This window comes from Hymenobacter glacieicola (genome assembly GCF_014640315.1).
Lineage (GTDB): Bacteria > Bacteroidota > Bacteroidia > Cytophagales > Hymenobacteraceae > Hymenobacter > Hymenobacter glacieicola.
This window is the reverse complement of the sequence record NZ_BMGS01000001.1, coordinates 573,555-631,225: the sequence shown is the minus strand read 5'-3', so window position 1 is coordinate 631,225 and position 57,671 is coordinate 573,555. Positions and strand designations below refer to the sequence as shown.

46 protein-coding genes (1 of these 46 only partly in view) are annotated in these 57,671 nt (G+C 59.9%); 21 read left to right on the top strand and 25 right to left on the bottom strand.

Going from position 1 to position 57,671, the window contains the following annotated elements; all coding sequences use genetic code 11:
* The 5 genes from IEW18_RS02675 to IEW18_RS02655 form a co-directional block, all read right to left on the bottom strand.
* Nucleotides 1-88, bottom strand: partial view of a UBP-type zinc finger domain-containing protein gene (locus IEW18_RS02675; RefSeq protein WP_188556254.1) — the start only. Its footprint begins 179 nt before the window's first position; the window shows 88 of its 267 coding nt (coding positions 1-88); it begins with the start codon at nt 86-88; its stop codon lies beyond the left edge, outside the window.
* An 80-nt stretch (nt 89-168) separates the two neighbouring features.
* On the bottom strand, nt 169-615 hold the full coding sequence (locus IEW18_RS02670) for an OsmC family protein (RefSeq protein ID WP_188556253.1): 447 nt from the start codon (nt 613-615) through the stop codon (nt 169-171).
* 217 nt (nt 616-832) lie between these two features.
* The gene (locus tag IEW18_RS02665) at nt 833-1,486 is read right to left on the bottom strand and encodes a hypothetical protein (protein ID WP_188556252.1); all 654 of its coding nucleotides are present in this window, start codon (nt 1,484-1,486) and stop codon (nt 833-835) included.
* A gap of 109 nt (nt 1,487-1,595) precedes the next feature.
* Complete coding sequence (locus IEW18_RS02660) at nt 1,596-2,660, bottom strand: glycosyltransferase family 9 protein (protein ID WP_188556251.1); 1,065 nt, start codon at nt 2,658-2,660, stop codon at nt 1,596-1,598.
* Between the two features lie 284 nt (nt 2,661-2,944).
* Complete coding sequence (locus IEW18_RS02655) at nt 2,945-4,699, bottom strand: DNA polymerase/3'-5' exonuclease PolX (protein ID WP_188556250.1); 1,755 nt, start codon at nt 4,697-4,699, stop codon at nt 2,945-2,947.
* Between the two features lie 182 nt (nt 4,700-4,881).
* On the opposite strand from IEW18_RS02655, the gene IEW18_RS02650 reads away from it, so the two are divergent.
* From IEW18_RS02650 to IEW18_RS02635, 4 genes are all read left to right on the top strand, one after another.
* On the top strand, nt 4,882-5,277 hold the full coding sequence (locus IEW18_RS02650) for a hypothetical protein (RefSeq protein ID WP_188556249.1): 396 nt from the start codon (nt 4,882-4,884) through the stop codon (nt 5,275-5,277).
* Between the two features lie 59 nt (nt 5,278-5,336).
* The gene (locus IEW18_RS02645; protein WP_188556248.1) at nt 5,337-5,723 is read left to right on the top strand and encodes a hypothetical protein; all 387 of its coding nucleotides are present in this window, start codon (nt 5,337-5,339) and stop codon (nt 5,721-5,723) included.
* Between the two features lie 51 nt (nt 5,724-5,774).
* A complete protein-coding gene (locus IEW18_RS02640) occupies nt 5,775-6,182 on the top strand; it encodes an EVE domain-containing protein (RefSeq protein ID WP_188556247.1) in 408 nt (135 codons plus the stop codon).
* A 183-nt stretch (nt 6,183-6,365) separates the two neighbouring features.
* The gene (locus tag IEW18_RS02635) at nt 6,366-7,943 is read left to right on the top strand and encodes a hypothetical protein (RefSeq protein WP_188556246.1); all 1,578 of its coding nucleotides are present in this window, start codon (nt 6,366-6,368) and stop codon (nt 7,941-7,943) included.
* 87 nt (nt 7,944-8,030) lie between these two features.
* Here IEW18_RS02635 and IEW18_RS02630 read toward each other — a convergent pair whose 3' ends face one another.
* The 3 genes from IEW18_RS02630 to IEW18_RS02620 all read right to left on the bottom strand — a co-directional run bounded on the left by IEW18_RS02630 (nt 8,031) and on the right by IEW18_RS02620 (nt 11,846).
* Nucleotides 8,031-8,591 carry a DUF4252 domain-containing protein gene (locus IEW18_RS02630; protein ID WP_188556245.1) on the bottom strand — a complete coding sequence of 187 codons (561 nt, stop codon included), beginning with the start codon at nt 8,589-8,591 and terminating at the stop codon, nt 8,031-8,033.
* Nucleotides 8,592-8,744: 153 nt separating this feature from the next.
* A complete protein-coding gene (locus IEW18_RS21945; protein WP_188556244.1) occupies nt 8,745-10,211 on the bottom strand; it encodes an OmpA family protein in 1,467 nt (488 codons plus the stop codon).
* Nucleotides 10,212-10,556: 345 nt separating this feature from the next.
* Entirely contained in the window at nt 10,557-11,846 is a 1,290-nt protein-coding gene (locus IEW18_RS02620; RefSeq protein WP_188556243.1) for an aminopeptidase P N-terminal domain-containing protein, read from the bottom strand.
* Between the two features lie 240 nt (nt 11,847-12,086).
* Here IEW18_RS02620 and IEW18_RS02615 point away from each other — a divergent pair, with 240 nt between their 5' ends.
* The 13 genes from IEW18_RS02615 (at nt 12,087) to trxA (ending at nt 30,309) form a co-directional block, all read left to right on the top strand.
* Complete coding sequence (locus IEW18_RS02615) at nt 12,087-13,124, top strand: glycosyltransferase family 9 protein (protein ID WP_188556242.1); 1,038 nt, start codon at nt 12,087-12,089, stop codon at nt 13,122-13,124.
* A 216-nt stretch (nt 13,125-13,340) separates the two neighbouring features.
* Entirely contained in the window at nt 13,341-14,573 is a 1,233-nt protein-coding gene (locus IEW18_RS02610) for a M16 family metallopeptidase (RefSeq protein WP_188556241.1), read from the top strand.
* A gap of 314 nt (nt 14,574-14,887) precedes the next feature.
* A complete protein-coding gene (locus IEW18_RS02605) occupies nt 14,888-15,334 on the top strand; it encodes a YDG/SRA domain-containing protein (RefSeq protein ID WP_188556240.1) in 447 nt (148 codons plus the stop codon).
* Nucleotides 15,335-15,400: 66 nt separating this feature from the next.
* The gene (locus IEW18_RS02600) at nt 15,401-16,042 is read left to right on the top strand and encodes an O-methyltransferase (RefSeq protein WP_188556239.1); all 642 of its coding nucleotides are present in this window, start codon (nt 15,401-15,403) and stop codon (nt 16,040-16,042) included.
* A gap of 544 nt (nt 16,043-16,586) precedes the next feature.
* Nucleotides 16,587-19,574, top strand: a complete 2,988-nt coding sequence (locus IEW18_RS02595) for a TonB-dependent receptor (RefSeq protein WP_188556238.1) — start codon at nt 16,587-16,589, stop codon at nt 19,572-19,574.
* Between the two features lie 256 nt (nt 19,575-19,830).
* Nucleotides 19,831-22,065 (top strand): LysM peptidoglycan-binding domain-containing protein, encoded by a 2,235-nt coding sequence (locus IEW18_RS02590; RefSeq protein ID WP_188556237.1) that lies wholly within the window; start codon nt 19,831-19,833, stop codon nt 22,063-22,065.
* A gap of 47 nt (nt 22,066-22,112) precedes the next feature.
* The gene (locus IEW18_RS02585; RefSeq protein WP_188556236.1) at nt 22,113-22,934 is read left to right on the top strand and encodes a LysM peptidoglycan-binding domain-containing protein; all 822 of its coding nucleotides are present in this window, start codon (nt 22,113-22,115) and stop codon (nt 22,932-22,934) included.
* Nucleotides 22,935-23,263: 329 nt separating this feature from the next.
* The gene (locus IEW18_RS02580) at nt 23,264-23,710 is read left to right on the top strand and encodes a hypothetical protein (RefSeq protein ID WP_188556235.1); all 447 of its coding nucleotides are present in this window, start codon (nt 23,264-23,266) and stop codon (nt 23,708-23,710) included.
* A 173-nt stretch (nt 23,711-23,883) separates the two neighbouring features.
* On the top strand, nt 23,884-27,600 hold the full coding sequence (dnaE, locus tag IEW18_RS02575; protein WP_188556234.1) for a DNA polymerase III subunit alpha: 3,717 nt from the start codon (nt 23,884-23,886) through the stop codon (nt 27,598-27,600).
* A gap of 197 nt (nt 27,601-27,797) precedes the next feature.
* A complete protein-coding gene (locus IEW18_RS02570) occupies nt 27,798-28,319 on the top strand; it encodes a GbsR/MarR family transcriptional regulator (protein WP_188556233.1) in 522 nt (173 codons plus the stop codon).
* Nucleotides 28,320-28,422: 103 nt separating this feature from the next.
* The gene (locus IEW18_RS02565; protein ID WP_188556232.1) at nt 28,423-29,343 is read left to right on the top strand and encodes a TIGR01777 family oxidoreductase; all 921 of its coding nucleotides are present in this window, start codon (nt 28,423-28,425) and stop codon (nt 29,341-29,343) included.
* 67 nt (nt 29,344-29,410) lie between these two features.
* Nucleotides 29,411-29,779 (top strand): hypothetical protein, encoded by a 369-nt coding sequence (locus tag IEW18_RS02560; protein WP_188556231.1) that lies wholly within the window; start codon nt 29,411-29,413, stop codon nt 29,777-29,779.
* A gap of 200 nt (nt 29,780-29,979) precedes the next feature.
* Nucleotides 29,980-30,309, top strand: a complete 330-nt coding sequence (gene trxA, locus IEW18_RS02555) for a thioredoxin (RefSeq protein WP_135397675.1) — start codon at nt 29,980-29,982, stop codon at nt 30,307-30,309.
* Between the two features lie 71 nt (nt 30,310-30,380).
* On the opposite strand, the gene IEW18_RS02550 is transcribed toward trxA, so the two are convergent.
* The 3 genes from IEW18_RS02550 to IEW18_RS02540 form a co-directional block, all read right to left on the bottom strand.
* A complete protein-coding gene (locus IEW18_RS02550) occupies nt 30,381-31,343 on the bottom strand; it encodes an energy transducer TonB (protein ID WP_188556230.1) in 963 nt (320 codons plus the stop codon).
* 236 nt (nt 31,344-31,579) lie between these two features.
* Nucleotides 31,580-32,065 carry an Lrp/AsnC ligand binding domain-containing protein gene (locus IEW18_RS02545; RefSeq protein ID WP_188556229.1) on the bottom strand — a complete coding sequence of 162 codons (486 nt, stop codon included), beginning with the start codon at nt 32,063-32,065 and terminating at the stop codon, nt 31,580-31,582.
* A gap of 657 nt (nt 32,066-32,722) precedes the next feature.
* Nucleotides 32,723-34,942 (bottom strand): protein-disulfide reductase DsbD family protein, encoded by a 2,220-nt coding sequence (locus tag IEW18_RS02540; protein WP_188556228.1) that lies wholly within the window; start codon nt 34,940-34,942, stop codon nt 32,723-32,725.
* 228 nt (nt 34,943-35,170) lie between these two features.
* Here IEW18_RS02540 and IEW18_RS02535 point away from each other — a divergent pair, with 228 nt between their 5' ends.
* On the top strand, nt 35,171-36,499 hold the full coding sequence (locus IEW18_RS02535; protein WP_188556227.1) for a hemolysin family protein: 1,329 nt from the start codon (nt 35,171-35,173) through the stop codon (nt 36,497-36,499).
* An 84-nt stretch (nt 36,500-36,583) separates the two neighbouring features.
* On the opposite strand, the gene IEW18_RS02530 is transcribed toward IEW18_RS02535, so the two are convergent.
* The 3 genes from IEW18_RS02530 to IEW18_RS02520 form a co-directional block, all read right to left on the bottom strand.
* Complete coding sequence (locus tag IEW18_RS02530; RefSeq protein ID WP_188556226.1) at nt 36,584-36,865, bottom strand: hypothetical protein; 282 nt, start codon at nt 36,863-36,865, stop codon at nt 36,584-36,586.
* Between the two features lie 62 nt (nt 36,866-36,927).
* Entirely contained in the window at nt 36,928-37,461 is a 534-nt protein-coding gene (locus IEW18_RS02525) for a gamma carbonic anhydrase family protein (RefSeq protein ID WP_188556225.1), read from the bottom strand.
* Between the two features lie 222 nt (nt 37,462-37,683).
* Entirely contained in the window at nt 37,684-38,667 is a 984-nt protein-coding gene (locus IEW18_RS02520) for a radical SAM protein (protein WP_188556224.1), read from the bottom strand.
* 173 nt (nt 38,668-38,840) lie between these two features.
* Between IEW18_RS02520 and IEW18_RS02515 the strand changes: the two genes are divergently transcribed.
* A complete protein-coding gene (locus IEW18_RS02515) occupies nt 38,841-39,284 on the top strand; it encodes a hypothetical protein (RefSeq protein ID WP_188556223.1) in 444 nt (147 codons plus the stop codon).
* A gap of 10 nt (nt 39,285-39,294) precedes the next feature.
* Here IEW18_RS02515 and IEW18_RS02510 read toward each other — a convergent pair whose 3' ends face one another.
* The 5 genes from IEW18_RS02510 to IEW18_RS02490 form a co-directional block, all read right to left on the bottom strand.
* Nucleotides 39,295-40,056: an endonuclease III domain-containing protein gene (locus tag IEW18_RS02510; protein ID WP_188556222.1), complete on the bottom strand. Its 762-nt coding sequence runs from the start codon at nt 40,054-40,056 to the stop codon at nt 39,295-39,297.
* 158 nt (nt 40,057-40,214) lie between these two features.
* Nucleotides 40,215-40,922, bottom strand: coding sequence for a YiaD family glycine zipper/OmpA-like lipoprotein (locus IEW18_RS02505; protein WP_188556221.1), 708 nt, complete (start codon nt 40,920-40,922; stop codon nt 40,215-40,217).
* Between the two features lie 378 nt (nt 40,923-41,300).
* Nucleotides 41,301-42,044 carry a YiaD family glycine zipper/OmpA-like lipoprotein gene (locus IEW18_RS02500; RefSeq protein WP_505670401.1) on the bottom strand — a complete coding sequence of 248 codons (744 nt, stop codon included), beginning with the start codon at nt 42,042-42,044 and terminating at the stop codon, nt 41,301-41,303.
* Nucleotides 42,045-42,269: 225 nt separating this feature from the next.
* Entirely contained in the window at nt 42,270-43,157 is an 888-nt protein-coding gene (gene accD / locus IEW18_RS02495; protein ID WP_188556219.1) for an acetyl-CoA carboxylase, carboxyltransferase subunit beta, read from the bottom strand.
* 218 nt (nt 43,158-43,375) lie between these two features.
* A complete protein-coding gene (locus IEW18_RS02490) occupies nt 43,376-44,428 on the bottom strand; it encodes a class I fructose-bisphosphate aldolase (protein WP_188556218.1) in 1,053 nt (350 codons plus the stop codon).
* 176 nt (nt 44,429-44,604) lie between these two features.
* Between IEW18_RS02490 and IEW18_RS02485 the strand changes: the two genes are divergently transcribed.
* On the top strand, nt 44,605-45,612 hold the full coding sequence (locus IEW18_RS02485) for an OmpA family protein (RefSeq protein WP_229728567.1): 1,008 nt from the start codon (nt 44,605-44,607) through the stop codon (nt 45,610-45,612).
* An 878-nt stretch (nt 45,613-46,490) separates the two neighbouring features.
* A complete protein-coding gene (locus IEW18_RS02480; protein WP_188556217.1) occupies nt 46,491-47,180 on the top strand; it encodes a T9SS type A sorting domain-containing protein in 690 nt (229 codons plus the stop codon).
* Between the two features lie 78 nt (nt 47,181-47,258).
* Here the strand turns inward: IEW18_RS02480 and IEW18_RS02475 are convergent, their stop codons facing one another.
* The 6 genes from IEW18_RS02475 to IEW18_RS02450 form a co-directional block, all read right to left on the bottom strand.
* Nucleotides 47,259-50,099 (bottom strand): TonB-dependent receptor, encoded by a 2,841-nt coding sequence (locus tag IEW18_RS02475; RefSeq protein ID WP_188556216.1) that lies wholly within the window; start codon nt 50,097-50,099, stop codon nt 47,259-47,261.
* Between the two features lie 357 nt (nt 50,100-50,456).
* Nucleotides 50,457-53,204 carry a TonB-dependent receptor gene (locus IEW18_RS02470; RefSeq protein ID WP_188556215.1) on the bottom strand — a complete coding sequence of 916 codons (2,748 nt, stop codon included), beginning with the start codon at nt 53,202-53,204 and terminating at the stop codon, nt 50,457-50,459.
* Between the two features lie 681 nt (nt 53,205-53,885).
* Nucleotides 53,886-54,872: an MBL fold metallo-hydrolase gene (locus tag IEW18_RS02465; RefSeq protein WP_188556214.1), complete on the bottom strand. Its 987-nt coding sequence runs from the start codon at nt 54,870-54,872 to the stop codon at nt 53,886-53,888.
* Between the two features lie 129 nt (nt 54,873-55,001).
* Complete coding sequence (locus IEW18_RS02460; RefSeq protein ID WP_188556213.1) at nt 55,002-55,706, bottom strand: SGNH/GDSL hydrolase family protein; 705 nt, start codon at nt 55,704-55,706, stop codon at nt 55,002-55,004.
* Between the two features lie 178 nt (nt 55,707-55,884).
* Nucleotides 55,885-56,412, bottom strand: a complete 528-nt coding sequence (locus IEW18_RS02455) for a hypothetical protein (protein WP_188556212.1) — start codon at nt 56,410-56,412, stop codon at nt 55,885-55,887.
* Nucleotides 56,412-57,551, bottom strand: coding sequence for a cystathionine gamma-synthase (locus IEW18_RS02450; RefSeq protein WP_188556211.1), 1,140 nt, complete (start codon nt 57,549-57,551; stop codon nt 56,412-56,414). Before IEW18_RS02450 ends, IEW18_RS02455 begins: the two co-directional genes overlap by 1 nt.
* Nucleotides 57,552-57,671 lie beyond the last annotated feature (120 nt).

The following is a 57,671-nucleotide window of genomic DNA, read 5'->3' as shown; positions in this document are numbered from 1 at the left end:
CGCCCAGGGCCACGCACTCGGGGCAGGCTGGCTCGGCGGGTGCGGGTCGTATCGTTTCAAGAGAATGGAGGTGGTGGCAGAGAGGCATGGGAAGGGAAAAGGCAAAGCACAAACGAATTAATCCTCGGCCAGTGAATGGTAGCTGGCCTAGCTAAGGCTGCAACACGCTTATTCTAGCACCGTGGTTACCACGCGCAGAGCCCCGCTAGTGAGCGTTTTCTGCACCGGGCACTTGTCGGCAATAAGGTGGAGGCGCTGGCGCTGCTCCGGACTCAGGGGCCCAAGCAGGCGCAGCTCCTTGCGGACTTCTTCCAGCATTTCCCCGGCTTGCTCACACTGGTCGCAGTCGAGGCGATGGACGCGGCGGTGGCTAAGGCGGACCTCAATGCCCTGGAGCGGCCACTTCTTTTGGGTGGCGTACAGCCGCAGCGTAATGGCCGTGCACGCACCCAGGGCTGAGAGCAGCAAGTCGTACGGGGTAGGCCCCTGGTCCTGCCCGCCTACACTGCGCGGCTCATCCACGAAATACGTGTGCTGGCCCGCCTGAATTTCGGCGACCAGGGCCTCGGGGCCTACTTTAACAAGTACCGTGGTGGGTACAGAGGTTTCGGGCATGGTAAACGTGGGAGTAAGTAAAATAGGGCAACTAGTTGGAGTCAGAACGTACGAATTTTTCCTTGGCTTGCCTCACTTAACCACCAAAATACCCCTCCAAAAACATGAAGCGTCCCCGGTGCTACCTCAGCACAACCTTTGCCTGCACAAAAAAGCCGCTTCTGCCCGGCAGGCAGAAGCGGCTCAATAAGATAGCGGCGGTCAGGCAGAGCTATCTTCAGGATTTTGGCGTGTAAGGGAATTTCTTGGAGGCGTTGCGCATCAGCAGGTCCACGATGTTCTCGGTGGAGCTAAATACGGAGCCCGAAGCCAGGTAATCGTACTTCCACAGCAGCTTTCCGGCTTCGCCCTCGTGAATGTTCACGGTGATGTTGGCTTGGTTGGTAGCGCCCCAGGCGCCTACCAGCAGGCCTACGGCTACGGCGGCCCCGTCGCTCATGGGCTTGGTCGTGCGCACGCTAGTCGTCAACACGGCATCCACGCCCAGAATTTTGGCCAGCTCCTGGGGAGAGTGAGTGCGCAGCTCATTGTAAGGAATGTTGCTTTCCCGCAGGCGGGCATTGGTCTGCATTACGTCCTGAAAGTCAACGGTGTAGCCGCGCTGCGTTTTGCGGCGAAGCAGCCAGGAGTACACTTTTTCCTGGAAGTCGTGTCCGCTTTTCAGCTCCATTTCCTGCAACTGGGCCGGAGTGGTGCTCTTCATTTGGTTGGGGCGCAGCTGCATGGTAACGGCAGCGGGTAGAATGGCTACCGTCTTGTGCTTGGGGGCATAAGACCGGAAGTCTTGGGCCATATAAATACTGGGTCCACAGGCCGTTAACAGCACGGACACGCATAGAACCATCAGTACCCGAAGGGTAGAAACTTGCATAGTAGAAAGAAAATGAATGATTTTAGGATTATGCCTGACCAATCAGCCCACAAGTATACTAGATACCTCCCCAATATCACGCGTTTCTTTGCTTACCAAAAATTGAATTTTACCGTCCGTCGCGGGCTGGGGGCAAGTCTAACGTAAATGAAATATCCCGCATGCAGCGGAAGTGGCCCTGGGGGCATTTTTCGTAGCCAATCTTGGAACACGGCCGACAAGGTAGGCCTGGCACCTCTAAAATGCGGAATTCTGTGCGGTACGGATACATGCCAAACTCTGGTACCGTGTTGCCCCACACGCTGAATATTTCCTTTCGGAACGCCGCCGCTATGTGCATTAAACCAGTATCGTGGCTGACCACGAAGCGCGCCTGCCGCACTAAGGACGCCGACTGATTTAGATTGAACTTGCCGCAGGCGTTGTAAATAACCGTGGCCGGGCCCGGTGAGGCCGGAAGCGGCGGGAAGTAGTACGGGCTGTCAGGAATCCGGGCTGGGGCGGGCGGAGAACTGGCCGCCTGGCTGTCAAAGGCCAGCTCGATAATGTGGCCCGTGCTTTCGTCCTCGGGCCCACCCAGCAGCACCACGGGCTGGCGCAGCAGACCGCACAGCTCGATAATGCGCTCCACGGGTAACCGCTTGGTGGCATGCTGGGCCCCAATGGCAAAAGCCACGTAGCCACGCTGAAAAATTGGGGGTAGCGCCGCACTCAGGTTCACCTCGTCCGCAGCCGGAATAAAGTAATCCAGCCCTTGCCCATCGTTTTTGACGCCCAGCGGCGCCGCCGCTTCCAGGTAGCGGTCCACGATGTGCACGCGGGGTAGGGTATTCACTTTGAAGCGCACCAGCAGCCACTTGCGCCAGTTCAGCTTATCAAATGAGGCTGACTTTACCCCCAGTTGGGCCTTCAGCAGGGCCGTGCGCAGGTTGTGGTGCAGGTCCACTACGAAGTCGAACTGCTCGGCCTTCAGCTCCGCTACCAGCTCCCGCAACGAACCCGTCAGGCAGTGCACCTTGTCGATGTAGGGGTTAGGCTCCAAGAAGCTGCGGAAGCCCGGCTTGGTAGCAAAATGCACCTGCGCCCCCGGCACCTGCAGCTTCAGGCACCGCACCACGGGCGTGGTCAGCACAATGTCGCCGATGGAAGAAAAGCGCAGAACCAGAATTTTCATGGGTGTAGGCGACAGGTGATGAGGTGATGAGGTAATGAGGTGATGAAGTGGCAGATCAAGGGGGTGAAAGAACGTCATGCAGAGCGCAGCGAAGCATCTCGCGTGCTGACGTTGGGGTAACTCAACGACTCGCGCGAGATGCTTCGCTGCGCTCTGCATGACGCCCTTTTACCGCGCGGTCAACATATAACCCAGCGACTAGCAACCGACAACTAGCCACTGGCATCTACGGCAACTAGCAACCGGCATCTGGCATCTGGCATCTGGCATCTGGCATCTGGCAATCAGCCAAACAACGAATCCTTAAACTCCAACGGAGCCTTAATGCCGGCCTTGCGCTGGGCGAAATACTCGGCTACCTCGGCCGCCGACTTGGCATTGAAGGTCATGGCCTTGGTTAGCCCGCCCTTGCGGCCCATGAGCACGCCGTAGCGCATGTCGGCGTAGCCGTTGGTGTGGTGGGCGTCGGGGTTGATGCTGAGCTGCACGCCCTTGTCCAGGGCGTAGTGCACCCAGCGCCAGTCCAGGTCCAGGCGCCAGGGGTTGGCATTGATTTCAATGATAACCTGGTGCTGGGCGCAGGCATCGATAATAGCTTTGTGGTCGAGGGGGTAGCCTTCCCGGCGCAGCAGCAGCCGGCCCGTGGGGTGGCCCAGCATGGTGGTATAGGGGTTTTCAATGGCGCGCAGTACGCGGGCGGTGGCTTTGCGCTCATCCATTTTTAGGTTGGAGTGCACCGAGGCCACAATGAAATCAAAGGTTTCCAGCACCGCTGGGGTGTAGTCCAGGGAACCATCGGAGAGAATATCCGACTCAATGCCCTTGAAGATGCGGAACGGGGCCAACTCCTGGTTGAGCTGCTCAATTTCGCGCTGCTGCTGGCGCACGCGCTCCGGCTGCAGGCCGTTGGCGTAGTGCGCCGCCTGTGAATGGTCGCAGATGCCCAGGTACTCGTAGCCTTGGTCGCGCAGGAAGGTGGCCATTTCGCGCAGGGAGTGACTGCCGTCGGAGTACGTGCTGTGGTTGTGCAGGGAGCCGCGCAGGTCCTGGTCTTCCAGCAAGGTAGGCAGCTTGTTTTCGCGGGCCAAAGCCAGCTCGCCCAGTCCTTCGCGCAGCTCGGGCTCCACGTACTGCAGGCCGGCGCGCTGGTATGCATCCTGCTCGGTGGAAAACTGCTCCCGCTTCAGCCACTGGCGCAGGGTGGCGGGCTGGCCGGGCCGGGCCTCCGCTGAAATAGCACCGCTCAGGTGGGGCTCGGCGGCGGAGTGCAGCAGCAGCTGATTGGTAAAGCTAGCGGGGGTAGCCAGCACGATTTCCACCTTCACGCCGGAGGTAGTAGCCGTGCCGCGCCAGGCAAAGGGGCCGCTGCGGCGCGCATCGGGCGTGATGCCTTCCAATTGATCCAGCAAATCATGCACCTGCGCCGGTTGGGTAGTAGCCACCACCAGCAGCACAGTTTCAATGGTTTCGAGGCGGCGGCGAACTTCGCCGGCTACGGCAGCCTGCTCCACGCCGGCTACTTCGCGCACCCGGCGGGCCAGGTCCTCGGCCAGCTCCTCGGCCTGCGGATACAGCAGCTTGCCTTGGCTTTGGCTCGTGAACTCCAGGGCGGCCAGGATGGAGTCCTGGGTTTTCTGACCGAAGCCTTTGAGCTTGCTGACCTCGTTGTTTTCAGCGGCCTGGCGCAGCTGCTCGGGGCTTTCAATACCCAGCTCTTTCCACAGGGCCCGGATTTTCTTGGGGCCGATGCCCTTGATATTGAGCAATTCGATGACGCCGGGCGGCGTGATGCTCAGCAGGCGCGTGAGCTCCTCAAACGAGCCCGTATCCAGCATTTCGGCCACCTTGGCGGCGGCGGTTTTGCTTAGGCCCGTGCGGTCGGGCAGGCCGTGGCGCTCAATGCTGGCCACGGGCACGCTTAGCTGCTCCAGGGCATTGACGGTGCCCTCATAGGCCCGGATTTTAAACGGATTTTCCTCGTGCAGCTCCAGTAGCTGGGCCGTGAGGCGGAAGGCACGGATAAGGGCGCGGTTGTCCATAGCGGGCAAAGGTAACTTGTGGGAGAGGCATTCGGGTAGTCCCGGCCGAAACACGGTTCCCGGCCCCCGATTTGCTACATTCGGAGCGGGAAGTGGACCGCGAATGGCCACTTCTGCTACGAAAGCCGTTTACCAAACGGCTATTTCCTCGTTACCTTCTTGCTCACGTAATCCGCTCTTTCATGCGTCTGTTCACGCTCCTGTGCTCCTTAAGCGTGCTGCTGCTGGCCGCTACCTGCAACAACGACCCCAAAACCGCTACTCAGCTTAAGCAGCTGGAGCGGACCTGGCTGCACGCCCACGAAGAAGACCAAGGCGACGTGCGCGTGTACCGGCCCAACACCTACGCCTTCCCGCCTTCGCGGGGCCGCACCGGTTTTGCCTTCGACCATAACGGGCTGTTCACGCAGTACGACATTGCCCCTACCGACGGCATTGAGGGCCGCAAGGGCCGCTGGTCGGCCCAGAACGGCCATAGTCTGCGCATTACCCTCGACGACAAGAAAGAGCCGGACTACACCCTGGAAATCGTGTCTCTGGAGAATGACGTGCTGAAAGTGCGCCGGGTAGAGCCCTAGCGTAATGCAACCATCCGACCGGCGCCAGACTCATGAAGGGGTACTATTTCCCTGACCTTATGCGCGCTTCCATCCTTCTCTGTTTTGTGGTGTTCTTCTTGCTGAGCGGTTGCCAGAAAGAGGAGTCTTCGGTGCCAGCTGAGCGGCTGTTTGGCCAGACCTGGTACAACACCTTCCAGCAAAAGGAAGGCGACTTCTTCATTTTTAAGCCGGAGCCCCAGCTGAACGCAGGCTGGCGTTATGATAACTTTCGGCTGGAGGCCGATGGCCAGTTTCAGGAAGAAGGGCTAGGCCCCGCCGATGGGGTAGAATCCCGGCCCGGCGTCTGGACCCGAGAAGGCGCCAATAAGTACCGCATCCGGTTTCTGGATGGTACGCGGCCTGGGTATTTGCTGGAGGTTAAGCTCCTGGACAAGCAAACCCTACAAGCCCGCCGGGTGTACTAACCCGGCCCGTGCGCAGGCGGGCACTGGGGCTTCTTTTGTAGCTTGCGGGCTATGAACTACTGGCTCGTTAAATCCGAACCCGCGGCCTACTCCTGGGCCGATTTCACCCGCGACGGCGGCACCGACTGGACCGGAGTCCGCAACTTTCAGGCCCGCAACTTCTTGCAGCAAATGCAGCCCGGCGACCTGGTGCTTTACTACCACAGCGTTACTGATAAACAGGTAGTGGGCATTGCGGCAGTGGCCGCGCCGGCCGCGCCCGATGCCACCGCCGAAGCCGGCAGCGGCTGGGTAGCGGTGCACCTGAAACCCCACCAACCCCTCCCCCGCCCCGTGGCCCTGGCTCAGATCAAGCAGGATGCCCGCCTCTCACAGATTGGGCTGCTGCGCCAGTCCCGGCTCTCGGTGATGCCCCTGAAGGGAGAAGAGTTTGACGTACTGCTGGAGCTAGCCAGCTAAGCAGGCGTTTTCAGTTTAGAAAATATTAAGTACTGCCCAGGCCGCCAGCGGCTTGGGCAGCTTGCGTTATAAGGGGGCCGGGAGCCGAACAAATGAGGATCTGCCGGGCGGCACAGTTAGGTCTTGTGCGGGTTTCGCCGTATCTTACTTAACCAGCGGCTCCCACCCTTTCCGGCCCTTCTTATGCGACACCTGTACCTTTTTATTGGCCTATTATTCTGCTTTTTCGCCGCCGCGGCCCAGGCGCCCAAGCAGCCGCCCAAGCCGCCAGTAGTGCCTACCCAACCCTACCGCCTGGAGCTGCCCCTGGAAGCCTATTCCAGTGACGTACTGGTGCAGCCCCTGCTGGAAGACAGCAGCCTAGTGCTGCTGGTGGAAAAGGAACCCCTGCTGACGGGCAAGTCAGAATACACCTTCCAGAAGTTCAACCACCGCCTCCAGCCCGGCCAGGTAGTGCCCCTACCCGTGCCGCGCGGCTACGAGTTCCGCCAGATATGCGCTGAGGGCACCGATGTGTACGCCTTATTTCAGGGCACTACGGAGGGCACCTTGTGGGTAGCGGCCTTCGACTCGCGCACCGGGGAGCTGGGGACGGGCGAGTTTAAAACCAAGCGCACCCGCCAGGTGCACGACCTGAAAGCCCTGGATGGCAACCTGTTCGTGACGGTGGAGGCCGACATGCACCTGACCATTCTGCTGCTGGATCTGCGCGCGGCTACCTTCCGGTTTCTGCCTTCGGTGTACGAGCCCCTGCCCGCTACCTTCACGTTCTTGGCTGATTCTGTTACCAAGCGCGCCGAGCTGATTCTAAGCGAAACAAACGGGTTCAAGTCGCGGCTGCAGCTCAAACAGCTCTCTGATAACGGGCAGTTGCTGCACTCTGAGTTCGTGCAGGCCGGCAGCGAGCGGGGCCTGCTAGAGGCCCAGCTCAGCCCCGGCGACAGCGCGGCCCGGCTGCTGGCAGGCACCTACACTCTGCGCGACTCCCGTTACTCCCAGGGCCTATTCGCCGCCGATTTAAACGCCGGCGTCACCCCTACCGGCCAGCGGCGCTCCTTGCGCTACTACGACTTCCTGAACTTCAAGCATTTCTTCGACTTCATGAAGCCCGCCCGGGTGGCCCGGATGCGGCAGCGCAGTGAGCGGCTCCGCGCCTCCGACCGCCAGTACCGCCACCGCTACCGCCTGCTCATGCACGATATGCTGCCCAGCCCCGATGGGTACGTACTAGTAGCGGAAGTGTACTTCCCGCGCTACAACACTTCTACCTATAACAACCTGGGCAGCCTCTACAACTACGGCTACGGCAACAACTTCGGCCCGTTGGCCCGCTCCTACAACGCGGTTAATCGGCGCAACGAGGGCTACCGGACCACGCACGCCCTCATCTGTGGCTTCGACCGCCAGGGCAACCTGCTCTGGGATAATTCCTTTCTGCTGGATGAGGTAGAGCACTTTTCGCTGCAGGAAGCCGTGCGGGTGCGGCCCCTAGGCGACGGGCGCCGCCTGGTTATGGCTTACCTGAAAGAGAATGACTTCTACTACAAGATGGTAGACCAAACCACCCCTACCCCCAACGACTGGAAGGTAAAAATTCAAACCTCTGCCACCGACGACACCGAGAAAACCACCAATACCCAGCAGGAACAGCTCATTACCTGGTACGGCGGCCGCTTCCTGGCCTCGGGCTATCAGCACATCAAGCCCACGAAAGGCCCCGACCGGGAAGTGTTTTTCCTGAACGTGCTGGAGTTTAAGTAAGCCTACCGCAAACCCTGGCGCCCCACACAAAAAAGCTCCCCTGCCGGCTGGCAGAGGAGCTTTTTTGCTTTCAGGCCATGCAGGCGACTACCGGCTGGCTTCGCCCACCACGTTAGGCAGAATTTTGGCCAACTGGCTGACCTGCTCCCGGGTGAAGTTGCCGGCCACCGAAACCAGCACAAACGAATCGGCGGATTCCTGCTTGCCCACGGCCACAAACTCCGACACCCGGCCGCCTTGCTCGCGCACGGAATAGCGCAGCTGATTGGGGTTATCGGCGGAGGCCGACACGGGCAAGGGAGTATAGCGCTCATTGGCCAGCAGCCCTTCTACTTCCTTGTCCAGCCCTTCGGCAACCAGGTCGCGGGCGCTGCCAGTAGTAGGGGCAAACGTGATGATGCGGGCGCTACGGATGGCTGTCAGGGCCTGGCTTACGTCATTGTCGCCGCCTATTTTGGCAATGCGCCCGAGCAGAAAGCGCGTGGTCAGGCCCGCATTCCAGTCGGTAGCCTTGAAGCCGGGGCGGCTTTCGTATTTGTTGAAGAACTCAGCGACCGTGCGGGCCGGCTGACCCGGGCCGCTAGCACGGCAGCCAGCTAATAGTAACAGGGTCACAGCCAGCAGAAAGGAGAAGTTACGAAGCTTCATGGGAAGTAGGAGTAAAGTAAACGAGAGGTTGTAGGGCCCTGTACGCGGGCGGGGGGCCGGCTGTTGGCACGGTAGCGCTTGGCACCAGCGGCAGCGCGTAAAAAAAGCGGCGCACCTGAGGCGCGCCGCTTTTTGGGAAGGTGCTACCTAGCCTTAAGGCTGAGGAGCATTCGGGATGAAGAATTCAAACTTGAACTCTACCCGACGGTTCTGCGACATGTTTTTCGACGACGTGTTCGGGGCAGCAGGCTCCGATTCGCCGCGACCTTCCGTCACGATGCGCGTGGGGTCAACCTGCTTGCCGGTGAAGTAGCGCTTCACGGAACCAGCCCGACGCTCCGACAGAGCCTGGTTGTACTCATCGGTACCGCGGGAGTCAGCGTGGCCAATTACGCGCAGGCTGTACTCGGGGTGGTCGTTGAGGGCTTTCACCATTTTATCGAGCGTGCCGTACGAGGTGCGCTTAATCACGGTGCTGTTGGTTTCGAAACGGATGGGCTGCTCCAGCTTGCGCACACCCGGATCAATTTCCATGGGGCAGCCGTTGGCGTCTACCTTGGCGCCGCGCGGCGTGTCGGGACACTTATCGGCGCTGTCCGGAATACCGTCACCGTCGGCGTCTACTACCAGCGGGCAACCGTTGGCGTCTACCTGGGTGCCAGCCGGGGTGCCGGGGCACTTGTCGTTCTGGTCAGCTACGCCGTCACCGTCGGCATCAGGGCAGCCGCGCAGGGCGGGCAGGCCAGCCTGGTCGGGGCACTGGTCATCTTTGTCGGCCACGCCGTCGTTGTCCCGGTCGGGGCAGCCTTGCATGGCCGCTGTGCCGGCTTCGGTCGGGCACTGATCCTGGTAGTCCGGAACACCGTCTTTGTCACCATCAAGCGGGCAGCCGTTTTCGTCAACAGCCACGCCAGCCGGGGTGTCGGGGCACTTGTCTTTGCGGTCCGAAACGCCGTCGTTGTCGGTGTCTTTGGCTTTACCCAGGGCAATGTTCAGGCCCACGGTGTGCTGCAAGAACCGGTCGTCGATGCTGTTGTCGTCGCGGGCAGGGTCGCCGTCGATGTTGGCGTTAAGCGGGAAATGCTGACCGGTCTGCACGAACAGGTGCACCGCGTCGCCCAGCCGGAAGTCAATGCCAGCGGCCCCGAACAAGTCGAAGTAGTTTTTGTCCTGGTCGGTGACTTCCGTGCGGTTGTTGCGGAAGATGGTGCCCTCACGGCTGGTGTAAGTCAGGCCCGGGGCGGCCAGCAGGTAGGGGCGCACGGGCGAATCCTCACTCAGCAGCTTAAACTTCAGGCCCAGGTTCACATTCACCACGTTGGTAGCGAAGTTGCTGCCGAAGTAGGGGGCACCGGCGGGGGCATTCTTCTTAAGCTCCACGTAATTGCCGCTCAGCTGCAGGTCCAGGCCGCTAGTGAGGTAGCGGCTGATGGTAATGCCGGGCGCGTACTTGTTTTCGCTCCAGTTCCAGTAGTCAGAACCGAAGTTGCCCTTGTACTGCATGGCACTCACGTTGAGGCCGATGGCCGTCTTGCGGTCGGCGGTCTGGGCTTGAACCCGCGGCGCCGCCGCCAGAAGCGTCAGCCCCAGGGCCGCTGAAGTTGTTAAAAGGTGTCTCATGAGGGCGAAATTAGGTGGAAGAATTGCACAGGCGGAAGCCGCCACCGTCCGGGCAGGATGAATCCGAACTATCCGCCTATACCTTCCTTAACCTAATAAAGTTGCCCCTGAGCTGGCGAAAACCCATTTTACGGCTCTGTTTACCAAGCTCAACAACTACATATTCAGTTATTTATATTTACCATACACAACAGGAAGGCGTTTTGCATTCGTGTTGCAGCAATAAAATTTTTTCTCAGATAAGGCCAATTATTTGCTCACAAAAAAAGAAGACGCCCCCGGTCGGGAGCGTCTTCTGTAAGGCCGGCACTGACCAGGCAAACCAGTTGATTTTTGCTAGCTTGCCTACCGCCGCATTAGCCGCTCAATGTCGTCGGCTTCCAGGGGGATATTCTTCATCAGGTCCTCGTTGCCGCTTTTCGTGATGAGAATATCGTTTTCGAGGCGAATACCCAGGCCTTCTTCCCGAATGTAAATGCCCGGCTCGCAGGTATACACCATGCCCGGCTCGAAGACGCGGTACTTGGCGCCCACATCGTGCACATCCAGGCCCAGGTAGTGGCTCGTGCCGTGCATGAAATACTTTTTGTAGAGCGGGGCGGCGGGGTCCTGGTTTTTCACATCTTGCTCGTTGAGCAAATCCAGCTTAATTAGCTCCTGCTCCATTTGGCGGCCCACGGCGGCGTGGTATTCCTCAATATTATTGCCGGCCACCAGTTGGGAGGTAGCAAACTTCATAACGCGCAGCACGGCCTCGTACACGGCGCGCTGGCGCTTGGTAAAGGTTCCGTTGACGGGGATAGAGCGCGAGAGGTCGGCGGCGTAGTTGGCAAACTCGGCCCCAAAGTCCAGCAGCAGCACGTCGCCGTCCTGGCACTGCCGGTCGTTCGAGACGTAGTGCAGGATGCAGGCGTTGGCCCCACTGGCAATGATGGAGCCGTAGGCCGGGCCGCGGGAAGCGTTGCGCAGGAACTCGTGGAAGATTTCGGCCTCGATTTCGTACTCCATCACACCGGGCTTCACAAAGCCCAGCAAGCGGCGGAAGGCCTTTTCGGTGATGTCGCAGGCGCGGCGCATCAGCCGGATTTCCTCCTCGCTCTTGATGGCCCGCAGCTGGTGCAACAGGGGCGCGGCCCGGCGGTAGGTGTGCAGGGGGTAGGCTTCCTTGATCCACTTAATAAAGCGGGCGTCGCGGGTTTCTACCTCCACCACCGAGCGGATATGCTCATTGGCATTCAGGAACACGTTTTCAGCCTCGTTCATCAGGGCTGGCAGCACCGACTTAAACGAATCGAGCCACATGATGGTGCGGATGCCGGTTTGCTCGCGGGCCTGCTCCTTGGTCAGCTTATACCCTTCCCACACCAGAATATGCTCCGAGGTTTCCTTTAGGAACAGAATTTCGCGGTACTGGGGTAGCACGGCGTCGGGGAAGATGACCAGGATGCTTTCCTCCTGGTCGACGCCGGAAAGGTGGAACAGGTCGTTGTTCTGGCGGAAGGGCATGGTGCCGTCCGCGTTGGTGGGCATGATGTCGTTGGACTGGAAGATGGCCAGGGAAGCCGGGGGCAGCTGCTGGGTGAAGCGGCGGCGGTTCTGGGTAAATAAATCGGGCGAGATGGAGCCGTAGCGCATGAGTGGCAAGCGGAAAAGGTGGCACAAACGGAAGCCGCCGCAGCGGCCGGGGCAAGTTAGGCAGTTCCGCGCGGCTTTAAACGAGGCCACGCGTGGGTGCGGGCCCACTACGGCCGGGCGGGCAAGCCGGCAGCCTATTTCGAGCTGGGCAGCCAGCAATGCCTACCCTTTGGCCAGTAATAAGACAAAAAGGTGGTGAACGGGCGAGTAAGCGGTATCTTTGTGGCCTGCTATTGCACTATGCCCGAGCCCGCCAACCGTTCCGCCGTCCTGCTGATTCAAACTGCCTTCATTGGCGACGTCATTCTGGGCACGGCGCTGCTGGAGCACTTGCAGCGCACGGAGCCCGGCACGCCCGTCGATTTTCTGGTGCGCAAGGGCAACGAAGGGCTGCTGAAAAGCCACCCGCACGTGCGGCAGGTACTTATCTGGGACAAGAAGAAAAGCAAGTACCGCGGCCTGTGGCGCCTGCTCCAGCAGATCCGCCGCGCCCACTACGGCCGGGTAGTCACGCTGCAGCGGTTTGCTTCCACGGGTTTCCTGACGGCCTTCTCGGGGGCACCGGAGCGGATTGGGTTTGACAAAAACCCCTTCGCGGCCCGTTTTACCCGCGCCATTCCGCACGTAATTGGGACGGGCGTGCACGAGGTGTCGCGCAACCTGCACCTGCTGGACCCCACCTACAACGGCCCCCTGACGCCGCCCCGCCTTTACCCCACGGCCGCCGACGAGGCCGCCGCAGCCCAGGTAGCGCGCGACGCGGCCGGTGGCCCCTATATCTGCATTGCGCCTACCTCCGTGTGGTTTACCAAGCAGTTTCCGCAGGAGCAGTGGCAGAAGCTGCTGGCCGCCCTACCTCCCCAGTACACCGTGTTCCTGCTCGGGGGCCCGCCCGATGTGGAAGGCTGTGAGCAGCTCAAGGCCGCCACTACCCGGCCGGGCGTACTTAACCTAGCCGGTAAACTTTCCCTGCTGGCTTCGGCGGCCCTGATGCGGGGCGCTACCCTCAACTACGTCAACGACTCGGCCCCCATGCACCTGTGCTCGGCCGTGGGCGCGCCAGTGTGCGCCGTGTACTGCTCCACAGTCCCGTATTTTGGGTTCGGGCCGCTGAGTCCGTTTTCGAGGGTGGTGCAGATTGAGGAAAAGCTGGAGTGCCAGCCCTGCGGCCTGCATGGCCACCGCCAATGCCCCCTGGGCCACTTTCGCTGCGCCCACGGCATCGAAACCCAGCAGCTACTGGCCGCGCTGGCGGAGGCGGAGAAGTATAGGGTGTGAGGGTATGAAGGTGTGAGGGCAAGAGTTTAACACAAGCTGTTCCGCTTTGCTACGTTCAGACCACCGACTCTCTCGAACTCCTACCCTCCTACCCTTCGTTGCTGTACCTTTGCAACCAGCTGCGCACTTGCGTGGTTATACAGGGCCGGGGGAGTACTTGGTTGCGCTAGATAAAACCAAGGTCCCAAGCCCCCAAGTCCCTAAGACCCCAACTAAATGTCTGATTACGACCTGTACGAGCTGCCCAACGGCATCCGGGTTCTGCATAAACAAGTTCTGCACACCAAAATTGCGCACTGCGGCTTCCTGCTGGATATCGGCTCCCGCGACGAAAAGCCCCATCAGTTGGGTTTGGCGCACTTCTGGGAGCACATGGCCTTCAAGGGCACCGAAAAGCGCAAGAGCTTCCACATCCTGAACCGCCTGGAAACGGTAGGCGGCGAGCTGAACGCCTATACTACCAAGGAGAAAATCTGCTTTTACGCCTCCCTGCTGAGCACTCACTTCGAGCGGGCTTTCGAGCTGCTGACCGACCTGACGTTTCACTCGGTGTTTCCGGAAAAGGAGATTGAGAAGGAGCGCGGCGTGATTCTGGAGGAAATGGCCATGTACCACGACGCCCCCGAGGACGCCATCATCGACGACTTCGACGACGTAGTATTTGCCCGCCACACGCTGGGCCACAACATTCTGGGCACGCGGGAAAGCGTGTCGGGTTTTCAGCAGGCCGATTTCCGGCAGTTTCTGCAGGACAATGTGCGCACCGACCGGCTGGTGTTCAGCTCCGTTAGCAACCTGCCTTTCAAGGAAGTAAAGCGCCTGGCCGATAAGTTTCTGGCTCCGCTACCGGCCAAGCTGGGCGAGCGGCCGCGCACGCCTTTCTCGGGCTACCAGCGCCTGGAGCGGGTAGAGCGCAAACCCATTACCCAGGCCCACTGCCTGATTGGCGGCCCCGCCTACGCCCTGCACGATGAGCGGCGCATTCCGTTTTTCCTGCTGAGCAACCTGCTGGGCGGCCCCGGCATGAACTCCCGCCTCAACCTGGCCGTGCGCGAGAAGTATGGCCTCGTCTACACCATCGACGCGACGTACTCTCCTTACACCGACACGGGCCTGTTTGGCATTTACTTCGGCACGGAGAAAAAGCAAGTAAACCGCACGATTTCCCTGGTGCAGAAGGAGCTGAAGCGCCTGCGCGAGCAAGCCCTGGGCACCTCCCAACTGCACACGTCCAAGGAGCAGCTCATGGGCCAGCTGGCTATGGCCGAGGAAAGCAACGGTGGCCTCATGCAGCTCCTGGGCAAAAGTACCCTCGACCTGGGCCGGGTAGAAAGCATCAACGAAATCTTCGAGCAAGTCCGGGGTATTACTTCTTCTCAGCTCCTGGAGCTGGCCAACGACATTCTGCACGAGGACAGTCTGAGCGTGCTGCAGTACGTGCCGGAGTAGCTTGGTTAAGGGCATGAGGGCAGGAAGGTAAGCGGGTAGGAGTACGCTAGGTATGCCCTCAAGTCAGCAAACTGAGGAAGGAGATATTAAATAAACTCGCCGGTCATCCTGAGCGGGAGCGAAGGACCTTTCACGAAAGCACGGCAGCGCAACAACGACTCGTTCAGGCGTGACAACGTCCTTCGCTCCCGCTCAGGATGACAGATGGCTTTTACCTTCACCCTCCTACCCAAGCCAGCGCGGAATAAAGGCCGTCGGGTATATCCACGATGGTTTTTTACCTCTTACCCTCACACCCTCCTACCCTACCTCTCATGCCCATCTTCGGCCACATCAGCTACTACCGGCCCGGCGACGTGCTGGAGAACCGGCTGGCGCTGAGCCGGGCGGGGCTGCACCGGCCTACCCGGGCGGGCGTGAGCGGTAGTGAGCTGGAGGGCGCCGACTCCATTATCCTGGCCGACCAGTACGAGGACGATGATTTTCGGGAGGAAGACATCATCTACTCCGGCAGCGGGGGCCGCGACCCGCGCTCGGGCAAGCAGGTCACCAACCAGGAAATGACGGGCCGTAACCTGATGCTGCGTTGCAGTCTGGAAACCGGCCTTCCCGTGCGCGTATTCCGCAAGGTGCCCACCGAAACCGGCAGCGGCTACCGCTACGAGGGCCTCTACCAGGTAGTAAATGCGGTGTACGAGGCCGGCAAGTCGGGCTTTCTGGTCTGGAAGTTTCGGCTGGTGCCCTGCAAGGCGGGCAGCTGAAACTTCCAGACCAGCGCTACTCCGCCCCATGATAATCCGTGAAATCCGCTCAATCCGTCTAAATCCGTGATTCCCGACGAAGCTCAGCTTTACGCCGACCGCCATACCACCGCCGAAAGCCCCTTGCTGGCCCGCCTCAACCGCGAAACGCACGTGCAACTTCTGCACGCCCGCATGCTTTCGGGCCACGCCCAGGGGCGGCTTTTGAGCATGATTAGCCATATGGTGCGGCCCCGACGAATCCTGGAGCTGGGCACGTTCACGGGCTATTCAGCCCTATGCCTGGCCGAGGGACTGGCCCCCGACGGGCTGCTGTACACCCTGGAGCAGAACCCGGAGCTGGAAAGCCGCATCCGGCGCTACGTGCAGGAAGCGGGCCGGCAGGAGCAGATTCATCTGCACATTGGCGATGCGCGCCAACTGCTGCAGAGCCTGGCGGAAACCTGGGACCTGGTGTTCATCGACGCCGACAAAATCAACAACGACACCTATTATGAGCTGGTGCTGCCCCAGGTCCGGCCCGGCGGGTTTCTGCTCATTGACAACGTCCTCTGGGGCGGCAAAGTGGTAGACTCCTACCCCGTGAAGCCCGCCGACAAGGACACTCGCGCCGTGCGCGCCTTCAATGACAAGGTGCAGGCCGACGAGCGGGTAGAAAACGTATTTCTGCCCTTGCGCGACGGGCTGCTGCTGGTGCGCAAGAAGTGAGTAGGGAGTGAACCATCAGGGCGTAGCGTATAGTAGTGTAAAGCAGCGTATAAAAAGGAACGTCATGCCGAGGCGCAGCCGAAGCATCTCGCTCGAATCGTTAGGTAGTAACTCCAACGGCAGCCGAGCGAGATTCCTCGCGGGGCTCGGAAGAGCGGCTACCACCCCAACTTCAGCACGCGAGATGCTTCGGCTGCGCCTCGGCAGGACGTTCTCTTAGTTCAGAACGGCAGCCGGACGGCACGTTTCCGCTTCGCTGCGGACGGGCCGTTTTTGCGGCAACTGCTACCTCGTTATTATCCCGTTCAAGGCGGCTTCCATGCGGATGCTGCGGGCGTGGCGGAGTCCTTTTCAGCCAGGACAGCCGGCCTACAACCAGCGCCGCTGCCCCAACGGTGAGAGCAACCGTAAAAACGGTTTTGCCAGATCTACAAGCACTTAAAGACTTACCCGCACGGTGGAGCTTCAAAATAAATTGCCTCATCATTAAACATCGGGGGAAAAGCTGCGTCTATCCCGGCTAGTGACTTACCTCCTCCGACTGATGCAAAAACGTTTTCTACTCCTGCTGCTCCTGCTCACGATGCTTATGGGGGCGGCGCAGGCGCAAACTACCACCGTCAGCGGGCGGGTAGTCGACGGCAAAGACCAGTCGCCACTGATTGGGGCCAACGTGCTGCTCACCCAGCTACCCGACTCGACCAAACGGGGCGCCGCCGTGGAGGCCGATGGCTCTTTCTCGGTGCCCGGCGTGGCTCCCGGCCGCTACGTGCTGGTGGTTTCCTTTCTGGGCTACCAGAACCTGCGTCGCACGGTGGAGGTAGGCGCGGGCCAGCCGCTGGCCCTGGGTACGCTAGGCCTGCAAGCCGGCGGGGGCATTGCCCTGAAAGGCGTGGAAGTGGTGGGGCGGGCCGCCGCGGCCGTGCAAAAGGGCGACACGGCTCAGTTCAACGCCGGCTCCTTTAAAACCAACCCCGACGCCAACGCCCAGGACTTGATTACCAAGATGCCGGGCGTGACCGTGGACCCCACCTCGGGCCGGGTGCAGGCCCAGGGCGAGCAGGTGCAGCGGGTGCTGGTAGATGGCAAAGAGTTTTTTGGCAACGACCCCGACGCCGTGCTCAAAAACATTCCGGCCGAAGTCATCGACAAGATTCAGGTGTATGACCGGTCTTCGGACCAAGCCCAGTTCACGGGCTTTGATGATGGCAACCAGCAGAAAACCATCAACATCGTGACCAAGCCCAGCTTCCGCAACGGCACGTTTGGGCGGGTGCTGGCCGGCTACGGCCCCCAGGACGACCGGTACCGGGTCAGCGGCAACCTCAACCAGTTCAAGGGCAAGCAGCGCCTCTCGGTGGTAGCCCAGAGCAACAACGTGAACGAGCAGAACTTCGGGACCGAGGATTTGCTGGGCGTGGTGGGCTCCTCGCGCCAGGGCGGCGGCGGCGGGCAGGGCCAACGGGGTCAGGGCGGCGGCCGCGTGGGCGGGGGCGGTCAAGGTGGCCAGGGCGGGGGCGGTAATAACGCCGGCGACTTTCTGGTAAGCCAGCAGGGCGGCATCTCGAAAACCCACGCCCTGGGCCTAAACTACTCGGACAGCTGGGGCACCAAAACCGACGTGCAGGGCAGCTACTTCTTCAACCTGAGCGACAACACCAGTCGCACCAACCTGCTGCGCCGCTACGTGGCCCCCACCGGCCAAACCCAGGACTTGCGCTACAACGAAAATTCCTTGGCCAGCAGCCGCAACATCAACAACCGCTTTAACCTGCGCCTCGACCACAAGTTCGACTCTTTGAACTCTCTGCTGTGGCGGCCTAGCTTCTCGATGCAGCGCAACACGGGCACCAGCTTGCTGGATGGGCGCACCTTTGAGGCGACGGGCAGCGAGACCGGCACCGACCAGGGCACCAATAACAGCCGCTACCGCTCGGCCCTGACGGGGCTGACAGCCAGCAATCAGCTGCTGTACCGGCACCGCTTCCAGCGCCGGGGCCGCACGTTTTCGTTGGGCCTGAACACGAGCTACAACAACAAGGACGGCGACAATAACCTGCTGTCCAACACCTCCTTCCGGCGCCGGGACACGCTCCGCACGACTACCCTTAACCAGTTCTCGGAGTTGGCGCAAACTGGCTGGGCCTGGACCGGCAACGCCAACTACACCGAGCCCCTGGGCCAGAACAGCATTCTGCAGTTGGGCTATACCATCTCCTACACCCCCAACGACTCCGACAAAAAGACCTACAACTTCTCGCCCGGCGAGCAGCGCTACTCCATTCTCAATGACACGCTGAGCAACGTGTTTCAGAGCCGCTACCTCACCAATACCGGCGAGGTGACGTACCGCTTCCAGACCAAGGACTTCCAATGGGCCGTGGGGGCAGCCGTGCAGAGCGCCCAGCTGCGCAGTGAGCAGGAGTTTCCGCGCCCCGGCACTACCCAGCGCACCTTCCTGAACGTGCTGCCCAATGCCCAGCTGCGCTACAACTTCTCGAAGCAGCAGAACCTGCGGGTCAACTACCGCATGAACACCAACCCGCCCAGCATCAGCCAGTTGCAGGAGGTAGTCAACAACTTCAACCCGCTGCAGCTGACCACTGGCAACCCCAACCTGCGCCAGGAAAACCGCCACAACCTGTTTCTGCGCTACTCCTTGGCCGTGCCCGAAAAGTCGACCTCCTTCTTTGCCCTGCTCGGCGGCTCTTACGTGGATAACTACATCACCAACAACACGATATACGCCGGGGCCGAGCCGGTGGTAGTGGGCGGGGTAGTTATTCCGGCCGGCGGGCAGCTCACGCGGCCCGTCAACCTGAACCAGCAGTACTCCTTGCGTTCCTTCGTGAACTACAGCCTGCCGCTGGCCTTCATCAAGTCGAACCTGAACCTGAACGCCAACGCCACCTACGCCCAAACGCCGGGCCTGGTGTTTGGGGAGCTGAACTACAGCCGCACGCCCAACGTGGGGCTGGGCGCTGTGCTCAGCAGCAACATCAGCCCCGAGCTGGACTTCACGCTGTCCTCGAATTCGAGCCAGAGCTACGTGCGCAACACCCTGCGCCAGCAACTCAACAGCCGCTACTTCCGCCAGAATACCAGCCTGCGCTTCAACTGGATTGTGGTAAAGGGCGTTACGGTGCAGTCTGATGTCAACCACGTCCTGTACACGGGCCTCTCGGCGGGCTACAACCAGAACTTTGTGCTTTGGAACGCCTCTGTAGGCAAGAAGCTGGGGCAGAAGCAGCAGGCGGAAGTCAAGCTGTTTGCCTTTGATTTGCTGGGCCAGAACAACAGCATTCAGCGCAACATCACGGCCGCCTACACCGAGGACATCCAAACCAACATCCTGCAGCGCTACTTCATGCTGATGTTTACCTACAACATCCGCAGCTTCGGCAGCATGGGCCGCGGCGAGGCCCTGCCCGGTGAGGGTCAGCGCCCGGGTGGCCAGCGGCCGGGGGGCTTTGGTCCGCCGCCCGGCGGGGCCCCCGGTGGCTTCGGACCACCGCCCGGTGGAGGCATGTAACCCGCCTGCCTTTCCTTTTCCAGCTACTGACGCCCTACTGCCTGCCGGTGGTAGGGCGTCTGTTTTTAAGTACTACGCTTGTGCTTCCGGCCCGCGCTTTGCTGGGTCCCGGAAGTCGTTAACTGAAAGTAGTATTCTACCATTCTATTGGATTTGCAGCGAAGACGCCCGTCGACACCCAATTTTTCCTCTACTTTGTAGACTGACGGGGCTGGCAACGCATGTGCGGGCAGCCCGGCGTGTTGCTTGCCTGTTTATGAAACGAGTTGTACTCCTGCTATTTTTCCTGCTGCCGCTGCTGGTAGCGGGGCAAACTGTTCCGGTGCCCGCCGAGCTTAATCTGGCGGGCCTGCGCTTGCGCCTTACTCCTGGCGGCCGGGCGGCAATCCAGCAAAAAGTAGATGCCCTGCGGCGTCATCCGGCCTCCTTTCAGGCCCGCGTGGTGCTAGCCGATGCTTATTTCCCGCTGATTGACCGGGTATTTCAGCAGGAAGGCCTGCCCCTGGATTTTCACTTCCTGGCCCTGCAGGAAAGCGGCCTGCAGGGCGACGCCCAGAGCATTCATGATGCCGTGGGCTACTGGCAGTTCAAGCGCGAGTCGGCCGCCGACTTTGGGCTAGTGATAAACGACGCCGTGGATGAGCGCAAGCACATTGTGGCCTCCTCGAAAGCAGCCGCGCACTATTTGCTGCGCAACAATAAAACGTTCCGTAACTGGACCAATACGCTGCTCAGCTACAATCTGGGCCTGACCGGCACCAAACCCTACACCCTGCCCACCGACGTCGACGCTACCGAAGTGGAAGTCACGGAGCAGACCAACCCGTACATTCTGACCTTTCTGGCGCACAAAGTGGCCTTTGAGCCGGCCCTGGGACTGAATACGCGGCCGCCCCTGCTGTTCCAGGAGTTTCCGGCTCCGGCGGGCAAGCCCCTGTCGGTTATGGCCCAGGCCCTGCAGCAAAACCCCGAGGACATTGCCAAGCACAACCGCTGGCTGCTGGCCCCTACCGTGCCCACCGACCGGGTGTACACCATGCTGGTGCCCATTACGGACCCCTTGCAGCTTACGGCTCTGGCCGCTCAGCAGAAAAACGCTACCGCCGGTCAGCTCCTCAACCAACCCGCCCCCGACCCGGAAAACGCCGACTTTGTGCGCGTAAACGGCTTGCGGGCGTTGGTGGCCCTGCCCGGCGACACCAAGGAAAGCCTGGCCAAGCGGGCCGGCCTGAAGATGAAGCGGTTCATGCAGTACAATGACCTGTTTGCCTTCGACAACATCGTGCCCGGCCAGCCCTACTTCGTGCAGAAAAAGCGCGACAAAGCCGCCGTAGAATACCACGTAGCCCGCCCCGGCGAGAGTGTCGCCGTTGTGTCGCAGAAGTACGGCATGCGGGCCAAGGCCATCTGGAGCAAGAACCGTATGGCCCGCAACGAGGAGCTGCGCGCCGGCCGTGTGCTCTGGCTGCAGCACACGCGGCCCAAAAATGTGCCCGTTGAGTACGCCGACGGCAACAATGCCACCGCCCTGGCCGCTTTCGAAAAGCCCCTTGCTTCGGCCCCAACCGCTACGCCGGCAGCTGCCGCCCCTACCCCCGCGCCCCAAACCAAGCAGCCCGAAAAGAAGCGTAAGCTGGATGAAACCGAGCCCTATATGGGTCGCACGGCGGGCTCCAGCCGCGTTCTGGAAGATGCCGTGGAAGAGGAAAGCAGCACCGTAGTGCAGCCCGACAGCGCCACCGACGAGCACACCGAAAACCTCAACGAGCTTCCCCCGGTCGCTACCCCAGCTGCTACCCCGAACCCTTCGCCAAGTGCCCCCGCGCCCAAAAAGCCGCTGCCCGCTACCGCTTCCGTGGCCGACGAACCCCAGGACGAGGAACCCCTGGCCGAGCCAGCTGCTACCCCGGCCCCTCGCCCGGCGCCTGTAGCCCCGGCTTCCGTTCCGGTGCCAGCTGCCAAGCCAGCTGCTACTGCTCCCGCGGCCACCCCAGCGGCCCCAGCGGTTACGGCAGCTCCGCGCCCGGCGGCCCCTGTTACGCCGGTACCTACCGTGGTGGAGCCCATTCCGGCCAGCGGTCAGCACGTGGTGCAGCCCAAGGAAAACCTGTATTCAGTGGCCCGCCGCTTTAGTCTGCGCCCCGCCGACATTGTAGCCTGGAACAACTTGCCCCAGAATCCGTCCCTGCGCATCGGGCAGGTACTACGGCTCACGGCCCCGGATGCAGTAAGCGGCGCAGTAACTCCCGCGGCTCCGGTTTCCAAACCCTCGCCTGCTACGCCTAAACCGGCGGTTACCCCGGCGGCGGCGCCCTCCGTTGCAGCCCCCGCCGCGCCGGCCGCCGTGCGGCACACGGTGCAGCCCGGCGAAACGATGTACAGCGTCTCGCGCAAGTACGGGGTCACCATCAAGCAGATCATGGAGTGGAACGGCAAGCCGGATTTCTCCGTGAAGCCGGGCGAAGTACTTGTTATCAAACCCGCTAAGTAGCGAGCCTACCCCTCCCGTTTTTAAGTTAGTTTTCGCTTTTATTTCTCATGCGTTTTTTATCCCGCACCTTTTTTCTGCTAGCTGGTTTGTCCCTGGCCTCCTTCGCCGCCCAGGCCCAGCAAGCACCGCCCGCCCCTACTCTCTCCGACGATTCCGTCCGGGTGATGTCAAGCCTGGTGCAAACCAGCGTCCGCCAGCTCCGCGCCATTTACTTCGAGCCCAACGATGCCCGCGCCGTGGCCCTGATTGACGCGGCGCTGGTGGAAATTCCTACTCTGAATCAGCGCCTGAGCCACTACACGGCCAGCCTTCCGCGCGAGCAGCAGCAACTCCTCGCCCAGCGCCTGCGGAGTCAGCCCTGGCAGGTAGAGTTGAACACGTTGCTGCGCAGCCCCCAGTTCAAGGGCTTTGATGCCCGGGCGGCCAAGAACCCAGCCCTCAAAGACGCCGCGGCTCGCCTGCGTGCTTCGGGCTTTGTGGGCACCAAAGCGGCGGCCGGCTCAGCCCCCGTAGCGCCAGCCAGCGTAGCCACGGCCGCTCCGGCCGCGGCCAAGGCGCAACCCGCTCCAGCCGTGGGGGCCAAGGTGTCGGGCCTTGCCTCAGCTGCCCCGGCTGCTACAGCTACCGTGGCGCCCACCAAAACCCCGACTCCTAGCGTAGCTCCGGCCGCTGTAAAGCCCCAGCCCGCTGCCCCGGCAAAGGCCACCGCGTCAAAAGCGGCCCGCAGCCACACCGTACAAAAAGGCGAAACGCTGTTCAGCATTTCCAAGCAGTACAAGGTCACGCCCGCCCAGTTGCAGGAGTGGAATAGCAAGAGCGACGGAGCCGTGAAAATCGGGGAAGTACTGACCGTGGAAGCTACCAAATAGCCCATTGGTACCGCTTGCACAAAGGCAGCCTGCTTTATCAGGCTGCCTTTTTTGTTGGCCGCCATAGTAGCCGTTTTCCACACCTACTACCCTGGCTTGCTAGCTGGCAACTACCCCTTGGCGTTCTTTCAGCCTGCGCCTGAACAGGGAGTAGCCTTTAGGTATATGCCAGCCGGGCCGCCCCTTATGTTGGCTGACTTTTCCTCGTCCCCTTTCCACAGCCAGGACCGGGAGGTGAGGCCAACAACTTGGGGCGAAACTCCGTTTTCTTGTTCGGTTTGTAGCTTGCCCCCATGAAGCCGTTAGGAATACACTGGTTAGTCTCTTTTTTGAGTGGAATACTGCTGCTGCCCGCGCCGGCGCTGTCACAGAACATGTCGTCCTTCTCGGCGCCGACGCCGGCCCCGGTCCCGAGTTCGGACGCGGAAGCTCATTTGCTTACCTACATCCACGACTACGTAGCCTATTCCCGAGAGCTATTCACCACCACAACCGACACGGCGGCCATTCGCGTAGCCCGGCGTATGGTGGCGGAAATGACACCGCGCCGGGATAGTGTAGCGGTGGAAATGTACAGCTGGCTTATTGTTCTGTCCGAAAAGCAACGGCAGCAGGCCCAGCGCCGGCTCACGGCCAGCCAGGTGTGGGCCGACATGAACGCCATGCCCCGCAGCCCGGAGTTCAAGCGGTTTTACCGGCGGGTAGAAGAGAATCCGCAGCTGGCCGAGGCCGTCATCCAGCTGGAGCAAGCCGAATTAACTAAGCTCAAGCAGTAGAGCCTACTTGCGCCCCGGAAGCGGCCCCTACAGCACCAAGTGGAGGTCCGCTTACCGGCTGCTGCTTGCTGATAATACGCCAAAATCCCTTGCCGCGCACTCTTTTCCGGCGGCTGTTTCGTGGGTAACTTTACTTTCCACTTGGCGCCCTAACGGCGCCCGGTCTGTTGCCCATGCCCGTATTCTCGCACCTTCATTGCCACACCCAATATTCCCTGCTCGATGGTCAGGCCAGCATTTCGGCCCTGATGAAAAAGGCCCAGGCCGACGGTATGCCCGCCGTGGCCCTCACCGACCACGGCAACATGTTCGGGGCCTTCAACTTTGTAGCCGAGGCGAATAAGTACAATGTGAAGCCCATTGTGGGCTGCGAGTTTTACCTGGTAGAGGACCGGCACAAGAAAAGCTTTAGCCGGGAAAAGGGCGAGCGGGACGTGCGCCACCACCAGCTGCTGCTGGCCAAGGACCAGGCCGGCTACCAGAACCTGGCCAAGCTCTGCTCCATGAGCTTTATTGAGGGCGTGTACTCCAAGTATCCGCGCATTGATAAGGAACTGCTGCTCCAGTATAGCGAGGGCCTGATTGCTACCTCCTGCTGCATCGGGGCCGAGATTCCGCAGGCCCTGCTCTGGAAAACGGAGGAAGAAGCCGAGAAGCTGCTGCAGTGGTGGCTGGACGTGTTCGGGCCGGACTACTACATCGAAATTCAGCGCCACGGCATCGAGAACATCGATAACACGGGCAAAAGCCAGGAGGATCTAAACCAGATTCTGCTGAAGTGGGCCCAGAAGTACAACGTCAAGGTAATCTGCACCAACGACTCCCACTACGTGAATCAGGACGACTTTGCGCCCCACGATTTGCTGTTGTGCGTGAATACGGGCGAGGAGCACAGCATCCCGGTGGGCGACTTCCAGACCAAGTACTTCCGCTTGGTTTCGGGGGAAAACAAGGTGCTCTACGACCACTTGGACAACCTGCGCCCCCTGGCTTCCTCCGACGACCAGGTGCGCCGCCAGCTCATGCGCATTGATGAGGAGGCTCAGATGCCCAAGCCCCGCTCCCGCTTCGGTTTCCCCAACGACCAGTTCTATTTCAAGAGCCAGGACGAGATGAACCACCTGTTCCGGGACGTGCCGGCCAGCGTGGACAACACCAATGAGATTGTCGATAAAATCACGCCGCCCAAGCTGGCGCGCGACATTCTCTTGCCCAACTTCCCCATTCCGGCGCCCTTCGCCAACGCCGACGAGTTCTTGCGCGAGCTGACCTTCGTGGGGGCCTTCGGGCCGGCGGCGGGCACCGGTACCGTAACCATGACTAAGCCGCCGCGCTATTCCGAGCGCACGCCCGAAATCGAGGAGCGCCTTAACTATGAGCTGCGCATCATCGAAACCATGGGGTTTGCCGGCTACTTCCTTATCACCCAGGACTTTATCAACCACGGCCGCAGCATGGGCGTGGCCGTGGGCCCGGGCCGGGGCTCGGCGGCGGGCTCGGCGGTAGCCTACTGCGTGGGCATCACCAACATCGACCCCATAAAGTATAGCCTGCTGTTCGAGCGTTTCCTGAACCCGGAGCGGGTGTCGATGCCTGATATCGACATTGACTTCGACGACGTGAACCGCCAGCGCGTTATCGACTACGTGGTGGAGAAGTACGGCAAAACCCAAGTAGCCCAGATTATCACCTTCGGTACCATGGCCGCCAAGTCCAGCATCAAGGACGTGGCGCGGGCCATGGAGCTACCCCTACCCCAGACCAACGAACTGGCCAAGATGGTGCCTGAGCAGGTAGGCACCACGCTGGCCAAGGCCTTTGCCGAAAATCAGGAGCTGGACATGATCCGGCGCGACGACGCGCCGGACAATCTGCGCGGGCAGATTCTGCGCCTGGCCGAGAAGCTGGAAGGCTCGGTGCGCAACACGGGCATCCACGCCGCCGGCGTCATCATCGCCCCCGACGACATCACCAAGTACATTCCGGTTTCGACCTCCAAGGACTCGGACCTGCTCGTTACCCAGTTCGACGGCAAGGTGATTGAGAGTGCCGGGATGCTGAAAATGGACTTCCTGGGGCTTAAGACGCTCACGATTATCGTGGACGCCCTGGCCCTAATTAAGAAGAACCACGGCGTCGACATCAACATCGACGACATCCCGCTCGACGACCCCAAAACCTACGAGCTCTACCAGCGCGGCGACACCATCGGCACGTTCCAGTTTGAATCCGAGGGCATGCGCATGTACCTCAAGGACCTCAAGCCCACCAACATCGAGGACCTGATTGCCATGAACGCCCTCTACCGGCCGGGCCCCATGCAGTTCATCCCGAACTTCATCAACCGCAAGCACGGCCGCGAGCAGATAGAGTACCCCCACGAGCTGCTGGAACCCATCCTGAACTACTCCCAGGGCATTATGGTGTACCAGGAGCAGATCATGCAGGCGGCCCAGATTCTGGCCGGCTACTCCCTGGGCGGCGCCGACTTGCTGCGCCGGGCCATGGGTAAGAAAGACATGAAGAAGATGGCCCAGGAGCGGGAGAAATTCTGCGAGGGCGCCGAGAAGCTGCACGGCATCAAGGCCAAAAAGGCCAACGAAGTGTTCGACGTAATGGAAAAGTTTGCGGCCTACGGCTTCAACCGCTCCCACTCCGCCGCTTACTCCGTGGTAGCGTATCAGACGGGCTACCTCAAGGCCAACTACCCCGCCGAGTACATGGCCGCCGTGCTGACCAACAACATGTCGGACATCAAGAAGGTAACCTTCTTTATTGAGGAGGCGCGCCGCCAGGGCGTGGCTGTACTCGGGCCCGACGTCAACGAATCCATCCTCAAGTTTAACGTAAACGAAAAGGGCCAGATCCGCTTCGGCATGGCCGCCGTGAAGGGCGCCGGCGAGGCTGCCATTGAGAGCATTGTGCAGGAGCGCGACAAAAAAGGCCCCTACACTGATATTTTCGACTTTTCGAAGCGCGTCAACCTGCGGGCCGTCAATAAGAAAACCTTCGAAAGCCTGGCCCTCTCCGGGGCCTTCGACTCGTTTGAGCGTTACCACCGCCGCCAGTTCGTGGAGGCCCCTTCGGGCGACCAGAACCTAATCGAAAAGGCCGTGCGCATGGGCCAGCAGTACCAGGCCGACCAGGACTCGGCCCAGCAGAGCCTGTTTGGGGGCGGGGCCTTTGGGGCGGTAGCCATGCCCCTACCCAAGGTAGCCGACATGGAGCCCTGGGCGGCTACGGAGCTATTGCGCCGCGAGAAAGAGGTAGTAGGCTTCTACCTCTCGGGCCACCCTTTGGATGATTTCAAGCTCGAAATTGACTCCTACTGCACCTGCGGGCTGGACAAGGTAGAGAACTACAAGAACCGCGAGGTGACGGTAGCGGGCCTGATTTCTAACGTGCTGTTCAAAACCACCAAAACTGGCCAGCCCTTCGTTTCCTTCAGCGTGGAAGACTACGAGTCGAGCCTGAACCTGGCTTTGTTCCGCGACGACTACAGCCGGTTTTCAGCCCTGATTAACCCGCGCAACTACGACAAGGAGCAGGTGCCGCCCATGTACATCCGGGGCAAGTACGCCCAGCGCTTCCGCGACTCCGACCAGTTCGAGTTTAAGATTCTGACCATGGAGCCCCTGTTCAACGTGGCTGAGAAGCTGGCTAACGGTGTGCGGGTACAACTGGATTTGCGCACCATCACGGAGCCCTTCATGGATCGGTTCATGGAAGCCGTGGAAGGCGCGCCCGGTTCCAAAAAGCTCGAAATCAAGTTCGCCGAGCCCCACGAGCACCTCACGGTGGACACCTACTCCCGCCGCTACCGCATCGAGCCCAAGGAGTTTATTCGCAAAATGCGCGAAATGGAAATCGAGGCTTGTCAGTTGATTTAGCGTAGATTTTAACTTAACAAAACGTCATTCCGAGCGGAGTGAGGAATCTCGCGGGCTGATGTTGCAATGGTAATCCTACATCAGCCCGCGAGATTCCTCGCTCCGCTCGGAATGACGTTTTGTTACTAAGCGTTTTGCTTAAAAAATATTCTTTCAATTTTTATTGAAAGTTTAAAATACTCTTCTACATTTGAGCCATGCAACTCGACGAAGCCAAGCGCAGATTCATTGAAGGCTGGGGCACTCTGGGCTCGGCCTGGGGCGTGAGCCGCACGATGGCGCAGGTGCACGCCTTGTTGCTGGTATCGGTGGGGGCGCTGAGCACCGAGGACATTATGGAGCAGCTGCAGATTTCCCGGGGCAACGTGAACATGAACGTGCGTGCCCTCATGGACTGGGGCATTGTGCGCAAGGAGCTGCGGCCCGGCGAGCGGCGGGAGTTTTTCTCGGCCGAGAAAGACATTCACCGCGTGGCCACCCTGATTTTAAAGGAGCGTCGCAAGCGGGAGCTGGAGCCTATTATGCGCGTGCTGGGCGAAATCAGCCAGGTGGAGCCAAGTGCCACTACCACTCCCGAAGAAGCCGAGGCGTTTACCAAGATGATCGGCAGCATCCACAACTTCGCTGAGTTTGCTGACCGGGCCGCCGCTACCCTCATCAAGGCCGATGAGAACTGGTTTCTCAGTACGTTCATGAAGCTGATGCGGCCCGGCACGTAGTTTGGCTTATTTTTTTGATTCTTTATTTCAAATTTTATTGAAAGTTTAAAATTAATCATACGCATTTTTAAGACACTTCTCCTCCTACCTATTTTTTACTCTCATGAATCAGCCCCGATTGATCTTAGCTGGCGGCACCGGTTTCCTGGGTCACCACCTGGCGCGCTATTTTCAGCAACTAGGCTACGAGGTTGTAACGCTCACGCGCCAAGTCCGGCGCTTTGGCCAAACGGCCTGGGACGGCCGCACCCTGGGTGCCTGGGCGGCGAAGCTGGAAGGGGCCGCGGCCGTTATCAATCTGGCGGGCCGGAGCGTGGATTGCCGCTACAACGCCGCCAACAAATACGCCATTACCCGCAGCCGCACGGAAAGCACCCGGGTGCTGGGTCAGGCCATTGCCCGCTGCCAGAACCCGCCGGCGGTGTGGCTGAATTCCTCCTCGGCTACGATTTACGCCCACACGACCGGCCAGCAGCCCGCCAACTCGGAAGCTACCGGCCAGTTGGGCCGCGACTTTTCGGAGATGGTAGCCCAGCAGTGGGAAGCGGAGTTCTGGCTGGCTCCTACCCCCCATACCCGCCGCTTAGCCTTGCGCACTGCCATTGTGCTCGGGGCCGACGGCGGAGCCCTACCGGTCATGGCCCGGCTGGCCCGATTCGGCCTGTGTACGCCCCAAGGCAGTGGGCAGCAGTGGATAAGCTGGCTGCACCTCACGGATTTCTGCCGGGCCGTGGAATTCCTGCTGGCTCAGCCCACCCTGGAAGGGACCTTCAACCTGTGTGCGCCGGAACCCCTGCTCAACTATGAATTTAATGGCTTGCTGGCGGCCCACTACCTGCCGCGCTGGCGCCTGCCGCAGCCGCGGTGGCTGCTGGAAATCGGGGCCTTCTTGCTGCGCACCGAAACCGAGTTGATTCTGAAAAGCCGCAAAGTGGTGCCGCAGCGGCTGCTGGAGGCGGGCTTCCGGTTTCACTTTCCCTCCTGCCCGGCTGCCCTCACTGATTTACTACCGCAGCTGGCCTAGCCGCTGTTTTAAAACCTTTGCACGCGCTTATTCACTTTTCTTTTCTCGCTTCTAACCCTTCAAAATCATGAACTATTATCTGCTGGTGTACGGGGTATATCTGCCCACCACGGTGCTGCTGACGGTATGGGTAGCCCGCACGCTTTTCAAGAACGGCCGCACGTTCCTGGTCGATATTTTTCACGGCAACGAGCCCCTGGCTGACTCTGTGAACAAGCTGCTGCTGACGGGCTTTTATCTGATTAACATTGGCTACGCTACCCTTACCCTGCGCAGCACGGACGCTATTACCGGCTACCAGCAGTCGGTGGAAACGCTCAGCATCAAGATTGGCACTATCATTCTGATTCTGGGCGGCATGCACTTCTTTAATCTCTATGTGTTCTATAAGCTCCGCAACCGGGCGCAGGAATATGCCCGGGCCTATCACTCGTAAGCCATTCCTCGTGTAATGGGCCCCGGTGGGCCCGGCCTACGTGCGGCCGGGGCCGCCGGGGCTTGGCCCGTATTGGCCGGGCAAGCTGCCACCTTGGCCGAATGAACTTTCCGGCCCGAGCCTTGTTGAAACGCAATCTGCTACCTTGCGGCCCGGTTGACCGTAAACAGCACACACATTCCATTAAACCCCCTACTGTTATGGGACATAAAGCCATCGAGATTACCGATGCTAACTTCGACCAGATCATCAACTCCGATAAGCCCGTGCTCGTGGATTTCTGGGCCGAGTGGTGCGGCCCTTGCCGCATGGTAGGCCCGGTAGTAGAAGAGCTGGCTGGCGAATACGAAGGCAAAGCCATCATTGGCAAAGTTGACGTGGACTCGAACCCGCAGACTTCGGCCAAGTTTGGCATCCGCAGCATCCCCACGCTGCTCGTGTTCAAGAACGGCCAGATTGTAGACAAGCAAGTAGGTGCCGTTCCGAAGCACGTACTAGCTCAAAAGCTTGACGCCCAGGTAACCGCCTAACCTAGCCTGTTACCCACCAAAAAGCCCCGCTTCCTAACCAAGGAGCGGGGCTTTTTGCGAGCAGCAGTTTTCTACTCCTCATCGGGGGCCGAAGCCCGGGCCTCGGAAGGCGGCACCTGGGGTGGGCGCAACCCCGAGAGCAGGGAGAAATTGGGGGCGAAATAGATAGGGATAGTAAAGGTCATGGCGGTGGGCAGGTTGTACTCCCGGCCCGGCTCGAAGGCGGGCAGACTGGCCACTACCCGCCGGGCTTCCTGGTCGGCTTCCGGCGCTAGGCCCTGCACCACGCGCACCTGCCCCACGCGGCCATCCTCGCCCACCGTATAGCTGACGTACACGCTGCCCGTAATGCCTTTGCGCCGACTGTTGCGCGGGTAAGTGGTGTTGCGGGCCACAAAGTTAAGCAAAGCCGCTTCTCCGCCCGGAAACTGGGGCAGCTCCCGCGTGCGTACCTTACCCATGTACGGAGAGCCATCCTTGTTGAAAAAGGCCAGGGCCAGGGGCTTGCCCTGCCGGTCGGGCATTTCAATGGCGCTTAGCTCACCGGTATCGTAGTAGTAGTGCCATTCGCCCACGGGGCGTCCCAGGTTGTAGCGTCCTTCCGAGCGTTTCTGGCCGTTGCGGTGCACGGAAATCCAGCGGCCTACCCGCTGCCCATCGGCGTACTCGCCGCGCTGGCTAACGCGGCCGTCATCGTACCAGCCAATGTAGAGGCCGTCGGCTTCATCGTCCTTGTAGTGCACCTGCCCGGCTTTGCTGCCGCTGGGGTGGTACCAGGTCAGCATCCCGTTGCGCACGGGCGGGTCAATGGAAGACAGGGTGCCGCGCAGCAGCAGCGTACCGGAAAGCGAATATTCCCGCATGGAGTAGGTTCCCAGCAGGTCACTTTTCCGGTCCACAATGCGGTAGTGGGTCGCACTATCGGGGATGGTGGCCTCATCCCGGTTATTTAGGTACACGGCCGGCAGACTTTGCCCCCTACTTAGGTGTACTGCCAACAAGGCAGGCAAGAGAAAAGCGTAACGTATTCTCATGGGCAGCTAGTTAGTAGGCCACAGCGTAGTTAACCACAACGGATGGTACGAAATATAACTAACAGTTTATCAGCGCCCAACACACAATCCAACTAAACCAGAAAAATACTATTTCAGCTTTTTGGGAGTCAATTATGCCCCGGCTACCGGCCGCACTACCCCGCTGAAACGCAGCAGCCGCTACCCCGGCCAGGCAGGGTAGCGGCATACAAAACTGGTAAACCAACCGGGCGCGCTTAGCTGGTACGCTCTTCCACTTCCTGCAACTGGATCGGCCGGTTAAAGGCTTCCTCCAGTGAAATCAGGGTTTCGGTGCGCTCAATACCTTCAATAAGCTGAATCTGCTCGTGCAGCACCTCGCGCAGGTGGTTGGTGTCGCGGCAAATCAGGCGGGCGAAAATGCCGTAGGCGCCCGTCGTGAAATCAATACTCACTACCTCCGGAATCTGGCGCAGCTGCTCTACCACGCTTTCGTACACCGAGCTTTTCTGCAAGTAAATCCCCAGGAAGGCACGCACGCCGTAGCCAAGTTTCTGATAGTCAATCTTGAGGGTAGCCCCCTGCACGATGCCCAGCTCCTCCAGCCGCGCCATGCGCACGTGCACCGTACCGCCTGAAACGTGCACCTTCCGGGCAATTTCCGTGTACGGCATCTTGGCATCTTCAATCAACAGAGCCAGAATCTTCCGGTCGGTGTCGTCAAGTTCGTAATTGCGGGCCATTTTTTTACTGGTTGATTGTATATATTACAATGAAAGCAGGCACTTTTTAAAAAGTATGTAAATTTTTTTTCAAATGTCTGAAATTATTTTATCGCAACAATCAACCCACTACATTTGTCATAATCCAACGCGAACGGCAGGGGATTGTTTTACACACTGTAGAATGGTGAAACTGGCAGACATACCCTCCTCTCTCGGGGGTGGAGATTCGGGAAAAACTGGTCCGGCGGCCGGCTAACTACTCCGTGAAGGTTCGACTCCTTCTTCTACAGCACGAATTGGTATTGGGTGGACTAAGTGAGGAGGAAAACGGGACGTATCTGGGTGGGTACGTTCTGAATCGGGAGGCGGCATCTGGGTGGGTGCCGCCTTTTCTTTTGCCCGGGGCTAGCGTACAGAACATAGCCGGCCTTACATACTATCGTTACCCCGCCAAATTGGCCGCAAAGTTCGCAGTTTATCGCCGGATAAGCACTGGTTATTGTAAAAAAAGCCGACTCTGCTCCGCCGTTATGATAAAGCAAACGGGATGTTAAACTGGTCGCCACGTTAAAGCCCACGGGCAAACGCAACGGTATCTTCTCGGGTATCAAGCAGAAAGCCTACCCCTGGTATTGGTGCCGGAAGTAGGCTTTCTGCTTAACGAATTATTTGCGGCTATCGGCCCGCTACTGCAGCCTGCTGGCGAAACCTGGCTAAGCCAGCATCCAAAAACTGAACAAAGGCCGCTACATCGGGCTCGTAGGCAATAGGAGGCGTCAGGGCGTGCGACAAGTCCGTGGCCGAGTTGGGGTCCAGCAGCACGTAGTAGGGCTGGGCATTCACGTTGAAGCCGGTGAGCTGCACATCGGCGTTTTTCTTGCCCAGAGTCGTTTTCTGCTTGCCGTCGTGGGCCGATACGTACCATTCGTTTTCGGGCAGGCTGGCTTTGTCATCTACGTACAAGGCTACCACTACAAAGTCTTCGCGCAAGCGCTTGAGCACCTGCGGGTCTTTCCAGACGGTGGCCTCCATCTTGCGGCAGTTCACGCAGGCGTGGCCCGTAAAGTCAATGAAGATGGGTTTGTTCTGAGCCCGGGCGCAGCGCTTGGCCTGCTCCAGGTCAAAGTAGCCCGGCAGGCCGTGGGGCAGCTCCAGAAATTCGGCGTAGCGAGGGGCTTCGCAGAGGCTGTTAGCCGTGGTACTAACCGGAGTATCCGTGCCTTGCTCGGGGCGGGCCAGGGTAAAATCGTTGCGGCTTTGGGGAGGTAGGTAGCCGGCCAGCAGGGGCAGCGGGGCCCCAAACAGGCCGGGCACCAAGTAGGTCATAAAGCTGAAGGCCAGCACCGCCATCAGCAGGCGCCCCACGCTCAGGTGCGTCAGGTCGGAGTCGTGGGAGAGTTTGAAGCGGCCCAGCAAGTAAAACCCCAGCAGGCCCGACAAGGCAATCCAGAGCACCAAGTAGATGTCGCGCGGGAGCAGGTTCCAGTGGTAGGCCAAATCGGCCATGCTCAGAAACTTAAGCGCCAGCATCAGCTCCACGAAGCCCAGCACCACTTTCACGGTGTTCAGCCAGCCGCCCGAGCGGGGCAAGCCTTTCAGCCAGGCCGGAAAGATGGCAAACAGGGTAAACGGCAGCGCAAAAGCCAGGGAAAAGCCCAGCATTCCCACCACTGGCGTCACCCGCTCGCCCTGGGCCGCCAAGCTCAAGATGGTAGCTACAATGGGTCCGGTGCAAGAAAAGGACACGACTACCAGGGTAAGCGCCATAAAGAATACGCCCCCCCAACCGCCTTTGTCGGCCTGGGCGTCAATCTTGTTGACCATGCCGTGGGGTAGCGTGATTTCAAACAAGCCCAGAAAGGACAGCCCGAACACCACAAACACCACGAAGAAAATCAGGTTAGGCAGCCAGTGAGTGCTAATCAGATTCAGCCCATCGGCCCCCAGCAAAACCGTGACGAGCAAGCCGACTACCACGTACACGAAGATGATGGAGAGGCCATACACCACGGCCTTCAGAATGCCCTGCTGCCGGCTGCCGGAGCCGCTGGTAAAGAAGGACACCGTCATCGGAATCAGGGGAAATACGCAGGGAGTAATCAGGGCCAGCAACCCCGACACGAAGGCTGCCAACGCGAAGCTCCACAAGCCGCCACTAGTGGCATCCGTGGCAGCGGCGGCGCTACCGGCAGCCAGGCGGGTAGCAGGGGCCACCGCCGCGCCAACGGGCGCAACGGCCGCGCTTACGGTATCCGGGGCAGGAGTAGCAACCGTGGCGGCAGCAGTTGCCGCCGGGGGGTTACTGGCCGCATTAGCCGAGTCTGGGGTAGTTGCGGCAGCTACGCTTGTGGCCGGGGCAACTACGGCGCCCGTGGCGCCTTTGGGAGCAGGCGCGGGGGCGGCGGCAGTACCGGTTACCTCAATCGGGCCGAAGCTCAGGCTTTCCTCGCCCGGAATGCAGCGGCCGTCTACGTCGGTGCAGGTCTGGAACTCGGTTTCGGCCTTGACGGTGAGGGCCCCGGGCTGTAGCACACGGATGCGCTGCCGAATCTGGCCGGTGCGCTCAAAGTACGTCACGTCGCCCTTGAATACGTCGTCGTATTTTTTCTTGGTACCAATGGACTGGGGCTTGCCCACCAACTCGTAGGCCGGACTTTTGGCGAAGGTGAAGGTAAACACCGTCGGGCCCAGGTCGGGGTCGAAGTTGGTGGCGTACAGGTGCCAGGTGTTGTCGATGCGGGCATTGACGATGAGCTCGACCTCCTCGCCTACCTTCGCCGCCGGCTTGCTGATGGCAGTGGAAAGCGTGGTAGGCGTCAGAATCTGGGCGGCGGCCCTGAGCGTAGTCAGGAGCAGGAGCACCAGCGGGAGCAGAAAAAATTTACTGCGGGGCATGAGTTCGGGGAAGAAACAGCAAGAGAAAGTCGACAGAAATACAAAGGTCGGCAGAAACCGCAACAGCCGGATGGCAACAGGAGTTTTATGCCCGCCGTCTATTCCTTGCTACGCCAACTATAACCTTGTGCCCGGCGGCCTCGTCATTCATTCCGAACCGCTTGCGCCGAATGTCGTACTTTTGCCTTACAAAGGAAGGCAGGCCGGTCGAGTCTCGCTTCCGAACCTATGGGCTTAAAAATATTACTAACAATTCTGCTGGTGCTGGTGAACGGCTTTTTTGTGGCCGCCGAATTTGCCTTCGTCAAAGTTCGCCTCTCGCAGATTGAGATAAAAGCACAGAGCGGCAACCGCCTGGCTAAACTCGTGCAGAACATGCTGCACGACCTGAACTACTATTTATCGGCTACGCAGCTGGGCATTACGCTGGCGTCGCTGGCCCTGGGTTGGATTGGGGAAAGCGTGGTAGCGGAGGTGGTTATGGCCATCATTCACCAGTTTCACATTACCCTCTCCGACGCAACCGTGCACCAGATTGCCTTGGTCACGTCCTTTACCCTGATTACGGTACTGCACATTGTGCTTGGGGAACAGGCTCCCAAAGTGCTGGCCATTCAGAAGCCGGAAACAACCAGCATTGCCATTGCGGCGCCCCTGTACGCGTTTGCCTTCGTAACCAAGCCCCTGATTTGGCTTCTCGATAGGCTCTCGAACATGGTAGCCGGCTTGTTTGGCGGCAATGCCACCCACGGCTCCGAAGTGCATACCTCCGAGGAGCTGCGCCTGCTGCTCGACCAGAGCAAGCAGAGCGGTGAGATTCAGGAGTCAGAACACGAGTTGCTGGAAAACGTGTTCGAGTTCAACGACCGGATGGTCAAGCAAATCATGGTTCCCCGTACCAAGCTTTGCGCCATTGCGGTAGACACGCCCGAGGACGGCGTGCTGGAAATGGTGTACAACGAGGGCTACTCGCGCATTCCCGTGTACGAGGACAACGTCGACAACATCGTGGGGGTACTCTACGTGAAGGACCTGCTGCAAATCATTCGGCGGCACGAGCCCATTGAGCTGGCCAAGATCATGCGGCCGGCGTACTTCGTCCCCGAAACCAAGAAAATCAACCGCCTGCTGCGCCAGTTTCAGCGCAAGCACATGCACATGGCCATCGTCTCGGACGAGTTTGGGGGCGTGTCCGGCATCGTGACCATCGAGGACATCATGGAGGAACTCGTGGGTGAAATCCAGGACGAGTACGACAACGAGGTACCGGTAGTAGAGAAAGTATCCGAGTCGGAGTACCGCGTAAACACCGCCACGGCCATTCCCGACGCCAATGAGTACCTCCCCTACCCCCTGCCCGAGGGCGACGATTATGAAACCGTGGGGGGCTTGCTCAATGTGCTCTACGGCAACATTCCGGAGGTCGGCGACGTGGCCGTACTCGACAACTACGAGTTCCGGGTGCTGAAACGCTCCCGCCGCGCCGTGGAGCTAGTGCAACTGCGCGTGACCACCGAGCAGGAGCAGGAAGAAGCTGACGAAACGCTGGCGCTCTAACTGGTCATAGTGAACAAAGACAAAAAGCCCCGTCGGTTAGTCCGGCGGGGCTTTTTATCTGCATTAGGTGGCCTAAGCCGACGTTTATAATAGAATGCGCAAGAGGGCCAGAGCCGCCGCGATGCCAACAATCAGCCACACTTTTTTGGCTCCCTTTTTTTCCTTGCTAGCACTATACGGAGGAGCTACGACAGTTTTCTGGTTTGCCGTTTCCGGTTTTGTATCCTTTGCTACCCCAACAGGCGGTGCGGTTACCAACGCTGGTTTGCCCGGTCCATCAGAAACTGGGGTGACGGGGGCTGCGGAAGCTACTGCACCAGCGCATAGCAACCAGCCAGCCAATACATACGAGTAAAAAGTACGCATTCGTAAAGATGACAAGAGGTATGAAAAACCCTAAGCTACAAGTCCCGCTGCACGCCTGCAAATCACTTACTGCTGTTCCCTTCTTCTCGCTGAAACCAGCTGGCGTATAGCACATAGTTATCGGCGGTGCGCAGCATGTTGGCGCGCTGCTCCTCCGTGACGGGCTTGATTTTGCGGGCCGGAATGCCGGCGTACAGGTAGCCCGGCTCACACTGCGTATTTTCCAGCACCACGGCGCCGGCCGCAATAATGCAGCCCGCCCCTATAACGGCCTGATCCATCACAATGGCACCCATACCGATGAGCACATCGTCCTCTACGCGGCAGCCATGCACCACGGCTTTGTGGCCAATGCTTACCCGCGAGCCGATGGTAGTAGCCGCTTTTTGGTAAGTGCAGTGAATCACTACCCCGTCCTGAATATTCGTTTTTTCTCCAATGCGGATGCTGTTTACATCGCCCCGCACCACGGCGTTAAACCACACGGTGCAGTCCGGGCCCAGCGTAACGTCGCCCACAATGGTTGCATTTTCAGCTACGAAACAGTTGGCTCCCAACTGCGGGTGTTTGCCTTGAACGGGTAGAAGTAGCGGCATGAGGTGGAATGGTGAGTTAGTGAGGTGACGATTTGGCGAGGTAGTGATGCAATGGGTTGGGCGAATGGCGAGCATGACAACCGCTTGTCATGCTGAGCTTGCGAAAAACCTTCTCACGTCAGCCCAACTTGGCAACAGTGGTTTGTTTATGCACGACTAGACCCGTCGCAAGTTCAGGATGACAGACGATTTCTTAGTTCGCAGATCCAAAATTTCACCGCTTTACCGGGCGAGCATACGTTTCCAGGTGCCTTTCTCCCAGTTATACTTGAGCGTGCTGGGTAGGGCCTGCCAGAAGTATTTGCTGGTTTCTACCGCGAAGCTGGGCTGCATGTAGCAGTTGATGGTGCAGCCCTCACACTGCGGCAGACGCCCTTCCAGAGCGGCCAGCTGCTGCACCGGGGCGGAGTTGTACAAGTCAAACAGCTGCCCCTCGATGGGGAATTTCTGCTCGCCTAGGTGGTAGCAGGGCAGCACCAGTTCGTTGCTGGGCGAAATAACCAGGGTAGTACTAGCGGCCCGGCAGACGGGCGCCGCGACGTGGTTACCCCCGTCGCGCCGGAGCTGAATAAAGGCCTCGTTCAGGTACACGCCCGGGCGCTTGCCAAAGGCCGAAAGGTAGTCCAGTTCTGCGGTGGTAAGCTGCTCGCCCGCATCAACGGCGTTGTACTCGAAAGCCGGGTTCAGAATGAGGACCAGCTTATTGGGCCGGGTGATTTGCTCGTACACCTTCTCCAGGTCCGGCAGGTTTTCCCGGAATACCGTGAAGAGAATGTCGGGCCGCTCCCCCAGTTCTTTGGCCACCCGGATGCTTTCCAGCACGAAATCAAAGCACGCCACGCCCCGGCCTTTGTCGTGCACTTCTTTCTCGGAGGCGTCGAGAGAAAAGTGCAGCATGTCGACCTTGCCCCGGAGCTTTTCTGCGTACTTCGGGTACAGCAGGCAGTTGGTGGTGAGAGTCGTGATGAACCCCATATCGTGGGCCAGGCCCACAAACTCGTGGATCTGGCGGTGCAGCAGCGGTTCGCCCCCGGTAAAGTCCACTACCGACACGCCTAAGCGCTTCAGGTCGCGCAGGTTGCGTTCCACATCAGCCAACTGAATGTAAGGCGAGGGCTTTTCCCAGATGTCGCAGAAAGAGCACCGGGCATTACAGCGGTAGGTAACGTAGTAATTGCAGAGAACCGGATGACGAACAAGGCGCATAGACAGGTAAAGGTACAGTACGAAGCCGCAAGCTGCCTTGCCTAAACCAGGCTACGGGGGAAAAGTAACGGCATGCAACTATTCCGGGCGTTCAGGGCTCGTTCTTCTGTTCATATTGTGCACTAATTACGTTTGCTATGCGACCCGCAGTATACCTTTTCTTAAGCTGGCTTTTGGCCGCAACCTCCCTTACCGCCTGCACGAAAGATGAGGTGGCTCCGGACACACTCGTATTCGGTCAGTTTTACGGCGAGTGCGCAGGCGAAAGGTGCATTGAAATCTATCAGCTTACCCCCCGCGCCCGCACGCTGGCCGAGGACACCCAGGACAAGTACCCCAGCTTTACCAGCCCTTACCAAGGCCAGTTTGTAGCCCGCTCCGCCACTGACTACGCTAAAGTCAGCGACCTACCCGACCTGATTCCAGCCAAGCTGCTGGCCGAGTCTGCGCACGTTATTGGGCAGCCGGACGCCGGCGACTGGGGCGGTTACTACGTGGAGCTGAACGACCACGGCACCCGGCGCTTCTGGCTGATTGACACGCAAAAGCAAAATATCCCGGCTTACCTGCATCCGCTGGTTGACACTCTTCAGAGCCGGATTGCGCAGTTGCAGTAGCCGGTCGGTTTTAGTGGGGCAAGCTACCCCAGGCAGGGTCCCAGTGGGTGGGGGTAGCGGCCAGGGCCTCCGCCGTTGCGGGACCGTAATGCTCCCGGTAGTAATTGCAGAAGCCTTTTAGGGGGCAACGGGCGCAATCGGGCTTGGTGAAGAAGCAGATTTTCTGGCCGTGCCAGTAATTGTGCTTGTGAAAGTTGAGCAGCAGCAGCGAATCCTTGGGCAGTTGCTCCAGCAACACTTGGTGGGCTTTTTCTACGGAGGCTTTCGGCCCGATCATGCCTACCCGCTGGGCCACCCGGTGCACGTGCGTATCCACGGGGAGCACCGGTTTGCGGAAGTTGAAGAGCAGCACCAAGGAGGCCGTTTTCAGTCCAATGCCGGGCATGTCGTTTAGCCACTGCATGCCTTTTTCCGTCGGCCACTCTTCCAGGAAATCCAGGTTATACTCGCCGCGCTCGGCCTTGATGCGGCGCAGAATTTCCTGGATGCGCGGGGCCTGCGTATCGGGCCAGCGGGTAGTCCGGATGGCGTGGGCCAGTTCTGCCGTCGGTGCCGCCACTACCCCTTCCCAGTCGCTAAAGGCCTCCAGCATCCGGTCGTAGGCCAGCTCCTCATCGGCGTGGGTAGTGCGGTGCGACAACACCGTGGATATCAGCTCCCGCATGGGGGAGCGGCGCGTGGTACCCTGGGTTAGCGGGGGGTAGAACTGGTCCAGAATCCGATGGTTCTCGTTGGTTTTTTCGGGCGCGGCAGAATCGTAGGTTATGGGCATAGCCGTTGTACCGCCGAGCCCGACGCGGGGTTACGCCCGCGGCCGTGTTATGGCCCAGCTCGCAGGCAGCTGGTACAGCTACCCCGGGTAGGGTATCCCACAAAAAAGCGGAGGCTCCCGTAGTAGGAGCCTCCGCTTTTACTTAGCTGTGGTAGCTATTAGATGGTGCCTTTTTCAGCAGCTTTCTTCAGCTTCTCGTTAGCGAAGATGGCTACTTCTACGCGGCGGTTGGCCTGACGACCAGACTCCGTCGAGTTGTCGGCAATGGGCTGCTTGGAGCCGTAGCCCGACACGGTGAAGCGCGAAGCGTCAACGCCTTGCTGCTGGGCATAGTTGGCCACAGCCTGAGCGCGGCGCTGGGACAGCGGGTCGTTGATGGCATCCGAACCGGTGTTGTCGGTGTGGCCTTCTACAATTACGTTAGTGTCGCCGTACTTGATGAGGGTTTTTGCCAGGTCTTTGATGTTTTCCTGAGCGGCCGAGGTCAGCGCGGACGAGTTTTTAGCGAACAGCAGGCCCGAGTCGAAGGTGATTTTAATGCCCTCACCTACGCGCTCCACTTTAGCGCCGGCCATTTCCTTTTGCAGCTCAGCGGCCTGCTTGTCCATGCGGCGGCCAATCAGGGCGCCACCGGCGCCACCCACGGCCGCGCCAATAATGGCCCCTTTGGCCGTACCCGACTTCCCACCGATTACGCGGCCCAGCACGGCACCACCAGCAGCCCCACCCAAACCACCGATAACGGCGCCTTTAGCGGTTTTGCTCCAGGGCTTTTTCGCAGTCGTCGTGGTTTGTGCTTCAGCGTAGCTGCTGCCCAGCAGCAAAACGGCCAGCAGCAAGGCAAACAAGGAACGAAGATTCTTCATGAGTTCAGAAGTAAAAGTGTGTTGGTGTGAAGTAAGAGGTCAATCTAGCGGCAAAGGTATTCGGTACAAATTTCTTTCGACTACCTCCTCTGTGAATACCTAGTTTGCAACCACCTTGCCAAAAACGCTTGGGCCCAAATAAAATTATGTAAAAACGTGTTCAGCTTACCCTACTACCCGATTTACCGCCGCCGTACTTGCCGCCAAACTCCTTCTGAGTCACGGCATTTTGCGGGCCGCTTTCCAAGCCGTGACCCGTAAAAATCCTTTTACTACCTATTCTCCATTTACCTACATAGAGGGCCTAAACCTGGAAATGAAGCACAAAAAAAGCCGCCCCCAAGGGAGCGGCTTTTTGCTTTGCAAAACGAAGGAAGATTAGAGCGTACCGTTTTCGGCGGCCTTCTTCATCTTTTCGTTGGCGTAGATGGCAATTTCAACGCGGCGGTTGGCCTGCTTGCCCTCGGCCGTGGTGTTGTCAGCAATGGGCTGGCTGGAACCGTAGCCCTTGCTCGTGATGCGAGCGGCATCAACGCCTTGCTGCTGGGTGTAGGTAGCTACGGCCTGGGCCCGGCGCTCCGACAGGGGCTGGTTGATGGCATCCGAGCCGGTGGCGTCGGTGTGGCCTTCTACCAGTACGTTGGTGTCGGGGTATTTCTTCAGGACTTCGGCCATCTTCTGAATTTCCGTCATGGAAGCCGGGCGCAGGTCGCTCTTGTTGGTATCAAACAGGATGCCCGAGTCGAAGGTGATTTTGATGCCTTCGCCTACGCGCTCCACTTTGGCGTTCTGCATGTCGCGCTGCAGTTCTTCGGCCTGCTTATCCATTTTGCGGCCAATCAGAGCGCCACCGGTACCGCCCACGGCAGCCCCGATAATGGCGCCGGCCGCCGTGCCCGACTTACCGCCAATTACGCGGCCCAATACGGCCCCGGCTACGGCACCAGCACCAGCGCCGATAGCGCCCCCTTTCACGGTACGGCTAGTGCCGGTTTTGCGCGGGCCCGTGCCGTTCGTGTCAGCTTCCGGAATGTTGGGGTTGCGGGTGTTGGTGCTGGCGCAGGAGCTTACGAAAAGCACCAGAGCCATCAATAGGGTCAAAAGTGAAGTGCGAGAAGTCATATTCTTGGAACTAGGGTGAAGGGAAAGAGGCGGGGGTGTTGTTTGGGCCTTCTTACTACGGTTAAGCAAAAAATGTTCGGCCAACATAGCGCAGCTTCTATACTACCCGAAGCCAGGCCACATCAAGCCAACAGCAGCAAAAAGCCCGCTGAATGCACCGCTTGTGCGTTCAACGGGCTTTTTCCAAAAAGCTTGCCGAAAATTAATCTGGCGGCCGATTGTGGCTTACCGCACCAGCACAGCCTTCTCAGCAGCAGGCACTTCCGCCGCTTTCAGCATAGTCAGCAAATCGGTAAGCTTTTGCTTGAGCTCCTTGCGGTCGACAATAAAGTCGAGGAAACCGTGCTCGAGTACAAACTCGGCGCTCTGGAACCCTTTGGGCAGGTCCTTACCAATGGTTTCCTTGATAACGCGGGGACCGGCAAAGCCGATCAGGGCGCCGGGCTCGGCAATGTTAAAGTCGCCGAGCATGGCGAACGAGGCCGTGACGCCGCCCGTGGTAGGGTCAGTCAGCAAGGAAATGTAGGGAATACCGGCTTCAGAGAGTAGGGCCAGCTTGGCCGAGGTTTTGGCCATCTGCATCAGGGAGTAGCCGGCTTCCATCATGCGGGCGCCCCCGGAGCGCGAAATCATCAGAAAAGGCAGCCGGTTCTGGCGGGCGTAGTCAATGGCGCGGGCAATCTTCTCACCCACCACCGAGCCCATGGAGCCCCCGATAAATTTGAAATCCATGGCGGCCACTACCAAACCCAGGCCGTTCAGCTGGCCGTGGGCCGCGCGGACGGCATCCTTAAGGCCCGTGTTTTTCTCCGTAGCGGCTACGCGCTGGGGGTAGGCCTTGGTGTCCACAAAGTTCAGCGGGTCAGCCGAGCGTAGGTCGGCGTCCAACTCCTGGTACTCGTGGTTATCGAAGAGAAAATCAAAGTAGTCGGCCGCGTCAATCCGGTCGTGGTGGTGGCAGCTGCCGCAGGTAGAAAGCAGGCGCTTGTGCTCGGCCATGGTAGCCACGGTTTTGCACTCGGGGCACTTGTACCACAGGCCGTCGGGCGTCTCCTTCTTCTGTTCCGTGGGCGTGACGATGCCTTTTTCTTTGCGCTTAAACCAGGAAGACATAGGGTATGGGATGCTTAGAATCGGTGAGGGAGGGGAAGGCCGGGGAGGGCGGCGGCTACCGGACTGGGGTTGCTTCCACGGTGCAAGTTAAGCCAGATGATGAAATTGTGATTTAGTGAAGTGGCGAAATTGTGAAGTGGCGAGTGAAATGGTGAATGCGTGAAGTAACAAGCACTGACCCGTCATCCTGAGCATTCACCAACTCACCATTGCGCTGCTTACGCCAGCGTGATGCGGTCGTCGAGGTACACGTCCTGAATGGCGTGGAGCAGGGCTACGCCTTCGGCAAAGGGGCGCTGGAAGGCTTTACGGCCCGAAATCAGGCCCTGCCCGCCGGCGCGCTTGTTGATGATGTCCGTTTTGAGGGCCGCGTCCTGGTCGCCGCTGCCCAGGCTTTCGCCCCCGGAGTTGATGAGGCCGATGCGGCCCATGTAGCAGTTGGCCACCTGGTAGCGGGTCAGGTCGATGGGATGGTCGGAGGCGAGTTGGCTATACATGGCCGGGTGGGTTTTTCCGAAGCCCAGGGTGCTGAAACCGCCGTTGTTTTCGGGCAGCTTCTGCTTGATGATGTCGGCCCCGATGGTAACGCCCAGGTGGTTGGCCTGGCCCGTGAGGTCGGCGGCCACGTGGAAGTCCTTGTCCTTGGTTTTGAAGGCGTTGTTGCGGGTGTAGCACCAGAGCACCGTGGCCATGCCCAGCTCGTGGGCCCGCTCAAACGCCGCCGCTACCTCCTGAATTTGCCGGTTCGATTCTTCGGAGCCGAAGTACACGGTAGCGCCCACGGCCGTAGCGCCCAAGTTCCAGGCTTCCTCCACCGAGCCAAACAGAATCTGGTCGTAGGTAGTGGGGTAGGTCAGCAGTTCGTTGTGGTTGATTTTGACCAGAAACGGAATCTTGTGGGCGTAGCGGCGCGCCACGGTCCCGAAGGTGCCGAAGGTGGTAGCCACGGCGTTACAGTCGCCTTCCAGGGCCAGCCGAATGATATTTTCGGGGTCAAAATACATGGGGTTCGGACCGAAAGAGGCGCCAGCGGTGTGCTCAATTCCTTGGTCGACGGGCAAGATGCTGAGGTAGCCGGTGCCGGCCAGGCGGCCGTGGTTGTAGAGCTGGCCCAGGCTGCGCAACACCTGGGGGCTGCGGCTCGACGGCACGAAGTAGTTGTCCAGAAAATCGGGGCCGGGGCGGTGCAGCTGCTCCTTCGGGATGGTGTGGCACTGGTGCTCCAGCAAAGCCCGGGTTTCCGGGGCGAGGTCATCGAGGATAGAGGCCATACATAGAACGGGTTAGTTAGGAAAGGAATGAAGGGGGCATACGGTAAATATAGCCAGGAAGCCACGTCGGCGGGCCCTGGTTGGGTAGCACTTCCGGCCCCGGGCCCGTACCTTGCCACCCGAATGCCCGGCTTCCAGCCCGCTTCCTACCCTTCGCCCTCCTTTGTACTTCGCTCGTGAAAAGCTTTTCTACCCTCACGGTGGCCGCCCTGCTCGCCGCCGCTACCCTGCCCGGCTGCGTAGCCTCCAAGAAATACGACGACCTAAAAGCCCGCCAGACGGCCACTGAGCAGGCCAAAACCGACCTGGAGCGCCAGCAGCGCCAAGCCGTAACGGAGTTGAAAAAGGCTTCCGATGAGCTGGCCCAGCTGCGCCTCGACACCCGCCGCCTCGTGGACGACTCCACCGAAACCGGCCGCAACCTGCGCCGCATGCAGCAACTGAACACCCAGCTGACTGACTCCTACGACAAGCTGCTCAAGAACTCCGACCGCGCCATGGCTGACAAGTCGGCCGACTACAACAAGGTAGCCAAGGACTTGGCCCGCCGCGAAGCCGAGCTGGGCGAGCTGGACACCAACCTAAAGAAAAGCCGCGCCGACATCGACAAGCTGAACGCCGACCTGAAAGTGCGCGAGGCCCGGCTGGCGGAGCTGCAAAAAGCCCTGGCCGAGAAAGACAAGGCCGTGGACGACCTCAAAGCCAGCGTGACCAACGCCCTGCGCGGTTTTCAGGGCACCGATTTGCAGGTAAAAATGAAGGATGGCAAGGTGTACGTATCCCTTTCCGAGCAGCTCCTGTTCAAGTCTGGCTCCACGAAAGTAGACCCCAAGGGCCAGGAGGCCCTGAAGCAGCTGGCCACCGTGCTCCAAAACCAGCCCGACGTGAACGTGGTAGTGGAAGGCCACACCGACAACGTGCCCTTCAGCCGCCCCACCGCCGCCATGCAGGACAACTGGGATTTGAGCGTACTGCGCGCCACTGAAATTGCCCGTTTGCTTACCTCGGGCGGCGTGGCCCCGGCCCGCGTCACGGCTTCGGGCCGCTCCCAGTACGTGCCCGTTGCCCAGAACGACTCGCCTCAAAACAAGGCCCTGAACCGCCGCACCGAAATCATCCTGACGCCCAAGCTCAACGAGCTGCTCAAGATTCTGGACAGCAACTCTACGGCGGGCGGGAAATAGGTGGTGAATACTCGATAAGTAGGTAATAAATACTACATTAATCCACTACTGGGCTGACTTGCCGTTCAACAGCTCTTCTTATGATGACTTACCTCCTGGTTTAGGACTCACTATTGCTTACACTAAACATATTTCGTATGCCTTCTTTCTCTTTAATGCGTGTACTACTCACGTACAGTGTACTGTTATTTAGTACCTCGCAGGTGTTTGCCACGCATGCGCGGGGAGGTGAAATTTCTTATGAGCCGGTAAGTGGCTTGGCAAACCGATACCACATCACAGTGAAACTCTATGAGTTTATTGGCCCTGTAGTGGCATCAACTAATAACATTACGCTCGTGTGTGGGCGAGGTGGCTGCTCCGGGGCCTTGCCAGGTAGCTTCAAGGTCCCGTTAACTGCTTCCCGAAGGTTTGTTCTTTCTCCCTTTAATTGCGGAGGCGCGAGTGACATTCGGGTAGTGATTTTTGAAACCGAAGTGCAGCTGCCGCCCGCACGATGGATTTTGAATGTATCTGATGTAAACAGAACAGGAGGTATAGTCAACATACCCGGTTCCATCAACCAGGGTGAATACATTGAGGCGTTGCTCGATAACTCAACTGGTCTGGCTAACGCATCCCCGAAGTTTATTAATGCCGAGTTTCCTACCCCGCAAGGCAATCAATTACAGCGGTATAGCTTTAGCTCCTTCGAGCCTGATGGTGACTCTTTAGCTTACCAACTGGTGACTCCTATGGATGGGGGAAGTGACTTTGCGGCTTCTATTATTCCGTGTGCTCAACCGGTCGTTGGGTACACCCCCACTCCGTTTGCTCTTGACCCTGCTACCGGCGAAGCTACCGCAGGCCCTGCCGCACCTGTAGCTGGCTTTTTTGCCTTGGCGGCGAGAGTACAAGAGTACCGACGTATCAATTCTGTCTGGACTCTGATCGGCAGCGTCACGCGCGACATTACGTACGCAGCTAGCGCCGGCGGCAACTCTAACCCTACCTTCACCGCTCTTCGAGTAGGAAACACGGCTCAACCGTTCGATAAAGCCATACGAGTTAATCCGGGCCAAACCGTAGCCGTTACCCTCGACGCCACGGATGCGGATGCTGGCCAAACCCTGGGTTTCAGCAGCGGCGCTACTACCACCGTACCCGGCGTAACCCTCCAGACCCTGTCACCTACCCAACTGCGCCTGACCTGGCAAGTTCCGGCTGGCTTGCCCGTAGGCCGCTACCGCATTCCCGTGACCGTAACTGATAACGGTTGCCCGTTTAATGGTACTGAAGTTCGGACGCTCACTTTTTTGGTAACCAGCCAGATTCTGGCGTCTACTTCTTCTCGCCTACCCGTTGCAGTAGCGGCCTATCCTACTCCCTTCCGCGAGCAGGTTCGGCTCCAGCTTGCCCAGCCTACCCTGCAACCTATTACTGTGTTCGATGGTCTGGGTCGCGCGGTAGCTCAGCTTACCAGCAGCCCCGACGGTAGCGTACTCTGGCAACCCGCTGCCACCTTACCTTCGGGTTTGTACGTTGCCCGTACTGCCAACGGGCAGCAAATACGGCTGCTGCGCGAGTAGCATAAACTTCCTCTTAACGCCCACGGCCGGCCTCCCATTATGGAAGCCGGCCGTGGGCGTTAAGAGGAAGTTTACCGTCTACCTAGAGGTTGGCAGGTTCACGATGACGCGGGCGAAGTAGAAGCCGCCGTTGTAGCCGAATTGGTTGGGGTTGTAAATGGTGCGACCCCGGTTGGTGTTGTCGCGGGAGGAGTTGTAGGCCAGGGCGCCCACGGCTACGTTTTGCTCGTTATTCAGCTCATTCACGCGGTACTTGTCCGGGTACACATCGAAGAGGTTGCTGGCCCCTACCGTCAGGCCAATCTGCTTGGTTACTTGGGCGCTCAGCGTCAGGTCGGTTACCCATTTGGCCGAGAAGGTTTGGTCGATGCTGGAGAACAGGAAGCCGTTGTTGGCACCGGGATTATCCAGGCGGGCATCTTTGTACTGCACGGCCCCGAAGCGCACCGTGCGCGCTTCCACGCCGAAAATCCCCAGGGCGTAGCCGGCTGTGAGGTTGATTTTGCTGCGGGGCTGGGCGTTTTCCAGGCGGCCGCGCTGCTGGCGGTCAAAGAGTGTATTCTGTAGACCAGTTTGGTCGGCGTCGATAGTGGACGAGCTGTTGACTTTACGTACTTCGGTTTCGTTGAAGTTGGCGGCCACTGTCAGGATCAGGCGGCCCGGGCCCAGGTCCAGGCGCTGGTTGGCTACCACATCAATGCCGCGAGTACGGGTGTTCACGGCGTTAGCAAAAAACTGCACCTGGCTTACCGGCAAGTTCCCCAGAATGGCGGCTACCGTGGGGTTGGCACGGCTAAACTGGCTGCTGAGTACAATCCGGTCCTGAATATCAATCTGGTAGGCATCCAGCGTGATGGTACCGGTTTTCAGAATGCGCGCCGTCAGGCCCAGGCTATAGTTCTTCGACTTTTCCTGCTTCAAAGAGCCAATACCAAAGCCCTGCTGCCCCGCGCCGCCCGCCGTAAAGCCGTTGCGCACAATGGGGTTATCGTTGTTCACGGTCAGTACCTGGTTGGGGGCGCCCTGCACGAATTGGGTGCTGGTATTGGTGAAGTAGCGCTGCTGCAAAGAGGGAGCCCGGAAACCGTTGCTGATTGCCCCGCGCACGGCTACATCGGGCAGGATGCTGTAGCGGGCGGCCAGCTTACCGCTTACGTTGTTGCCGAAATCGGAGTAGCGCTCGGCCCTACCTGCCACGCTCACCAGCAACTTTTCCGTGATGTCACTTTCCAGATCCACGTAGCCGGCCGTGTTGGTGCGCGAGCGGTTTAGGGCATCGGAGGGCTGGTAGCCGGGAAACACCTGGGCTCCGGCCGCCGCAAAGGTCGGTGGCGGACCCGGCGCAATTACGCGGCCGTAGTTTTCGTAGGAGCCTCGCTCACCGGCCTCAATCTGGTAGTTGTCGTCGCGGTATTCGGCCCCGAAGGCTACGTTCAGGGTGCTCAGCACGGCCACGTTGGTAAAGCGGCGCGTGAAGTTTAGGTTGCTCGTGTTCTGGCGGAAGGCAATGGTGCCGGCGTAGAAATTCGTGGGGCTGATGCCAACGGGTAGCGAAGCGTTGAGCGTGTTGCTAATGTCAAAGGCAATTTCGTTGCGGCCGAAGGTGTTGCTCAGGTCAATATCGAAGCCCAGCGCCCGCGCCCGCAGCCCCGTAATAATCGACTGGTCGATGATGGTGGTATTGATAAAGGGCAGGAAACCGTTGGAGTACAGGGTGGCATCAGTTTGGGTAATTTGGTTGGGCAGGCGGTAGAAGCCGGCGGCCTTGCCCGTGCGCCGGGAGGCTCCGGCCGTTACGTAGGCCTCCAGCCCAACCGCGGGCACCAGTGTATAGCCAAAGTTCAGGAAGCCCCCGTAGGTGCGGGCCTCCGACTGACCCAGGCGCAGGTTGCGCCGGTCGTAGCCGCGCTGGGCCACCAGGGCGTCGTCCTGGGCCTTCAGGTTGCGGCGCAGTTGCTCGGTGTTGGCGCTGGCAGGATACGTACCGCTGTTCCCGCCCAGGTAAATCAGCGGGGCCGTATCTACGCCGCTGCGGTTGGTGTAGCCGCGGTTGCTGAACTGCCCGCTCAAATCCAGGTAGCCCCGCCCGTTGAGACCCACGCCCACGTTGGCATCGGCTTGGTACAGGCGGCCGTCGCTCTCGTAGGTTTGGCCCACGGTGCTGCTGGCCTGCACGCCGGTGGTGTCGTCCTTGAGCTGAATGTTGATGACGCCGGCAATGGCATCGGAACCGTATTGGGCGGCAGCCCCGTCGCGTAGCACCTCAATACGCTTGATGGACGCATTCGGAATCGTGTTCAGGTCAGTTCCTACCGAACCGCGGCCCACCGTACCGTTGATGTTTACCAGGGCCGAGGAGTGGCGACGCTTGCCATTCACCAGCACCAGCACCTGGTCGGGCCCGAGGCCGCGCAGGGAGGCCGGATCGACGTGGTCGGTACCATCGGAAATAGCTTGCCGTGACGACTGGAATGAGGGCGCGATATAAGTCAGAATCTGCGAAACGTCGGTTTGGGCAAAGACCTTGATTTCGCGGGCCGAAATAACGTCGACGGGCGAGGTAGTCAGCACATTGGAGCGGCCTTCCGTGGCCCGCGAACCGGTGACTACCACCTCATTCAAGTCAGTGGCGGCATCTTGCAGGCGCACCTCGAGGGTAGTGCGGCCGTTAAGCGGAATCTGCTGGGTAGCCGAACCCACTGCCGACACAACCAGCGTAGCCGTAGGCGACACAGAAAGCTCGAAACGACCGTTGCCATCGGTGCTGGTGCCGTTGGTGGTGCCGCGTTCCAGCACCGTGACGCCCGGTTGGGTTTGGCCGGCGGCATTGGTCACGCGCCCCGTGACGGTGATGTTCTGGGCTTGCGCCTGGCTTACCAGGGCAATAGCAACGGCGGGCAGGAGGAGAAGTCTCTTCATACAAACTGAAATAAGGTTTCAAACAGCATATGACTTGCAGAATCTCCCGGCGCAGCAGACTACAATTGAGTCAATATAATCACAGAATGGTAATACTCAGCAATACAACCGTTCGACCTGCCAAACGAAGGCAGGCACTGTAAGCGCGTTATCCTCCGTAATCAGCCCTTACTGTAGCTGTAAGCAGGCTTCACTTCCTGCGTGAACCCGCGCAGTTGTCAATCTGAGTTTTCTGCGCATCAAGCCTTACCGCTACTCCCCAGGCTTTATCGACGAGTAGATAAGCCCGTTTCGATAAAGAACAGAAAAGCCGCCCAGAACTCATCTGGGCGGCTTTTTTAGTAAGGCGGTCAACGCTTAGAAGGACAGGTTTACGCGGCCGAAATAGAAGGCGCCGCTGTAGCCGAACTGGTTGGAGCTGTAGGGAAAGCGGCCCCGGTTGGTAGCATCCAGCGTAGAGTAGGTCAGGCTCTGCTCGTTGTTGTTGGGGTCCTGGTAGAGGCGGTCGGGGTAGACGTTGAAGAGGTTATTGGCCCCGATGCTTACGCCCACGTTCTTAAGTACCTGAGCGCTGAGCACCAGGTCGGTCACCCACTTGGCCGAGAAGGTCTGGTCGATAAAGGAACGCTCGGGGTTGGCATCCTTGGTCTGGATTTCCCCGAAGCGCACGGTGCGCAGGTTCACGCTGAACATCCGGTAGCCGTAGTCGGCGCTCAGGTTGATTTTGCTGCGGGGCTGACCGTTTTCGAGGCGTGCACGCTGGGCCCGATCAAAGAGCGTGTTTTGCAGGCTGGGGTTAGCGTCGATGAAGGGCGAGCTGTTAAAGCTGCGCACCGTGGTTTCGTTGAAGTTGGCGGCGGCCGTCAGGGTCAGGCGGCTTTCGGCCCCGAGCTGCAACCGCTCATTGGCTACAATATCCACGCCGCGGGTGCGCGTGTTCACGGCGTTGGCAAAGAACTGGATGCCCTGCACCGGTAGCGTCCCGAGAATGGTGTTCACGGCCGCGTTGCCGCGGTTAAACTGCGAGGACAGCACAATCCGGTCGTCGATGTCAATCTGGTAGGCATCCACGGTCAGCGTAATCGTTCTGAGCACGCGCGCCGTCAGGCCCAGGCTGTAGTTCTTCGACTTTTCCTGCTTTAAAGAGCCAATGCCGAAGGCCCGGGTCAGGGGGTCGTCGTTGTTGGTGGTCAGTACCTCGCGCAGTTCGCCGCTGGTAAACTGCGTGCTGGAGTTCGTGAAGTAGCGCTGCTGCAAAGAGGGAGCCCGGAAGCCGTTGCCCAGGTTACCACGCACGGCCAGGTCGGGCAGAATGCTGTAGCGGGCCGCTAGCTTGCCGCTCACGTTGTTGCCAAAATCGGAGTAGCGCTCGGCCCTACCCGCCACGCTCACCAGCAACTTTTCCGTGATGTCACTTTCCAGATCCACGTAGCCGGCCACGTTGGTGCGGGTACGGTCGGTGGCATCCTGGGGCTTGTAGCCGGGGAAGCCCTGGGCCCCAAAGGCTGCGCGGGCCCCGTTCACGGTGCGAGTACCGGCCAGGTAGGAGCCTTCTTCCCCGGCTTCAATCTCAAACATATCGGTGCGGAACTCGCCCCCGAAGGCTACGTTCAGGGTACTCAGGGCAGGTACACTGGTGAACTTGCGCGAGAAGCCCAGGTTCACGGTGTTCTGCTGAAAGATGAGCGTGCCCGCGTAAAACTCCGTGGGACTGGTGCCTTGGGGCAGCGAAGCGTTCAGCGTATTCGTGACGTCGTAGCGCAGGCTGTTGCGGCCGTAGGTGTTGCTCAGATCGGCCGCGAAGCCCAGGACGTTGCCGCGCACGCCGGTAATCAGCGAGGCGTCATCGACGGTGCTGTTGATAAAGGGCAGGTAGCCGTTGGGGTAAATCGTCAGGTCGCTTTGGGTAGCCTGGTTGGGCAGGCGGTAGAGGGCGCCAGCCCGACCGGTGCGGCGGGTGAGGCCGCCCGTTACGTAGGCTTCCAACCCCAGGCTGGGGGCCAGGGTGTAAGCTGAATTCAGGAAGCCCCCGTAGGTGCGCACGTCGGAGCTGCCCACCCGGATGTTGCGGCGGTTGAAGCCGCGCTCGGCTACCAGGGCGTCGTCCTGGGCCTTCAACTCGCGCTTTCGCTGGTCGGTGTTGGCGCTGGCAGGGTAGTTACCGTTGCTGCCGAGGTAAATCAGCGGAGCCGTGTCGGGGCGGCTGCGGTCCACGAAGGAGCGGTTGCTGAACTGCCCGCTCACGTTCACGAAACCGCGCCGACCCAGCCCGAAACCGGCGTTGGCATCGGCCTGCACCAGCTCCCCGTCGCCTTCTACGGTCTGGCCCACGGTGCTACTGGCAAATACGCCGGTGGTGTCGTCCTTGAGCTGAATATTGATGACGCCGGCAATGGCATCGGAGCCGTACTGAGCCGCCGCGCCCTCGCGCAGTACCTCAATGCGCTTGATGGCCGCGGGCGGAATAACGTTCATGTCGGTTCCTACCGAACCGCGGCCGGGCGTGCCGTTGATGTTTACCAGGGCGGAAGTGTGGCGGCGCTTGCCATTCACCAGCACCAATACCTGGTCGGGCCCGAGGCCGCGCAGGGTGGCCGGGTCCACAAAGTCAGTGCCATCAGTTACCGTCTGGCGGCTGCTTTGGAAAGACGGGGCAATGTAGGTCAGAATCTGGGTGACATCGGTCTGGGCGTAGGCCTTGATTTCGCGGGCCGAAATAACATCGACGGGCGAGGTGGTCAGGATGTTGGAGCGGCCTTCGGTAGCGCGGGAGCCGGTTACCACTACCTCATTCAGGGCCGTTTCATTGTCGGTGAGGCGCACGTCCAGGCTGGTACGTCCGTTCAGGGGCAGCTGCTGGGTAGTGGCACCGATGGCGGAGAAAACCAGGGTAGCCGTAGGCGCTACCTCCAGGCGGTAGCGGCCGTCAGCATCGGTGCTGGTGCCGTTGGTGGTGCCGCGCTCCAGCACGGTTACGCCCGGCTGGCCCTGCCCGGCGGCATTGGTCACGCGCCCCGAAACAGACACGTTTTGGGCAACAGCAACAAAGCTGGTCAGCGACAATGCCGCGGCCAACCCGATTCGGCTTGGGAAAAGAGAGTTCATAAGAAACGGAAAAAGGGAAATACGGCCAGCCATCAGCGCCCACCCGGGGGCCGCGGCCGGTTCAACTCACAAAAGGATCTGGTTTACCTCCATCAACACGTGCCCGGGACTTAGGTAGGGCAGCCGCCAGCGGAACTGACGGCCTTTCTGCCGCATACGCAACCCAAGGGCCAATGGCCGGTAGCGTTCAGCTCAAAAGGAAAGCAGCCGGAGGAAACGAAAAATCGGGCAGCAAATAGCCCAGGGCTGCGCAGCCGCAGCCGCTCACTTTACCAACAACAGCAACAGCAGCCTGCCCCCGCACTTGCTACCCCAGCAGCAGGCGAACAAGATGTGTGCAGAAAAACGCCAGTTGGTTTCAACCGGCTAGCCTGCCAAGCAGAAGCGGCTGAGGAATAATTTTTCACGCGGCAAAGGTAAAAGAGGCCGACCGATTCACTTATTTGGGCGGCAAGTGCGGATACTACAACCAGCCGCCGGTTTTGTTTGTCCTACCCTCTCGTTTTGGTTGCTACTTGACTGGAGTATGGCCATAAACTTAAAAAGCCGTCATGCAGAGCACTTGTTGATGACAACAGCAGCCAAGCAAGACGCTGCGTGCTGCTTGCTGAGCCTTGGTCGTTAACAACGTGTTCATGCATTAGGCGTGGCACCTCTATTGACCCTGGTGTATTCTTTAGCCTAGAGGTAAGCCTGCCACCACTGCCCCGGCAACGGCCCGGCGGCTACATCTACGCGCTGGCCGGGGGCAGGTAACAGCAGCTTCACGGCGGGGCTGGCGGCGGCAACCAGGCGGTCGGCGGGTTGGTGCCAGCTGTGGAAAGCCAGGTTGAACGTGGCCCAGTGCAGGGGGAGCAACGCCCCGCCGCCCAGGGCCCGGTAAGCCACCAGCGCCTCATCGGGACCCATATGGATGTCGGCCCACTGCTCATCGGCGGCACCAATTTCGAGCATCACCAGGTCGAAGGGGCCGTAGGCGGCGCCAATTTCCCGGAACCCGGACTCGTAGGGGCCAGAGTCGCCGCCGAAAAAAGCGCGGTGCGTAGGGCCGAGCAGGCACCAGGAGGCCCAAAGCGTATTGTCGCGAGTGAGGCGGCGGCCGGTGAAATGCCGGGCCGGCGTGGCCGCCAGCGTGTGCGTCTCTCCTACCTTAACTTCCTGCCACCAGTCCAGCTCCGTTATCTGGGCGGCGGGTACGCCCCAGCGGCGCAGGTGGGCCCCTACCCCCAGCGGACAGTAGAAGTTTACGCCCGTAGGCGCCAGCGCCCGAATAGCATCTTTGTCGAGGTGGTCGTAGTGGTCGTGGGAGAGAATAACGCCATCCAGTTCGGGCAACTCGGCCAGCGGCAGCGGCGGGGCGAAAAAGCGCTTCGGCCCCAGGGCCACCGGCGAGGCCCGCCGCCGCCACACCGGATCGGTCAGGAACCGCTTGCCATCTAGTTCAAGTAGGGTACTCGAATGTCCAAGCCAGGTTACGCGCAGGGCGGCAGGGGGCACGGGTTCCTGCAATGCTCCCGCATCGGCGCGGAAAGGGCCCAGTGACCGGCGAGGCTCCCGTTCCTCCTTCCCCAGCAGCCAGCGGCGCACCAAGCGCCCATAGTTCATCGACATGCTGGTGGGCACGGTGTTCAGGTACTTTTTGCCGGTAAAGCGCGAAGGTGTTTTCATAGAAATCAGGGGCTCAAGAGGCAAGCCTGCCCCCGTTGACGGTATAGCACGGCTTTTACCTTATGGCAGCCGCAAAAACGAGCCGCTACCAGGCCCTCCCTTCCCTCTTACCCACCGCATAGGCAATCCTTACGGCAACAGCTGCCGCACCACCGGCCACGCTCGCAGGGCCCACTGCTGCATCTGCTTGCCGGAGTAGTGCAGCCCGTCATTGGCAAACTGGGTTGGGTCGCCGGCCGCGGCGCGGGTCAGGTCGGTAATATCCACGAAGGCCACGCCGGCCTGGGTGCACTCCTGCCGGGCCACGGCGTTGTACTGGTCGATTTCCGAAGCAATCCGGGCTGGGTCCATGCGCCGGGCGTAGGGCGACTGACCCCAGTCCGGGATGGACAGCACCACCACCCGGCCCGGGCGGCCGCCGGCAAAGCGAATGGCCGTTTGCAGCAACTCCCGAAACTCGGTGCGGTAGGTAGCCAGTGGCAGTCCTTGGTACTGGTTGTTCACACCAATAAGCAACGAAACCAGCTCGTAAGTCCGCATATTGTTGCGAGCCCGAATAGCCTGGAGTAATTGGGAAGTAGTCCAGCCGGTTTGGGCAATGATGTCGGGGGACTGAATCCCGGCCGTCTGGCCCTGCCGGGACAACTGTACGCTCCAGCGGTCGGCTTCGGCTACACCCTCGCCAATGGTATACGAGTCGCCGAGGGCCAAATAGCTAACCGGGGCGCTGGTGGGGGCCGGCGCGGTGGGCCCGGCAGGACGTGGTGCTGGGTCGGAGGTGGGCTGGGTGCAGCTGAACCCCAGCAGCAGGAAGAGAAAAGGTAGAATCCGCATCAGGAAGTCCGGCTCATAGGAAAACCGGAGCCAAGATGTACGCCATTTCCGCCGCGGCAGATTGCCACCGGCGTTTGCTTACCCCCGGTTCGCCGGCTAACCGGGGGCCGCGCCTACCCCACCGCAAACACGAACGCCCGGCCATAAGACCGGGCGTTCAGAACAAGGTGATTTTCTGCTACCACACAGCTTTCAAGGCTTCTTCCAGCTGCGTAAAGGCGCTGAAACTGACTTTGCCGCGGTCATAGCGAAGCGTTGCTTGGGGCACGGCCCGGGCCAGGGCTTCCACCTGCCGAAAGGCAGTTTTAGCAGGGGCGTTTTCCAGGCCCAGGAACTGCGCCGGAAACGCAGTAGCATTGCCGCGTCCGGGCCCTTCCAAGGTAAACAGACCCGTCAGTTTCCAGCCGCCCGCCACGCGCACAGCCCGCAGCTTCAGTTGTTCCTCCGGGCGCTGGGCGGGCACTACCACCTTGGTTGTCAGCAAGCCACGGGCTGCGTCCAGACTGTCGATGATAAACCCGCGGGAGGCTACATGCTGCCGTAGCCGCGTGAGCACGGAGTCGGGCGGAGCAGAAGTGTAGGCCAAAATGATATTGGCCCGGCTAAACGGCGCGCCGGCCGGCTTCGGATCCTGCTGCTGAGCCACGGCCGCACCAACTGAGCCCAGCAGCAGGCCTACCCCAAGAAGTATCGTGCCTGCCTGCACTACTCGATGGCCTGCCGCAAGTCGTCAATCAAGTCTTCCGCATCCTCAATGCCTACGCTCAGGCGAATCAGGGAGTCGGAGAGGCCGGCCTTGCGGCGCTCCTCGGCCGGAATGCTGGCGTGGGTCATGGTAGCGGGGTGGCCCGAAAGGCTTTCCACGCCGCCCAGGCTTTCGGCCAGCGAGAACAGCTGAAACTTCTCCAGGCAGGCAACGGCGTCCTCTTTCCGGTCGCCCTGGAGCACAAAGGAAATCATGCCTCCGAAGTCGCGCATCTGCTGGGCGGCAATGGCGTGGTTCGGATGGTCTTCAAACCCGGGCCAGTACACCTTCTCTACCTTAGGATGGGCCTTCAGGAACTCGGCTACTTTGCGGCCGTTTTCGCAGTGGCGCTGCATGCGTACGTGCAGGGTTTTCAGGCCGCGCAGCACCAGGAAGCAGTCCTGGGGGCCGGGCGTGCCGCCGCAGGCATTCTGGTAAAAGCTCAGGCGCTCATGCAGCTCGTCGTCGTTTACAATCACGGCGCCCATCACGGTGTCGGAGTGGCCGGCCATGTATTTGGTCAGCGAGTACATCACCATGTCGGCGCCCAGCTCCAGCGGAGTTTGCAGGTATGGCGTCGAGAAGGTGTTATCTACCACGAGCAGGGCGCCGGCCTTTTTGGCAACGGCCGAAGCGGCGGCAATGTCAATAATGTTTAGCAGCGGGTTGGTCGGCGTTTCCACCCAAATCAGCTTGGTGCGCTCCGTCACGGCGGCTTCCACGGCCGTCATATCGTGCATGGGCACAAAGTGGAATTTGATGCCGTAGTTCTGGTACACCTTGGTGAAGAGGCGGTAGGAACCACCGTACAAATCATTGGTGCTGATGACCTCGTCGCCGGGTTGCAGCAGCTTCACAATGCAGTCGATGGCGGCCATGCCGGTAGCGAAAGCCAGGCCGTGCTTACCATTATCGAGGGCAGCCAGGGCATCCTGGAGCTGGGAGCGGGTGGGGTTGTGGGTGCGCGAGTACTCGAAGCCTTTGTGGTCGCCGGGGGAGCGTTGCACGTAGGTCGAGGTCTGGTAAATCGGGGTCATGATGGCCCCAGTGGTGGGGTCGGGGTACACGCCCGCGTGAATGGCTTTGGTTCCGAATTTCATAAGTAGGTAGCCTCTGGGGAGGGTAGGTGATGGGAGCGGCAAAGGTAGAAAAACGGGCCTCTTTCCCGCGTGGCTCCTACAACAGCCAACGCTAACAAGTAGCTGGCTTTTGGTCGATTT

Coding starts and splice junctions, on each gene's coding strand:
- IEW18_RS02670 (WP_188556253.1), bottom strand. CDS start 615: ATGCCCGAAACCTCTGTACCCACCACGGTACTTGTTAAAGTAGGCCCC.
- IEW18_RS02665 (WP_188556252.1), bottom strand. CDS start 1,486: ATGCAAGTTTCTACCCTTCGGGTACTGATGGTTCTATGCGTGTCCGTG.
- IEW18_RS02660 (WP_188556251.1), bottom strand. CDS start 2,660: ATGAAAATTCTGGTTCTGCGCTTTTCTTCCATCGGCGACATTGTGCTG.
- IEW18_RS02655 (WP_188556250.1), bottom strand. CDS start 4,699: ATGGACAACCGCGCCCTTATCCGTGCCTTCCGCCTCACGGCCCAGCTA.
- IEW18_RS02650 (WP_188556249.1), top strand. CDS start 4,882: ATGCGTCTGTTCACGCTCCTGTGCTCCTTAAGCGTGCTGCTGCTGGCC.
- IEW18_RS02645 (WP_188556248.1), top strand. CDS start 5,337: ATGCGCGCTTCCATCCTTCTCTGTTTTGTGGTGTTCTTCTTGCTGAGC.
- IEW18_RS02640 (WP_188556247.1), top strand. CDS start 5,775: ATGAACTACTGGCTCGTTAAATCCGAACCCGCGGCCTACTCCTGGGCC.
- IEW18_RS02635 (WP_188556246.1), top strand. CDS start 6,366: ATGCGACACCTGTACCTTTTTATTGGCCTATTATTCTGCTTTTTCGCC.
- IEW18_RS02630 (WP_188556245.1), bottom strand. CDS start 8,591: ATGAAGCTTCGTAACTTCTCCTTTCTGCTGGCTGTGACCCTGTTACTA.
- IEW18_RS21945 (WP_188556244.1), bottom strand. CDS start 10,211: ATGAGACACCTTTTAACAACTTCAGCGGCCCTGGGGCTGACGCTTCTG.
- IEW18_RS02620 (WP_188556243.1), bottom strand. CDS start 11,846: ATGCGCTACGGCTCCATCTCGCCCGATTTATTTACCCAGAACCGCCGC.
- IEW18_RS02615 (WP_188556242.1), top strand. CDS start 12,087: ATGCCCGAGCCCGCCAACCGTTCCGCCGTCCTGCTGATTCAAACTGCC.
- IEW18_RS02610 (WP_188556241.1), top strand. CDS start 13,341: ATGTCTGATTACGACCTGTACGAGCTGCCCAACGGCATCCGGGTTCTG.
- IEW18_RS02605 (WP_188556240.1), top strand. CDS start 14,888: ATGCCCATCTTCGGCCACATCAGCTACTACCGGCCCGGCGACGTGCTG.
- IEW18_RS02595 (WP_188556238.1), top strand. CDS start 16,587: ATGCAAAAACGTTTTCTACTCCTGCTGCTCCTGCTCACGATGCTTATG.
- IEW18_RS02590 (WP_188556237.1), top strand. CDS start 19,831: ATGAAACGAGTTGTACTCCTGCTATTTTTCCTGCTGCCGCTGCTGGTA.
- IEW18_RS02585 (WP_188556236.1), top strand. CDS start 22,113: ATGCGTTTTTTATCCCGCACCTTTTTTCTGCTAGCTGGTTTGTCCCTG.
- dnaE (WP_188556234.1), top strand. CDS start 23,884: ATGCCCGTATTCTCGCACCTTCATTGCCACACCCAATATTCCCTGCTC.
- IEW18_RS02570 (WP_188556233.1), top strand. CDS start 27,798: ATGCAACTCGACGAAGCCAAGCGCAGATTCATTGAAGGCTGGGGCACT.
- IEW18_RS02565 (WP_188556232.1), top strand. CDS start 28,423: ATGAATCAGCCCCGATTGATCTTAGCTGGCGGCACCGGTTTCCTGGGT.
- IEW18_RS02560 (WP_188556231.1), top strand. CDS start 29,411: ATGAACTATTATCTGCTGGTGTACGGGGTATATCTGCCCACCACGGTG.
- trxA (WP_135397675.1), top strand. CDS start 29,980: ATGGGACATAAAGCCATCGAGATTACCGATGCTAACTTCGACCAGATC.
- IEW18_RS02550 (WP_188556230.1), bottom strand. CDS start 31,343: ATGAGAATACGTTACGCTTTTCTCTTGCCTGCCTTGTTGGCAGTACAC.
- IEW18_RS02545 (WP_188556229.1), bottom strand. CDS start 32,065: ATGGCCCGCAATTACGAACTTGACGACACCGACCGGAAGATTCTGGCT.
- IEW18_RS02540 (WP_188556228.1), bottom strand. CDS start 34,942: ATGCCCCGCAGTAAATTTTTTCTGCTCCCGCTGGTGCTCCTGCTCCTG.
- IEW18_RS02535 (WP_188556227.1), top strand. CDS start 35,171: ATGGGCTTAAAAATATTACTAACAATTCTGCTGGTGCTGGTGAACGGC.
- IEW18_RS02530 (WP_188556226.1), bottom strand. CDS start 36,865: ATGCGTACTTTTTACTCGTATGTATTGGCTGGCTGGTTGCTATGCGCT.
- IEW18_RS02525 (WP_188556225.1), bottom strand. CDS start 37,461: ATGCCGCTACTTCTACCCGTTCAAGGCAAACACCCGCAGTTGGGAGCC.
- IEW18_RS02520 (WP_188556224.1), bottom strand. CDS start 38,667: ATGCGCCTTGTTCGTCATCCGGTTCTCTGCAATTACTACGTTACCTAC.
- IEW18_RS02510 (WP_188556222.1), bottom strand. CDS start 40,056: ATGCCCATAACCTACGATTCTGCCGCGCCCGAAAAAACCAACGAGAAC.
- IEW18_RS02505 (WP_188556221.1), bottom strand. CDS start 40,922: ATGAAGAATCTTCGTTCCTTGTTTGCCTTGCTGCTGGCCGTTTTGCTG.
- IEW18_RS02500 (WP_505670401.1), bottom strand. CDS start 42,044: ATGACTTCTCGCACTTCACTTTTGACCCTATTGATGGCTCTGGTGCTT.
- accD (WP_188556219.1), bottom strand. CDS start 43,157: ATGTCTTCCTGGTTTAAGCGCAAAGAAAAAGGCATCGTCACGCCCACG.
- IEW18_RS02490 (WP_188556218.1), bottom strand. CDS start 44,428: ATGGCCTCTATCCTCGATGACCTCGCCCCGGAAACCCGGGCTTTGCTG.
- IEW18_RS02475 (WP_188556216.1), bottom strand. CDS start 50,099: ATGAAGAGACTTCTCCTCCTGCCCGCCGTTGCTATTGCCCTGGTAAGC.
- IEW18_RS02470 (WP_188556215.1), bottom strand. CDS start 53,204: ATGAACTCTCTTTTCCCAAGCCGAATCGGGTTGGCCGCGGCATTGTCG.
- IEW18_RS02465 (WP_188556214.1), bottom strand. CDS start 54,872: ATGAAAACACCTTCGCGCTTTACCGGCAAAAAGTACCTGAACACCGTG.
- IEW18_RS02460 (WP_188556213.1), bottom strand. CDS start 55,706: ATGCGGATTCTACCTTTTCTCTTCCTGCTGCTGGGGTTCAGCTGCACC.
- IEW18_RS02450 (WP_188556211.1), bottom strand. CDS start 57,551: ATGAAATTCGGAACCAAAGCCATTCACGCGGGCGTGTACCCCGACCCC.